65 protein-coding genes are annotated in these 54,295 nt (G+C 71.0%); 45 read left to right on the plus strand and 20 right to left on the minus strand.

Annotation, left to right across the window (positions count from 1 at the left end):
* The first annotated feature begins 1,119 nt into the window (after positions 1 to 1,119).
* Positions 1,120 to 1,677 (plus strand): hypothetical protein, encoded by a 558-nt coding sequence (locus tag ACFWUY_RS28575; RefSeq protein WP_384115692.1) that lies wholly within the window; start codon positions 1,120 to 1,122, stop codon positions 1,675 to 1,677.
* Positions 1,677 to 2,144 carry a helix-turn-helix transcriptional regulator gene (locus tag ACFWUY_RS28580; protein WP_384115695.1) on the plus strand — a complete coding sequence of 156 codons (468 nt, stop codon included), beginning with the start codon at positions 1,677 to 1,679 and terminating at the stop codon, positions 2,142 to 2,144. The genes ACFWUY_RS28575 and ACFWUY_RS28580 overlap by 1 nt, the downstream gene beginning before the upstream one ends.
* A gap of 526 nt (positions 2,145 to 2,670) precedes the next feature.
* On the opposite strand, the gene ACFWUY_RS28585 is transcribed toward ACFWUY_RS28580, so the two are convergent.
* Positions 2,671 to 3,522 (minus strand): hypothetical protein, encoded by an 852-nt coding sequence (locus ACFWUY_RS28585; protein WP_384115698.1) that lies wholly within the window; start codon positions 3,520 to 3,522, stop codon positions 2,671 to 2,673.
* A gap of 156 nt (positions 3,523 to 3,678) precedes the next feature.
* Between ACFWUY_RS28585 and ACFWUY_RS28590 the strand changes: the two genes are divergently transcribed.
* Positions 3,679 to 3,972 carry a hypothetical protein gene (locus ACFWUY_RS28590; protein WP_384115701.1) on the plus strand — a complete coding sequence of 98 codons (294 nt, stop codon included), beginning with the start codon at positions 3,679 to 3,681 and terminating at the stop codon, positions 3,970 to 3,972.
* A 12-nt stretch (positions 3,973 to 3,984) separates the two neighbouring features.
* On the opposite strand, the gene ACFWUY_RS28595 is transcribed toward ACFWUY_RS28590, so the two are convergent.
* Entirely contained in the window at positions 3,985 to 4,686 is a 702-nt protein-coding gene (locus ACFWUY_RS28595) for a hypothetical protein (RefSeq protein WP_384115704.1), read from the minus strand.
* A gap of 181 nt (positions 4,687 to 4,867) precedes the next feature.
* Here ACFWUY_RS28595 and ACFWUY_RS28600 point away from each other — a divergent pair, with 181 nt between their 5' ends.
* Positions 4,868 to 5,182 carry a hypothetical protein gene (locus tag ACFWUY_RS28600; RefSeq protein WP_384115707.1) on the plus strand — a complete coding sequence of 105 codons (315 nt, stop codon included), beginning with the start codon at positions 4,868 to 4,870 and terminating at the stop codon, positions 5,180 to 5,182.
* Between the two features lie 298 nt (positions 5,183 to 5,480).
* Here ACFWUY_RS28600 and ACFWUY_RS28605 read toward each other — a convergent pair whose 3' ends face one another.
* The 13 genes from ACFWUY_RS28605 to ACFWUY_RS28665 form a co-directional block, all read right to left on the minus strand.
* Entirely contained in the window at positions 5,481 to 5,741 is a 261-nt protein-coding gene (locus tag ACFWUY_RS28605; protein ID WP_384115713.1) for a hypothetical protein, read from the minus strand.
* The gene (locus ACFWUY_RS28610) at positions 5,738 to 6,043 is read right to left on the minus strand and encodes a DUF6247 family protein (RefSeq protein ID WP_384115932.1); all 306 of its coding nucleotides are present in this window, start codon (positions 6,041 to 6,043) and stop codon (positions 5,738 to 5,740) included. Before ACFWUY_RS28610 ends, ACFWUY_RS28605 begins: the two co-directional genes overlap by 4 nt.
* 77 nt (positions 6,044 to 6,120) lie before the next feature.
* Positions 6,121 to 6,654: a hypothetical protein gene (locus tag ACFWUY_RS28615; RefSeq protein WP_384115716.1), complete on the minus strand. Its 534-nt coding sequence runs from the start codon at positions 6,652 to 6,654 to the stop codon at positions 6,121 to 6,123.
* A gap of 152 nt (positions 6,655 to 6,806) precedes the next feature.
* The gene (locus ACFWUY_RS28620; RefSeq protein WP_384115719.1) at positions 6,807 to 7,412 is read right to left on the minus strand and encodes a hypothetical protein; all 606 of its coding nucleotides are present in this window, start codon (positions 7,410 to 7,412) and stop codon (positions 6,807 to 6,809) included.
* Positions 7,413 to 7,644: 232 nt separating this feature from the next.
* Positions 7,645 to 8,199 (minus strand): telomere-protecting terminal protein Tpg, encoded by a 555-nt coding sequence (tpg, locus tag ACFWUY_RS28625; protein WP_384115722.1) that lies wholly within the window; start codon positions 8,197 to 8,199, stop codon positions 7,645 to 7,647.
* 3 nt (positions 8,200 to 8,202) lie between these two features.
* Positions 8,203 to 10,326 carry a telomere-associated protein Tap gene (gene tap, locus ACFWUY_RS28630; RefSeq protein WP_384115726.1) on the minus strand — a complete coding sequence of 708 codons (2,124 nt, stop codon included), beginning with the start codon at positions 10,324 to 10,326 and terminating at the stop codon, positions 8,203 to 8,205.
* A 304-nt stretch (positions 10,327 to 10,630) separates the two neighbouring features.
* Complete coding sequence (locus ACFWUY_RS28635) at positions 10,631 to 11,092, minus strand: DUF6166 domain-containing protein (protein ID WP_384115729.1); 462 nt, start codon at positions 11,090 to 11,092, stop codon at positions 10,631 to 10,633.
* A 146-nt stretch (positions 11,093 to 11,238) separates the two neighbouring features.
* A complete protein-coding gene (locus ACFWUY_RS28640) occupies positions 11,239 to 12,054 on the minus strand; it encodes a DUF721 domain-containing protein (protein WP_384115732.1) in 816 nt (271 codons plus the stop codon).
* The gene (locus ACFWUY_RS28645; protein ID WP_384115735.1) at positions 12,051 to 14,255 is read right to left on the minus strand and encodes a hypothetical protein; all 2,205 of its coding nucleotides are present in this window, start codon (positions 14,253 to 14,255) and stop codon (positions 12,051 to 12,053) included. The genes ACFWUY_RS28640 and ACFWUY_RS28645 overlap by 4 nt, the downstream gene beginning before the upstream one ends.
* 1,009 nt (positions 14,256 to 15,264) lie before the next feature.
* The gene (locus tag ACFWUY_RS28650; protein ID WP_384115738.1) at positions 15,265 to 15,732 is read right to left on the minus strand and encodes a deaminase; all 468 of its coding nucleotides are present in this window, start codon (positions 15,730 to 15,732) and stop codon (positions 15,265 to 15,267) included.
* Positions 15,732 to 16,412: a RibD family protein gene (locus tag ACFWUY_RS28655; protein ID WP_384115741.1), complete on the minus strand. Its 681-nt coding sequence runs from the start codon at positions 16,410 to 16,412 to the stop codon at positions 15,732 to 15,734. Before ACFWUY_RS28655 ends, ACFWUY_RS28650 begins: the two co-directional genes overlap by 1 nt.
* 4 nt (positions 16,413 to 16,416) lie before the next feature.
* Positions 16,417 to 17,850: a helix-turn-helix domain-containing protein gene (locus ACFWUY_RS28660; protein WP_384115744.1), complete on the minus strand. Its 1,434-nt coding sequence runs from the start codon at positions 17,848 to 17,850 to the stop codon at positions 16,417 to 16,419.
* 123 nt (positions 17,851 to 17,973) lie between these two features.
* Positions 17,974 to 18,729 (minus strand): GntR family transcriptional regulator, encoded by a 756-nt coding sequence (locus ACFWUY_RS28665; RefSeq protein ID WP_384115747.1) that lies wholly within the window; start codon positions 18,727 to 18,729, stop codon positions 17,974 to 17,976.
* Positions 18,730 to 19,143: 414 nt separating this feature from the next.
* Here ACFWUY_RS28665 and ACFWUY_RS28670 point away from each other — a divergent pair, with 414 nt between their 5' ends.
* From ACFWUY_RS28670 to ACFWUY_RS28855, 38 genes are all read left to right on the plus strand, one after another.
* Positions 19,144 to 19,989 carry a hypothetical protein gene (locus ACFWUY_RS28670; protein WP_384115750.1) on the plus strand — a complete coding sequence of 282 codons (846 nt, stop codon included), beginning with the start codon at positions 19,144 to 19,146 and terminating at the stop codon, positions 19,987 to 19,989.
* Between the two features lie 170 nt (positions 19,990 to 20,159).
* On the plus strand, positions 20,160 to 20,360 hold the full coding sequence (locus tag ACFWUY_RS28675) for a hypothetical protein (RefSeq protein WP_384115753.1): 201 nt from the start codon (positions 20,160 to 20,162) through the stop codon (positions 20,358 to 20,360).
* A gap of 256 nt (positions 20,361 to 20,616) precedes the next feature.
* Positions 20,617 to 20,919: a WhiB family transcriptional regulator gene (locus tag ACFWUY_RS28680; protein ID WP_384115756.1), complete on the plus strand. Its 303-nt coding sequence runs from the start codon at positions 20,617 to 20,619 to the stop codon at positions 20,917 to 20,919.
* Between the two features lie 204 nt (positions 20,920 to 21,123).
* Entirely contained in the window at positions 21,124 to 21,318 is a 195-nt protein-coding gene (locus ACFWUY_RS28685; protein WP_384115935.1) for a DUF5999 family protein, read from the plus strand.
* A gap of 95 nt (positions 21,319 to 21,413) precedes the next feature.
* Positions 21,414 to 21,590: a hypothetical protein gene (locus tag ACFWUY_RS28690; RefSeq protein ID WP_384115760.1), complete on the plus strand. Its 177-nt coding sequence runs from the start codon at positions 21,414 to 21,416 to the stop codon at positions 21,588 to 21,590.
* A 110-nt stretch (positions 21,591 to 21,700) separates the two neighbouring features.
* Entirely contained in the window at positions 21,701 to 22,069 is a 369-nt protein-coding gene (locus ACFWUY_RS28695; protein WP_384115763.1) for a hypothetical protein, read from the plus strand.
* 138 nt (positions 22,070 to 22,207) lie between these two features.
* A complete protein-coding gene (locus ACFWUY_RS28700) occupies positions 22,208 to 24,781 on the plus strand; it encodes a hypothetical protein (protein ID WP_384115766.1) in 2,574 nt (857 codons plus the stop codon).
* A 214-nt stretch (positions 24,782 to 24,995) separates the two neighbouring features.
* Positions 24,996 to 25,472: a hypothetical protein gene (locus ACFWUY_RS28705; protein WP_384115769.1), complete on the plus strand. Its 477-nt coding sequence runs from the start codon at positions 24,996 to 24,998 to the stop codon at positions 25,470 to 25,472.
* A complete protein-coding gene (locus ACFWUY_RS28710; protein WP_384115772.1) occupies positions 25,469 to 25,777 on the plus strand; it encodes a hypothetical protein in 309 nt (102 codons plus the stop codon). Before ACFWUY_RS28705 ends, ACFWUY_RS28710 begins: the two co-directional genes overlap by 4 nt.
* Positions 25,778 to 25,907: 130 nt before the next feature.
* Entirely contained in the window at positions 25,908 to 28,130 is a 2,223-nt protein-coding gene (locus tag ACFWUY_RS28715) for an ATP/GTP-binding protein (RefSeq protein ID WP_384115775.1), read from the plus strand.
* 22 nt (positions 28,131 to 28,152) lie between these two features.
* Positions 28,153 to 28,572 (plus strand): conjugal transfer protein TraB, encoded by a 420-nt coding sequence (locus ACFWUY_RS28720; RefSeq protein WP_384115777.1) that lies wholly within the window; start codon positions 28,153 to 28,155, stop codon positions 28,570 to 28,572.
* Positions 28,573 to 28,653: 81 nt separating this feature from the next.
* Complete coding sequence (locus tag ACFWUY_RS28725) at positions 28,654 to 30,795, plus strand: chromosome segregation protein ParM (protein WP_384115780.1); 2,142 nt, start codon at positions 28,654 to 28,656, stop codon at positions 30,793 to 30,795.
* A gap of 90 nt (positions 30,796 to 30,885) precedes the next feature.
* A complete protein-coding gene (locus tag ACFWUY_RS28730; protein WP_384115783.1) occupies positions 30,886 to 31,074 on the plus strand; it encodes a hypothetical protein in 189 nt (62 codons plus the stop codon).
* 100 nt (positions 31,075 to 31,174) lie between these two features.
* Entirely contained in the window at positions 31,175 to 31,318 is a 144-nt protein-coding gene (locus ACFWUY_RS28735; protein WP_331735969.1) for a hypothetical protein, read from the plus strand.
* A gap of 90 nt (positions 31,319 to 31,408) precedes the next feature.
* Positions 31,409 to 31,939 (plus strand): hypothetical protein, encoded by a 531-nt coding sequence (locus ACFWUY_RS28740; protein ID WP_384115786.1) that lies wholly within the window; start codon positions 31,409 to 31,411, stop codon positions 31,937 to 31,939.
* 115 nt (positions 31,940 to 32,054) lie between these two features.
* Positions 32,055 to 32,861 carry a hypothetical protein gene (locus tag ACFWUY_RS28745; protein WP_384115789.1) on the plus strand — a complete coding sequence of 269 codons (807 nt, stop codon included), beginning with the start codon at positions 32,055 to 32,057 and terminating at the stop codon, positions 32,859 to 32,861.
* 116 nt (positions 32,862 to 32,977) lie between these two features.
* Positions 32,978 to 33,193 (plus strand): hypothetical protein, encoded by a 216-nt coding sequence (locus ACFWUY_RS28750; RefSeq protein WP_384115792.1) that lies wholly within the window; start codon positions 32,978 to 32,980, stop codon positions 33,191 to 33,193.
* A 56-nt stretch (positions 33,194 to 33,249) separates the two neighbouring features.
* Positions 33,250 to 33,384 (plus strand): hypothetical protein, encoded by a 135-nt coding sequence (locus ACFWUY_RS28755; protein WP_384115795.1) that lies wholly within the window; start codon positions 33,250 to 33,252, stop codon positions 33,382 to 33,384.
* Positions 33,384 to 33,845 (plus strand): RRQRL motif-containing zinc-binding protein, encoded by a 462-nt coding sequence (locus tag ACFWUY_RS28760; protein ID WP_384115798.1) that lies wholly within the window; start codon positions 33,384 to 33,386, stop codon positions 33,843 to 33,845. The genes ACFWUY_RS28755 and ACFWUY_RS28760 overlap by 1 nt, the downstream gene beginning before the upstream one ends.
* Before the next feature lie 119 nt (positions 33,846 to 33,964).
* Entirely contained in the window at positions 33,965 to 34,549 is a 585-nt protein-coding gene (locus tag ACFWUY_RS28765; protein WP_384115801.1) for a hypothetical protein, read from the plus strand.
* Entirely contained in the window at positions 34,546 to 34,884 is a 339-nt protein-coding gene (locus ACFWUY_RS28770; protein ID WP_384115804.1) for a hypothetical protein, read from the plus strand. The genes ACFWUY_RS28765 and ACFWUY_RS28770 overlap by 4 nt, the downstream gene beginning before the upstream one ends.
* The gene (locus ACFWUY_RS28775; RefSeq protein ID WP_384115807.1) at positions 34,881 to 35,885 is read left to right on the plus strand and encodes an AAA family ATPase; all 1,005 of its coding nucleotides are present in this window, start codon (positions 34,881 to 34,883) and stop codon (positions 35,883 to 35,885) included. The genes ACFWUY_RS28770 and ACFWUY_RS28775 overlap by 4 nt, the downstream gene beginning before the upstream one ends.
* Before the next feature lie 92 nt (positions 35,886 to 35,977).
* Positions 35,978 to 36,823 carry a hypothetical protein gene (locus tag ACFWUY_RS28780; RefSeq protein ID WP_384115810.1) on the plus strand — a complete coding sequence of 282 codons (846 nt, stop codon included), beginning with the start codon at positions 35,978 to 35,980 and terminating at the stop codon, positions 36,821 to 36,823.
* 120 nt (positions 36,824 to 36,943) lie between these two features.
* Positions 36,944 to 37,219 (plus strand): hypothetical protein, encoded by a 276-nt coding sequence (locus ACFWUY_RS28785; protein WP_384115813.1) that lies wholly within the window; start codon positions 36,944 to 36,946, stop codon positions 37,217 to 37,219.
* Between the two features lie 88 nt (positions 37,220 to 37,307).
* The gene (locus ACFWUY_RS28790; RefSeq protein ID WP_384115816.1) at positions 37,308 to 37,994 is read left to right on the plus strand and encodes a GGDEF domain-containing protein; all 687 of its coding nucleotides are present in this window, start codon (positions 37,308 to 37,310) and stop codon (positions 37,992 to 37,994) included.
* Positions 37,991 to 38,437: a hypothetical protein gene (locus tag ACFWUY_RS28795; protein WP_384115819.1), complete on the plus strand. Its 447-nt coding sequence runs from the start codon at positions 37,991 to 37,993 to the stop codon at positions 38,435 to 38,437. Before ACFWUY_RS28790 ends, ACFWUY_RS28795 begins: the two co-directional genes overlap by 4 nt.
* Positions 38,434 to 38,703, plus strand: a complete 270-nt coding sequence (locus tag ACFWUY_RS28800) for a hypothetical protein (protein ID WP_384115822.1) — start codon at positions 38,434 to 38,436, stop codon at positions 38,701 to 38,703. The genes ACFWUY_RS28795 and ACFWUY_RS28800 overlap by 4 nt, the downstream gene beginning before the upstream one ends.
* 22 nt (positions 38,704 to 38,725) lie before the next feature.
* Positions 38,726 to 38,932, plus strand: coding sequence for a hypothetical protein (locus tag ACFWUY_RS28805; protein ID WP_384115825.1), 207 nt, complete (start codon positions 38,726 to 38,728; stop codon positions 38,930 to 38,932).
* Complete coding sequence (locus tag ACFWUY_RS28810) at positions 38,932 to 39,417, plus strand: hypothetical protein (RefSeq protein ID WP_384115828.1); 486 nt, start codon at positions 38,932 to 38,934, stop codon at positions 39,415 to 39,417. The genes ACFWUY_RS28805 and ACFWUY_RS28810 overlap by 1 nt, the downstream gene beginning before the upstream one ends.
* Positions 39,414 to 39,590 (plus strand): hypothetical protein, encoded by a 177-nt coding sequence (locus ACFWUY_RS28815; protein WP_384115831.1) that lies wholly within the window; start codon positions 39,414 to 39,416, stop codon positions 39,588 to 39,590. Before ACFWUY_RS28810 ends, ACFWUY_RS28815 begins: the two co-directional genes overlap by 4 nt.
* A 27-nt stretch (positions 39,591 to 39,617) precedes the next feature.
* Positions 39,618 to 40,037, plus strand: coding sequence for a hypothetical protein (locus tag ACFWUY_RS28820; RefSeq protein WP_384115834.1), 420 nt, complete (start codon positions 39,618 to 39,620; stop codon positions 40,035 to 40,037).
* On the plus strand, positions 40,034 to 40,564 hold the full coding sequence (locus ACFWUY_RS28825; protein ID WP_384115837.1) for a hypothetical protein: 531 nt from the start codon (positions 40,034 to 40,036) through the stop codon (positions 40,562 to 40,564). Before ACFWUY_RS28820 ends, ACFWUY_RS28825 begins: the two co-directional genes overlap by 4 nt.
* 146 nt (positions 40,565 to 40,710) lie before the next feature.
* On the plus strand, positions 40,711 to 41,640 hold the full coding sequence (locus ACFWUY_RS28830) for a ParA family protein (protein WP_384115840.1): 930 nt from the start codon (positions 40,711 to 40,713) through the stop codon (positions 41,638 to 41,640).
* Positions 41,637 to 42,512, plus strand: coding sequence for a hypothetical protein (locus tag ACFWUY_RS28835; protein ID WP_384115843.1), 876 nt, complete (start codon positions 41,637 to 41,639; stop codon positions 42,510 to 42,512). The genes ACFWUY_RS28830 and ACFWUY_RS28835 overlap by 4 nt, the downstream gene beginning before the upstream one ends.
* Positions 42,513 to 42,866: 354 nt before the next feature.
* A complete protein-coding gene (gene mobF, locus ACFWUY_RS28840; protein ID WP_384115846.1) occupies positions 42,867 to 44,771 on the plus strand; it encodes a MobF family relaxase in 1,905 nt (634 codons plus the stop codon).
* A 162-nt stretch (positions 44,772 to 44,933) separates the two neighbouring features.
* Complete coding sequence (locus ACFWUY_RS28845; protein WP_384115849.1) at positions 44,934 to 45,665, plus strand: hypothetical protein; 732 nt, start codon at positions 44,934 to 44,936, stop codon at positions 45,663 to 45,665.
* Between the two features lie 212 nt (positions 45,666 to 45,877).
* On the plus strand, positions 45,878 to 46,045 hold the full coding sequence (locus ACFWUY_RS28850) for a hypothetical protein (protein WP_384115852.1): 168 nt from the start codon (positions 45,878 to 45,880) through the stop codon (positions 46,043 to 46,045).
* 356 nt (positions 46,046 to 46,401) lie between these two features.
* Positions 46,402 to 46,839 (plus strand): hypothetical protein, encoded by a 438-nt coding sequence (locus tag ACFWUY_RS28855; RefSeq protein ID WP_384115854.1) that lies wholly within the window; start codon positions 46,402 to 46,404, stop codon positions 46,837 to 46,839.
* Positions 46,840 to 46,847: 8 nt separating this feature from the next.
* Here ACFWUY_RS28855 and ACFWUY_RS28860 read toward each other — a convergent pair whose 3' ends face one another.
* The 4 genes from ACFWUY_RS28860 to ACFWUY_RS28875 all read right to left on the minus strand — a co-directional run bounded on the left by ACFWUY_RS28860 (position 46,848) and on the right by ACFWUY_RS28875 (position 50,344).
* Positions 46,848 to 47,681 (minus strand): transposase family protein, encoded by an 834-nt coding sequence (locus ACFWUY_RS28860; protein ID WP_384115857.1) that lies wholly within the window; start codon positions 47,679 to 47,681, stop codon positions 46,848 to 46,850.
* Between the two features lie 72 nt (positions 47,682 to 47,753).
* On the minus strand, positions 47,754 to 48,209 hold the full coding sequence (locus ACFWUY_RS28865; RefSeq protein ID WP_384115860.1) for a hypothetical protein: 456 nt from the start codon (positions 48,207 to 48,209) through the stop codon (positions 47,754 to 47,756).
* Positions 48,210 to 48,258: 49 nt separating this feature from the next.
* Complete coding sequence (locus ACFWUY_RS28870) at positions 48,259 to 48,510, minus strand: hypothetical protein (RefSeq protein WP_384115863.1); 252 nt, start codon at positions 48,508 to 48,510, stop codon at positions 48,259 to 48,261.
* A gap of 1,408 nt (positions 48,511 to 49,918) precedes the next feature.
* Positions 49,919 to 50,344, minus strand: coding sequence for a hypothetical protein (locus ACFWUY_RS28875; RefSeq protein ID WP_384115866.1), 426 nt, complete (start codon positions 50,342 to 50,344; stop codon positions 49,919 to 49,921).
* A gap of 303 nt (positions 50,345 to 50,647) precedes the next feature.
* Here ACFWUY_RS28875 and ACFWUY_RS28880 point away from each other — a divergent pair, with 303 nt between their 5' ends.
* The 3 genes from ACFWUY_RS28880 to ACFWUY_RS28890 all read left to right on the plus strand — a co-directional run bounded on the left by ACFWUY_RS28880 (position 50,648) and on the right by ACFWUY_RS28890 (position 53,748).
* Entirely contained in the window at positions 50,648 to 52,129 is a 1,482-nt protein-coding gene (locus ACFWUY_RS28880; RefSeq protein ID WP_384115869.1) for a replication-relaxation family protein, read from the plus strand.
* Between the two features lie 147 nt (positions 52,130 to 52,276).
* On the plus strand, positions 52,277 to 53,008 hold the full coding sequence (locus ACFWUY_RS28885; RefSeq protein WP_384115872.1) for a DUF402 domain-containing protein: 732 nt from the start codon (positions 52,277 to 52,279) through the stop codon (positions 53,006 to 53,008).
* Between the two features lie 380 nt (positions 53,009 to 53,388).
* Positions 53,389 to 53,748: an ATP-binding protein gene (locus ACFWUY_RS28890; protein ID WP_384115938.1), complete on the plus strand. Its 360-nt coding sequence runs from the start codon at positions 53,389 to 53,391 to the stop codon at positions 53,746 to 53,748.
* A 147-nt stretch (positions 53,749 to 53,895) separates the two neighbouring features.
* On the opposite strand, the gene ACFWUY_RS28895 is transcribed toward ACFWUY_RS28890, so the two are convergent.
* Entirely contained in the window at positions 53,896 to 54,237 is a 342-nt protein-coding gene (locus tag ACFWUY_RS28895; protein ID WP_384115875.1) for an STAS domain-containing protein, read from the minus strand.
* Between the last annotated feature and the right edge of the window lie 58 nt (positions 54,238 to 54,295).

Raw genomic sequence — 54,295 nt, forward strand, 5'->3', positions numbered from 1 at the left:
AGACTTGAGCGGGATATGCCCCGGCAAGCCGGGGCATAGAGCACGAATTGCGCAAGCGCAATTCGAATTCCGGCGCAAGCGCCGGAATGGAATTCCGCGAGCGGAATTCCTAACGGAATGAAATTCGCGCAAGCGCGAATTGAAGGTGACCGCGCAAGCGCGATCACCGGGGCTGGCTACGGGGGAAGGTGCATCATGCGCGGCACTGTGTAGGACTTGGGAATCCCAGCCACCACCCCCGCAACGAGAGTGACGGACCATCGGACCGATCGGGCGCCGGCCTCATCGCAGTGACGGGCTCCGCTGCGCTCCACCCTGACCCCTCCCCCACCCTCGAAACCAGCCACTCACGTTCACCAATACCCCGTCAGCATACACGCCAACCCGCAACCGTGGGACGGAATCAGGCAATGCATCACCCGCAAGGGCGAAGGCGCATCAAGGCTGATGCATCACGGACCCTAGCTGTGTAGCGTTTGGGTCCTGCCCGCGCCACCCCTGCCCCGGCTCAAAAACTCCCGGCAGAATTCAGAATTGCGCGGCCTTGAATGCCTCAGCCACAGAACGGAAGCACGATATGCGAGAGCTGGAATTCAACGTGCGGAGGTACCTGAGCCGATCGGCCGCCAGGCCGGGCGGCGGAGCCCGCCACCGGCACCGGCCACGCTTCCGTGCTTTTGATCGTCACGGCCGGTACAACCCGAGACTCAGAGCCGCTGCTGCCGCCTACGGTCCGCACCGGTCCCACGGAGCCGCACGCGAAGCCGCCTCAGCCCCGGTCGGGGGCCGACGCGCAGCAGCAGGTGGGCCGTCGGCGGATGGATTCGCGGCCTCGCCTGCCAGGCCGTCACCTCGCCGCCGCGTACAGGGGTTGGAGGGCGCAGCTGGGGGCTGGTGGGGGCGCGCCTCTAACTACCAGATAGGCGCGAAGCTGTGACCTGCGACAACGCGAAAGTTCTATTACCCCGCACGCATAGATCTCGGTCGTGCGGCCCGAGTTCTATGCGCCCTAGCCGACTAGATCTCCGCTGGCTAGGGACACGCCCGAAGTGAATAGATCTCACGCATAACATCACCCGTGAGGTATGTTATGCGCGTGACGATCTTGGAGGAGAGCTAGTGGCCCAGCCCTTGCGGAGCGGTGCGCAGACGTCGTCGAAGACGTCGCCGCTGGCTCCGGTCCCGACACCCGAGCGGGACTCCGTCAATGGCCTGGAGACCGCGCGTGACCTGCTGAATCAGTTCAGCGAGCTGACGAAGGGCGGGACGCTCACCTATGACCGGCGGCGGCGCCCCTACGCGTTCTACGGGGGGAATCACTCCAGCGTGTCCGACACGTTGCAGGCGAACCTGTGGAAGTTCCGGCTGACGACGGTTGCCCGCGACGTCCTGGACTACATGGTCACGCACCACGACAAGCAGGCCCTGGTGGAGACGACCCAGGCGAAGCTCGGGGAGCACTTCGAGTGCTCGCAGACGAGGGTCAGCAAGGCCATCGCGCAGCTCACGCGGCACAACTTCACCTGGAAGGAGAAGCGCGGGCTGTACCGCCTCAACCCGCTCTACGCTTACGGGTGGGGGAGCGACAACCAGCGGGCACTGGTCGTGTCGCTGCAGAAGGACCTGCTGGCACACCAGATCGAGATTCCGACGGTTCGGAAGAAGGAGACCTCGTGATGAGCACGATCCCTGGATTCCACAATCCGCAGATGTTCGAGGTCCTGCCGAACGCGTGCCTGTCCGCGACGGCGCGCGACATCTTCGACGTGCTGACCGCCCGCCAGGAGCCCGGCGGTCTCGTGCACATCCGTCAGCAGGAACTCGCCGAGCGCCTCGGTCTGTCCCAGTCCGCGGTCTCCCGGGCCATCAGTCAGCTACGCGACAAGGGCATCATCAGCGAGCGGCAGCGCAAGGGCACGCTGCTGATCCACCCGCTCCTGGCCGGCTATGAGTCGCTCGCCCACATGACCAACCACCTCAAGGCCCCGGACACGCACGTGTGGCCGATCAACTTCCCCATCGGCGACATCCGCCCCCCGCGGGTTCGTGATGGCCGCACCGGCACCGACTTCGACCCCGAGCCAGACGGCGGCGAGGACGCGCCGGCCCCCGAGGTACGGCCCTCCCTCCGGCTAGCCGGCTGAACCGCCGCCGCACGTCGCGCACCACCACGGCGCCCCCCGATCCCGGGAGGGCGCCGTCGTCGTTCCCGGCCGGGACGGAGCAGCATCGGTAGCACCAGGGGAACCGTGTTGTTCTGGTTCTCCAGAACAAGCGGGAGGACGACCGGCCGCCGTCTGCTGCTTGCAGCGAGGGCCTCGGGCAGCGTGCAGCAGCTGGCCGTGCTGCACCGGCCGGACCGGCCTGCTACCCGTGCAGCACCCGTGTGCCGCCTGACCCAGGCAAATGCTGCGCTGCACCCACGAGACCACCGTGCTGCAACCCGACGGCCACCACCAGGACCACGAGCAGCACCCCACCGACGACGGCCGCCCACCCCCCGCTACCCATCGAGCAACACCCGCTGCACACCACGGCGAGCAGCACGACGAGGCGCAGCGGCATCCCGTTGCCGCAGGCCCTCGCCTCACACCTCACACCCTCACAGCGCGCCTCGCCCACCTGGGGAAACAGGCTGTGTGCCACATAGGAGCAGCCGGGATCGTCGGGCTACAGGACGGTGCCGTACAGGGCGCGGCGGTCGCCGGACATCGCGTAGCGGCGGGCAGCGAGGCCGTTGTCGAGGTGCTCGCCGATCTGCTCGCACAGCGGGGCCAGGACGTCGGCGGCCGCAGTGTCGGACAGGTAGGCCGGGGCGACTTCGAGCATCAGCTCCCCGAGCTGGTGGGTGTGGGCGGCGAGGTCGTCGACGACGCGGCGGAGTTCGGCGAGCGCGGGATCCGCCGGCGGTTCGGCGGGCTGCGGGGGCGGGGCGGTGCGGAGGTCGCGGACGGCCTGGCGGACCACGGCGCGCACCGTGGGCTCATCGAGGGCCGTCAGGCCGCTGTGGGCGAGCGCGGCGAGTCGGCGGGTGATCAACTGCGCGACGGTGTCCGTACGGCCGGAGACGGCGATCAGGGCCCGCTGGGACAGGCCGTAGTCGAGCGCGGCCGCGGCGGCCGGGTCGCTGTCTCGCGTGCGAGACGTCCCGGGGCCGGCGGCAACGGCATCGTGGATCGCGGCCAGGGCGCGGGCGACATCGAGCAGCCGGTACGCCTGGGCCCGGCTGATGCCGAACTCCGTGGCGCAGTACGCCTCCCACGAGCCGTAGCCGAGTGGCGTCCAGACGCGGGCGGCGTGGGCAGCGCGGACCCGGGCGGCGAGCACCGCCACGGAGCGCCGGACGTCGTCCATCGCCTCGCGCAGCCCGGCCGTGACCTCCCGGGCCTGCTCTGCAGTGAGCGGCGGCCGCGCGGGTTCGACGACGTCGTCCTGGTCCTGGTCGCGGGTGCCCATGACTCCATCGTCCTCCGGGCCGGCGGCCAGAGCCAGGGCGTGCGGAAGCACGGCCGCGAGCTCCACCTCACAACCTCACACCCTCATAGGACGACGCGTCTACCTGGGGGAATGGCCTGTGAGCCTGCCAACCTCACAGCGTGACACCGAGCGGGGCGCGGGTCTGTCACGCTGATCCGCGACGGTGGGCGCGGGCCTGCCGCACGAGGCGGAGGGGGCCGGGTGGCGGGGATCGAGCGGGAGCCGGCGGAGGTGCGGATACCCAAGGCGGCGCTGGACGCGTTCGCCGCGGCGCTGAGCGTGCGCACGGTGGCGATGCGGACGTGGCCCGACGGCATCGAGTGGATGTACCCGGTGGGCACGTGGGACGACCCGCACCTCGAGGTGGCGCTCATGCCCGGCGGCGAAGAGGTGTGGCTGCGGATGTCCAGCGACCGCTCCAGCGTCGCCGTGTGGACCATCGAGCAGTGGTGGAACTTCGCCGGCGAACTGCCCGGCGCGACGCCGCAGGACTGAGCCGCGGCGGAGTCAGCTGCTCTTGATGAGTCGGCTGATGTCGAACGGGAGGTCCTCCGCAAGCTTGAACAGCGGCTCTAGGACGCCGTGGTACACCGGGTCGGTGTGGGGCGGGCAGTGCTCGGTCAGCAGACAGCCGGCGGCTTCGTCCTTGGTCCGGGGGTGGGCCGCTTCCTCGTCTGCGGCGATCTCCACTACGAGCTCGATCGCGTAGTCGACGCCGTCGCGCACCTGGGCCCACCGCTGTGCCATGTCCTCGCGCTCGTTCGGGAGGCTGTGCTCGGGCTTGCGCTCGGGCAGGAGATCGGCCACCGGCACCGACAGCGCCTCGTACAGGCGGCCCAGGGTCGGTTCCTGGCACAGTTCCTTCACCGTCGTGGCCGTCAGGGGCGGCTTCGCCTCCGCGAGGCGCTGCAGAACGGTGACGCCCAGGACGACCGCCGCGGCCGTGTACCGCCAGGCGGTCAGTGCCACGTGGCGCTCGTACGCGGCCGCGCCGCTCGCGATCTCCTGGATGGCCTGCCCGTAGAACGGAAACGTCGTGTTCGCCTCGTGCATGTCGGCCACGTCACCGCCGCTTTGGAGCCGGTCCCAGAGCGCGCCCACCGACTGCAACTCGTACCGCGCGGTCAAGACCGCCGCGTTCAACGACCGCAGCGCCCCCAGCTCGATCGTCGTCAGCGGGCCGTGCTCATCGAACCGTGCAAACCGCATCGTCACTCCCCACCCCAGGAACCGATCAGTCCCTGGCACGCTACCCGGCACGGCGGCAACAGGTGACTACTGCGCGTGGATGCGGTTGCCGCCCGGGTGGCAACCAGCGGATACGGCCACCCGGCCCGCGAGTTCCGGGCACACTCGGGCCCACCAGCGTGCGTGGACAAGGAGCAGTGCGATGCCCGTGAAGATCACCCCCGACGACGCGTACGACGACGCGACCGACACCCTGCGGGTCGGGCGGCACGACCTGGAGCGGCTGCTGCTGGAGTTCCGTGAGCTGATGCGGAAGCAGGAGCCGGGCAGCTGGCGCCACATGGAGGACTACGACCTGTCCTTCGAGCGCCTGGCCGACGCCGTCGACGCCGCGACCGAGGCCCGGCGGGGTACCCGCTGGGAGGGTCCTGACCTACGGATGCGCTGCACGACCACCGAGGCCGTGTACGAGTGGCCGGAGGGCGCTCCCTACGAGGGCGGCACGACGGTCACGTGAAACGTGCCGGGCCACGGCTCTCACGCCACCGACCCCGCAGAGGACCCGACCACGTCGCTGTGCGGCTTCCGTTGGGCGGAGGGGGAGGGCCGGCGCATGAGCGGCTTGCCGGACTGCCGCGAGTGCCGACGCGAGGTCCAGCTCGGTGCCGAACGGTACCGCGGCCGTTGGTGACTACCGGGCGGCAACGCGTTGCCGCCCGGGTGGCTACGGGTGGATACGGCCGTGGCTACGATGCGGAACGCCCCGCCCCCTGGCAGTTCGAGTGCCAGGGGGCGGGGCGTTGTCACCCGGGTGGCTATCCGAGCCAGGTGATGGTGAGGACCGACAGGTGGCGCAGGGGTCGGTTCACCCAGTAGGTGAGGGACAGCTGGCCGACGGACGCGTGGCGCACGTCCTCGCCCTCGAGGTCGTCGGCGTTGAACTGCCGGAACCCCCACGGATCGCGGGCGGCGGCGTCCAGGACGTCCCACACGGTGTCTTCGGCGTGCTCGGGCAGGGCGTTGAGGACCTTGGCGGCCGGGGCGGAGAAACGGACCGCGTACGGCTGTCCGGTCACCGGCGCCTGCCGCGGAGCTCCGCCATGTCGATGAAGCCGCTGTCGTCGTAGCCGGAGGCGACGAACGCGTCGACCGCCGGGGCGGAGGCGATCAGGCCCTGCCACTCCTGGACGACCTCGTAGAGCGCGGCGAGGGAGAACGACTTGCGGGACTCCTCCAGCGCGGTCGCCCATTGCCGCTCGAAGGCTGGCACCCAGGTGTCGGCGCGCTGGTCGGCGCGCAGCTGGGCGAGGAGTTCGGCCGGGGCCCCGGGTGCGGGGGCGTACGGCGTGACGGGGGCGTGGTCGGGCTGCGCGCTCATCTGGTCCTCCCGGCGGGTCGTCACCTCACGGTACGCGCGCCGGTGGGCCGTGGATGCGGGCATGGGCGGATCCCCTTCTACCGGGTGCTCTGCACGACGATGTGGCCGAAGCCGAACTCGGGCCGGCTGGTGGCGTAGCGGAAGCCGGTCAGGATGGCGCCGAGGGCGGTGTCCATCGCGGAGCGGACCACCTCGTAGCGGACGACGGCCTCGTCGTCCGTGCGGTCCGCTTCGACCATGTCGAGCGCCGCGCGGTCGAGGCGGGCGTGGGGCAGCCAGTCCACGACGACCTGGGCGTCGTCGTTGAGGTAGACCACGACGCCGCCCTGGTGCTCGTCGGTGAGCGGTGCGGGCGGCGACACGTGCAGGCCGGCCGTGATGAGGTCGAGCCGGACCTGTTCGAGGAGCAGCTCGGGAGCCACCGGGGGAAGCCCGTCTGCCAGGTGCAGGAGGGTGGCCGCTTCCTCCTCCTGGCGCTGGTAGTCGTCGGCGGCCTGACGGTTCGCCGTACGTTCGGCGTCGTTCTTCGGGTCCGGATACGGGTGTGCCGAGGCACGATAGATGTCACCGTCGCGGACTGCTGACCTGGGACTGCCTGCGATGCGAAGCAAGACAGCTGTCACCAACGAGGCAGTCGTGTTGTCACCGACGCCGAAATGGCAGGCTTGCTGTCACCGTCTGCGGCCCCGAGCACCCCCGTTCAGGCCCAAGCCTGAACGGGCGGCCGGACAGGCCACGTGGCATCAACGCAAGGAATTCGGTGTCATCGGTTGGCGGGATCGAACCTGAGTCGTCCACCAGTCGGCAGGAGATATCCCTCCCAGCGTGCCTCGGGCGCGTGGCCGTTGAGCTGCTCCGCGCAGGTGTCGCCGGAGAGCTCGAAGCCAATCAGGCCGAGCCGGAACGGAACCTCCTGGAAGATCTCGGTCCCGATGGCGGCGAGCCAGCTGTCGAGGGTGCGCCGCCATTGGAGGGACGCCGCTCCGCCGTCCTGGCCGAATGGGAACCCGCCGATCTTCGCGTCCACACGCGACAAGGCACCGACGGGCAGGTAGAACTCGAGCCAGTCTGTGCCGTCGTCCGTGCGGTGGGCGAAGCAGCCGCAGACGACCCGGCGGCCGCTCGGGAGTGTGACAGTCCCTTGCAGATGACCGAACTCGGCCAGCGAGGACACGGTGCAGGCGACCTCATCCTGTTCGCCGGGCTCGCGGTCGCGTCTGCCGTAGCAACCGTCGATGGCAGCGGCCCGCCACAGAGCGGAGAGCCCGAGCTGGAGGCGTTCGTCGCTCCGGTCACCGATCTCGATGGCCAGCTCGTAGAACCCGCCGGACCAGTTCTCATCGTCGGTGAACGATGCGGGATCGCGCATGGGCGGAACTCCTCCGACTCGTTCGAACAGGCGGCCCATGCCGAATCGCTACGCGTACGGCACGGGCCGCCTCACATCATCACAGACCAGCTGGACCGGAGGCCCACTCCGAACCCGCCGCCCGCCTCCGGGTGAGGGGGCTCGTCATTGCCGTGACAACAGCCTGCCTCTGTGACACCTATCGTGCTTCGGCTCAACGGGTAATTGATGCTTGGCATAAAGGGCTCCGAAATCAGTATTCGAGATCGAGGTAGTCGATGTCGTTGATGGCGACATCTGACAGTCCCATGGCCCGGCCGCCATTGTCCTGGAAATAGACTTCCTTAAACCCTTCGGCGATGATCCCACGCATCTCCTGGTCGCTGGCCCCAGTTTCGCGGGCGTCGAACAGGCGCTGTGCGTACGTCGCGGGGAGCTTGACGGTGAGGCGGCGGAAGCGGCCGTCGTCCGTCGATCCTTCCGAGGAGTGGTAGCCGAAGCGGGCCCGGGTCTCCACCTTGATGCCGGTGGCGGCGGCCTGCTTGTGCCGGCGCTTGCGCACCTGGGGCTGCCAGCGGGAGCGGACGGCGTTGTCGATTTTCGAGGCGATGTCCTTGGGCGGGTTCTTGCGGGCGCCACGCCGGTAGCGGTTGACGGAGTCGGCGGTGATGCCGAGCTCCGCCGCCACCGCCTTCGCGGTCCCCAACTGCTTGAGCAGGTAGTTGATGCGGCCCGGGAGCGTCTTGGGCGGCTCCCGGGTGAAGCCCTCCCGGTCGGCCCGCTCGATGGCGTCCTCGATCTCCCCCATCGCCTACTCCCCTTCGTCCATGACGGCGTCGCCGCCCTTGATGTGGCGGGCCGGGTTGAGGCCCTTCTCCATGAGGTCGACCGCCCACAGCATCGACTGGACGCCCTCCAGCTTCGCCAGGCCGGGCGTGGGCCCGAGGCGGAACCCGCCGGGCTGCGGCTTGCCGGACGCGGCGTACGGGAGGAAGTCGAGCGGGCTCTCACCCGGGCTCGGGTAGACGACGCAGTCGGAGAGCACGGCGAGCGGGTAGAGCCCGGTCATCTTCGCCATGTTGTTGAGCTTGCGGTGCATGTTGACCCGGGCCTTGCTGATGACGGCGGCCCGGATGTCGGGGCGCCACGTCGGCCGGGACAGGGCCGGCCACGTCTCGCCCTCGTTGTAGTGCTTGCCCTGCGGGCGCTCACGGAGCTTGCCGACGCCGCCCTTGATCGTGGCCTTGATCGCGGACAGGACGGCGGCCAGGGCCGGGTCGTTCTGCTTGTGCTGCTCCATCGCGGCGAGGAACTGGCGGTCGTCCAGGTCCTTGGTGACGCCCATGTCGGCGAGGGTGTCGACGTAGGCGTTCTTGAGGCGGTCGTGCCACGGGTCGAGGTAGGCGCCGGTCTCGCGGCGCAGGTACGCCTCGATCGGGTGCACGTCGTGCCCGAGCTCCTGGGCGTAGGCGAGGGTGTGCGTCTGGTACCAGGCCGGGCCGGTCGGGCGGGAGCCGTCCGGAGTGAACGGCGAGGGCAGGCGCGGGTCCAGCTCGATGTGGGAGAGGTCGGCCAGCCAGCTCCCGGGGATCTTCGGGTTGAACTTCGGGGCGTGGAAGTGGTCCGGGGCGCTGAGGCCGACGACCAGGCGGGCCGCGGCGGCGAGGAACGCCGTGTTCAGGTCGAGGCCGACCGCGAACGGCAGGGTGCACTCCTCATCGGAGAGCGTCTCCACCGACCGCACCCACTGGTACGCCTCCTCGTTCAGGAAGCCGCCCGTCCAGCCGCTGTTGACGACGACGGGGTGTTCCGGGGTGGCCTCCGGCGGCGCCGGGTCCATCGGCTCCGTGCCCAGGGAGCCCGCGTTGTAGCCGGACACCCAGTTCCCGGTCTCCGGGTCCTGCACGGCCTTCGTCGGCGGGCGCAGCGCGGTCATCAGCTCCAGGCCGGAGACGGCGGTGGAGCCGCGCGGGGTGATGACCCGGGTCGCGTACACGCCGAGGACGCGGGCGATGTCGGCCGGCTCCATCTCGGAGACGCCGGGCCAGGACCGTTCATCGAGGGCGTCCCAGGACAGGATCGCCAGCTGCACGCACTGCCGGTCACGGCCCTGCGCCTTGCGGAAGATCCGGGCCCACGGGCCGAAGCCCCGCTGGGTCAGCTGCCACTTCGCCTTCGCGACCTGCTTGACGACCGGGTGGTCCTCCGGGAGGCGCAGGGAGCGGCGCTGCTCGTGGCCCTCCAGGCGCTCGGGCAGCCCGAGCTTCACGGCGGCGGCCGCGGTGAGCACGATCAGCGGGTCGGAGTCCTTGCCGTACCGGTTCAGCTTCGGCGCGCCGAGACCGGACTCGCGCAGCGTCCACTCCACCAGCTCCGGCACCGTGGTCGCCGGGCAGTCCAGCACGACGCCGCCCACCGCGTACGCGGAGCCGTCGCCGTCCAGCACGGCGAGCGGGCCGTGCGGGAATCGCGGGTCGGTCGCGGGCGCGGCGGCCTTCTTCGCGGCCGGACGCCGGGATGACGTCGCCGGGCTTCCGGCCGGACGGGCGGGACGCTCCGGGGCGGCGGGGGCCTGAACCGGGGCGGTCGTGTCGGCGGGCTCGGGCGCGGCCGGGCCAGCGAACGTGTCCGGCACCGGGGCGGGCTGCGGCGCGGCCACGGGGGCCGGGGCGGCGGGAGCTCCGTGGGCGGGGTACTTCGCCGCCCACCCGTTCAGCAGCCGCTGGTACGCCTCCAGGCGCGGCGGCTTCGGCTCGCTCCTGCCGTTCTCGTAGTTCTTGACCGTCTGCGTCGACGTCTTGAGCGCGACCGCGAGGCGGGCCTGGGTGATGCCGGCGGCCTCACGCAGCCGGGCGCGCTCCGCCGGGGGCGGGAGCTGCGGCTCCTCCTCCAGCAGCGCGTCGATGTTCGCGAAAAGCTCTTCCTCGGATGCCATGTGGATCTCCTTTCGTGCCCCCACCCTAACACTGTTTACCCTAGTCTTTAACCCACTTTTTTAACCCGATCGGATTGATTCGGAGGGCGGGGGTGGACATGCAAGAAGGCCGCCCGGCGGATGCCGGACGGCCTTCTTGAAGTCTGAACCCTGGGTGTGTGGCCTGCCCCTTTCAGGGCTGCCAGGGACGAATCCAGGGTCTTCGTCGCCCAGTGTACCTACCTCCGCTCACAGCTCACAGGGTCACGCCGCAGCGCTCCCACCTGGGGGGACGCCGTGTGAGGCTCGCAGGTGCAGTCAGCCGTCACAGGCTGCTGCTGGTCAGTTCAGGAAGATCGACCAGGGCAGCGGGGAGATCCTTGGCGCCTTGCTGCGCGTACCAGCCGCGGCACCAGCGCAGGACGCCGGGGCGGCTGAGCCGCCACTCCGAGCAGCACTGGACCAGCACATCGGAGGCGAAGTCGACGCTCAGCGCCTGGAGGACCGGGTCGACGGGCCATCCTTCAAACCCGCAGCTCCAGGGATCGCCCAGGCCCAAGGCGTCGGCGAGGATCGCGCCAGCGGCCCTACCGGGGCCGGACCCGCTGTATCCCCAGTCGAACCCGCCCAGGGCCTCAGCGTCCTTCGGAGTGAGCTCGTACAGGACGAGGTCATCAACCTGCCGCTCGGTGGGCCCCAGCATCCTCTTCTCCACCAGGATCCGGCACTGCCAGTCGTCATCCCCGACCGGCCGCACGCCGTGGTAGATGCGGTCCTGCTCCGTCATTGTGTCCTCCCCTTCTCCTGCTGATCCTGACCACACGCTGGCTCTGCCGCACGAGCGACGACCAGCGCTGCCCGATTCCACACCCGCCAATGGCGAGAAGGCATCCCTCCCCGCGCGCCGGTGCCTCCATCCCCTCGCGTGATGGGTCATGCCGTTTTACCGACTACCGGCCGGGGCGCGGGGAGCTTCCCGGCTCGCTCGGCTCGGGCCCGGCGCAGCGCGGCGGCCTCGGTCGCCGCGGCCTGACGGCGGCGCTGGGCGCGGGCCTGCTCGATCGGGGCCGGCGCATCGTCCGGGACGACGTCGGGCTCGGGGAACGCCCTGCGGGACAGCTCGCGCATCACGGCGGTCTGCCGCTCCACCGCCTCCGCGATGCCCGGGTCCACCCGCGACGAAACGGCGACCTCCTGGTGCGCGGCGAGCGCGCGGCGGTAGCCCTCGCACGCCGTCTCCCTGGTCTTCGCCTCACCGGTGGGCGCGGCCGGGACCGGATCTGTCGGGGCGACGTCGGCCGGACCGGGCGCGGGCACAGCGCCGGGCGGCAGGATCCGCAGGGCGTGCACGACGGTGCGGCCCGCTGCCTTGTTGGCGGCCGCGATGACGCGGGTCTGCTCCATGCGGGCCTTCGTCGCCCACGCTGACGACTCCGGGCACACGGTGAGCTGGCCGGAGTCCGGGTCGTACGACACGGCGGTGACGTGCCCGGCGAGCTCGGGGGCGAGGGCCTCCCACCGCTCGCGCAGGGAAGCGCCGGCGGCCGGGAGCTCCCAGGCCCTCTCGGTGACCAGCGCACCGATCGCCGCGCCCAGGCCCATCGGCTCGCGCCCGTCACGCCGCACCGCCACGTGGGCCCGCGGCTTCTTCTTCGCCTTCTGGCCGGTGCCGTTCTTCCGGGCCGCCTCCATCGCGGCCCGCAGCGCGACCCGGGCCAGGTCGACCCCGGACACCTCGCCCTCGCTCATGCCTGCCCCCAGGTGGTGTGCCCGAGGACCAGGTGGTGCGTGCCCGCCAGGCGCTGGGCTTCATCGACCAGCTGGTTGCTGAACAGGCGCCTGGCCGACGTCTCGCCGTACTGGTCGATGTGGTCGAAGACGACGCCGTGGTCCTTCGACCCCCGCACCCGCCAGTCGCGGACCTGCTCGCGGGTCAGGTCCTCGAGGACGAGCTCCTGCTCCTGCTCCTGGTCGACGTCGTCGACGTCCGGGGTGAGCGCGGCGGCCGTGCGCGGTGCGGGCAGGACGACCGGAGCCACCGGCGCGGCCGGGACGTCGTCCTCGGGCTGCGCGGCCGCGGCTTCGGCACGGGCCTGAGCTGCGGCGGCCTGCTGCTCGCGGACCTGTGCCCACCGGTGCTCGCGGATCCACGCCTGGGCGGTGACGTCCTGATGCAGCTGCTGCTCGGTCGCCGCGCGGCGCTCGGTCTCGGAGGCGCGCGGCATCGCGGCGTCGACGGCGGCCGCGACCGCACGGCGCTGGTCGCGGCGGTCGGCCTGCTTCTCCTCGCAGCGCGGGCAGTCCTGCCCGGAGTCGAGCAGCACCCGGTCGTCACACCGCACGTCGCCGCACCGCTGACGCTGGGGCAGGGCCAGGCCGATCAGCCAGCCCACCGGGTCCGCGATCGGCTTGCCCAGCCGCATCTGGGTCTCCAGGTGTCGGGCGAGCCGGTCGGCGAGGACCTGCGGCGCGTCCGTACGGCCGGCGAACCCGACCACCCGGGCCAGCTCCCTACGGGCGGCGGCCTCCACCAGCTTGCGGGCGCTCCGACGCTCCAGGCGCGCCCACACCAGGTCGACCGGAGCGAAGACGGCCCGCAGATCCTCCGACGGCAGAGCCACCCTCCCCCGCTGCTGCTGCCTGCCCTGACCTGCACCGTCCACGGTCCGCACCGGAGCACCGGCCACCGGCCCGCGGCCGGGCTTCACGCTGCTGATCGACGGGGACTTCTTCGGCTGTTCCCCGCGCAGCGGGCTGCCGTCCTCGCGTACGCACGCGCGGTCCGGCAGATCACCGGACCCACCACGGCCTTCGCCGGAAAAGCCACCAGAGAGAGTGAGGGGAAGGACGGGAGTAACCAGGTGAGGGTGGTCAGTGTGAAGGGCTGCCGCAACGTCGGGCTCTGCAACACCCGCCTCATCCGTCACCGGCACGCCGTTGACCTGCGACTCTTCGTCCAGCTCCGACGCCTCACCAGCCCCTGCCGCAACATCGGGGTCTGAAAACTCGGGCTCCGGGGCCTGCGCACGGTCCTCCTGGACGTCGTCAGCGACCGTACGGCCGTGCGCGGCGGCGACCGCCGGCACCATCAGCCGCGACCGGTTCGCCAGGCCCGAGCCCGTCCGCAGACGCACCCGGAGCACCAGCTCCCGGTCCTCCAGACGCTCCAGCACCCGCTCGCCCGCCGACGCCGTGCAGCCCAGCAGCCGGGCCACCGTCGCCGCCGCGCGGCCGCGCTTGGTGTCCACCGTCCCGCCGCACTGCCGCACCCGCCCGGTCTCCCGCGCCTCCAGCACCAGCAGCAGCAGCGCCAGACGGTCCGTCGCCGCGCCCCGACCGGTACGCGTACCGATCAACCCAGCCGGGGTGACCGAGCCGTCCCGGTGCGTCCAGCCCGGCCCCATCACGGCCTGCAGAAGCCGCCACAGGGTGGCGTACTCCTTCTTCGCCAGGTTCAGCGGGTGCCCAACGACGTCCTGCGCCGCCCACAGCGGCAGCACCTTGCACTCCAGGCCGTCGTCCTGGCCGTACTCGCCCTCCTTCGTCTCCACGGAGACCACGCCCGAGCGGCGCAGCACCGGCACCACGTTGGAGGCCGTGTACGACGCGGACACCCCGATCCACCGGCCCAGCTCCGAGGTACGGATCTCCACCACGCCGGTCTCCGACGGCGTACGCGACGCCAGCACCAGCACCGCCAGGCGCACCGCGTCCGACGCACCGGCCAGGCCGGCCGTGTCCAGCAGCGCCCGCACCGCGCCACCCAGACGGGCACGCGCGTCCCGACCGAGCGACAGCGGATGGCCCGCCGCCCGCTCCGGCACCGGCCCGGCCGGGACGGAACGCAGCTGACGCCGCGAGCTCCCGCCCGGCGGGATATCGACGGAGTTGTCGACGACGTCCCAGAAGTGGTGGTCCAGCACGGCGGTCGATGCCGCGCCCGCGCTCACAGGGACATCCCCGAGGTCAGCGGGGCCGCCGGCCCGGGGCCGAGCGCGTGACAGTTGGGGGGTGTGATGTACGTCACAATCCCGCCAGGGGGGACACCACAACCTGCGGGAATCACCCCAGAGGGGGTAGGGACCTGGTCGTGGTCGACCTGACAAGTCGACCGGAGCTCGTGCACTATGGCGAGACCAACCTTCATATGGATCAACGCGGACGGCCCCTTGGCAGGGACTCGACTCGATGGCTCGTGTGGGGGGTGGCAGTACGAAGGCCCGGCAGCGATCTCCTTTCGTTGTGTGGCGGTTTTCGAACTGGTGTTTCGAAGCCCTTGGCGGGGCCTCGGAACGGGTGATGCACAGCACCTCGGTGCTGGGTGTTGCAGAAGGCGAAGCGGTACTTCGGTACTGCGACCGCGAGCCCCTTGGCGGGGGCCCGCGGGTACTGCATGGCCCTGATAAGGGGCCGGTGGAAATGAGCGGCTTGATAAGCCGCGGCTCAGGACCGGCGGGAACCGGGATCTGAGCGGACCGCTCTGGTGGGGGATCTGCCAGGCGGTAAGACGGGCCGCGCGAGGCCGAAGGGGATGGCTAGTCCACTTCCTGGCGCGCGCGGCCGATGGCCACTAGGTCATCCCAACCCCCTGAATGCGGAGGCTGGCGTCAAGCTGCCCAGGCGCGCACCCGATGGCGTGATCGCGATGGAGGAACGGCGTAGCTGCGCGTGTAGTTCCACGCGGGCGGGTAACCTTCATCCCGCGAGCACCTCCCATCAAGGTGTGTCGCCCAACGAGGCTTAGCCCCGTTCGAGATGCCCCAGCAGACCATGCCCGGTCGCTGGGGTTCTCGTCGTTATGGATCACATCTGCGATCACCCTAACCCCGTGTGATGACACATTGCGGGGCTGAAAACGCATCGCGCCCGAGAAGTCGCGAATGCCCGAGGAATCGCGGCCTTTGACTGAAAAATCGTTGCCGGGGTGGGTCACCCAGTGGGTAAGTCGCTGAGGCCGCATCAGGCCAGCCCGCCCAGGTGCGCGTTGACTTCCTTCGCGGCCGCAGCCAGCTCGTGAAGTTCCACGACCTCGATCCCGGCCTCCGCCAGCTGCTCGTAGCCGACGCAGTCGTCGACGAACAGGCTCGGCTCCCGCCAGGCGATGACCACCCGCGGAATTCCAGCGGCCAAGATGCGCTGAGCGCACGGGGTACGCGGCGAGTGCCGCTGGGAGCAAGGCTCCAGCGTGCTGTAGATCGTCGCCCCGGCAAGGCGCGAGTCCCCCGCGGGCAGCTTCCCGAGCGCGGCCTCTTCCGCGTGCTCGTGCGGGTCGGCCTCCCGGGAGTAGCCGGCCGCGAGCTCGCTACCGTCCTCGCCGACGATGACCGCACCGACCGAGTAGGCCCCTGCGGCCGGCGGGCACAGCGCGGCAAGGCTGATCGCGCGCTGCATCCAGCGCAAGTCCTGGTCTCGGTCGGGCGCGTACATCAGGCGCGTCCCTTCGGGGCGTAGCGGACGAAGACCACGTCGTCGATCGCGCGGACCTCGAGGACCTGCATCCGCGCGGTCGTCCCGCCCGGGTAGTCGGCGGCCCCGAGGAAGCGGGCGGCCTCCGGCTGACCGACCAGCAGCGGCGCCATGGCGAGGTGGACTTCGTCGGCGAGGTTGGCGGCCATGAGCTGGGTGTGGATCGTGCCGCCGCCCTCCACCATCAGCTGCTTCACGCCGCGGCGCCCGAGCTCATCGAGGACCAGGCCCCAGTCGAGGTCCGGCCCCACGCTGACGACGTCGGCGAGGTCCCCGAGCGTTGCGCGCACCTTCTCCACCGCGTCGTCCACGGTGATGACGAGCTTGTCGCCGCCGTGGTGCCAGAACTTCAGGTCGGCGGCGAGGTTGCCGGTGCGGGTAACCGTGACCTTGAGCGGATAGGCCGGCTTGCCGTCGGCGACGCGCTGAGCACGGCGTTCGTCGCTGTTGACCAGCAGGCGCGGGTTGTCCCGGCGCATGGTGTTCGCGCCGATCAGGATGGCGTCGGACTCCGCGCGGACCTGGTCGACGCGGTCGAAGTCGGCGGCGTTGGACAGGCGCAGCCGCTCGGGGCTGGTGTCGTCCAGGTAGCCGTCGACCGACATGGCGGCCGACAGCACGACGTACGGGCGGGCAGTCATCTGCTCAGGCATCCGTTCCGGTTTCGTGGGCGAGGGTGGAGTCGAAGGCGGCGCGGAACTCGGAAACCGGGGCCTCGCGCTGCCAGGGGATCAGGGCGGTGTCGAGCCGGGCGAGCTCGTTGGTGATGCGGCCGGAGCCGGTGTCGGCAGCGACGGTCAGCGCGTGCATGCCGACCGTCGCGGCCCGCTCGGGATCGCGGGCGCCGGCCAGGGCTACGGCCTGCCGCGCCATGTAGACGCCGCGGTCGCGGTGATAGTCGTCGGGCATCAGCCGGATGGCGTCGGCGAAGGCATCGGCGGCCTGGTCGTGCTTGCCGAGGGCCTCTAGGCCCTGCGCGCGGTGGACCTCTACGTACGAGGCGTTCAGCCACACGCCCCACGGAGTGGGGTCGGAGCTGATGCCGTCCAGGGCGTTGCGCACGTAGTCGATGGCACGCTCGCTGTCGTCGGCGTCGCCGCGAAGGGCGTGTCCGTACGCCTCGTAGGTGCGGGCCACGGCGGCGAGCCGGCTGCGGGGCCGGGCCATGCGCTGGGCAGCTTCGGCCAGGTCAACGACGTCGACCAGGTCGGCGGTGTCACCGGCGAGTTGCGCTTTGCGGGCCATGACGTAGGTGGTCAGGTCGGTGTCGCCGACCGTGTACGACCACTGCATCGCCCTGTCGAGCCAGTACGACGCGGCGTCCGGGTTGCCCAGGTCCTGGTGAAGCCAGGACAGGAATTCCCCGTACTGCGTCTGGAGCTCCATCAGGTCGTGCCGGTCGGTGCCCTTCGCCTCCCGCCGCAACTGCTGGATGACGTCGATGTAGTCGCGCGTGGTCTTGAGAGCGTGGCGCGGCCCGAGCAGGTTGTCGCCGTCGATCAGATGGCGACGGGCGCGGCGCAGATGCTCCACCGGTGTCGAGCCGTACGCGGACGCGGCCCGTGCCCTGCGAACCAGGCTCGGCACGCCGTCCGAGTCCGCGGCCGCCGGCGAACCCACGCCGACCGCCGCAGCGGCTCCCAATCCCACCCCCGCGCGCAGCAGTGCACGCCGTTCCAGAGCCACCCAGACCACCGACCCATCACGTAGACGACACGGGACCGAGATCCCCTCACCGTCCGACGCTGCCTGGTCTGCTGCCGCCAAGGCCAGACTGACCGCCGAGTTGGCCACATGAACGGGCGGATTGGCCACATGGCCACGCTCGTCACCGATCTGCTCCCAGAGGCGGAGCAGCATCCCGCTGGCGCCCAGGGCATCGTCCAGGAGCGCCGCCTGGGTGCGGTCGGCCATGCGCTCCGCTCGTTCGAATCGCCCCAGGTGAGCGTGGTCGATGCGGGTCGACTTCGAGAGTTCACGGAGGCTGAGACCCCGCGAATTCCGCAGCTCGCGCAGCTGGTAACCCCAGTTGTGCAGGGGAGACACCCAGGGCGTCAGCTCCCTCGGTTTCTGCGCCATCCCGCCCCAATCCTGTGGCTGATGTGGCCAGTTCACCCGGCCACATGTCAGATCTGGAACTCGCGACTCCCCAGGACTAGAACCGAAGAAGTGAGCCGTCGGTCTAGTCGTGGGAGGTGAGGGTCAGTGGTTCTCGTTGGGACGTTCGAGCGTGTTGGCTGTCAGATCTGTGGTCCAGCGAAGGATGGTTGCTCCGCCGGTGACCTTGACTGCCACTTCCACGACACGCTCATCCGCCAGGGTCACTGTGCGCACGACCTGACTCACCGCCACCTCGCCGGCGGTCAGACCGAGGTGTTCCTTCTCGGAGCTGCTGGCGAAGCGGGATGTCACCTCTTCCAGGACGCGAGCCTGCGCGACCCCCAGTCGTTCGGCCGCCAGCTCGCGCGACGCGCCGGTGGAAATGGGTTGGGTCAGTTCCGGCGTTACGGCGATCACGTGGCTCGGGTAGTACGAGCTGCTGAGGTGCACCGGCACCCCATTACGGCTGACCAGGCGACGTCGCATGTGTACAGGTGTACCTGGTGCTACATCGAGGCGCGGGGCTACCAGTTCGTCCGCGCCGACGGTGCCGACCTCCAGGATGTGGGAGCTTTCTCCGCCGCCCAGGGCCTTCCCCGTCTCCTCGTACAGCCGGACTCGGGTGCCGATGTTGTTGCTGATCGGCCCCACCACCACCGTGCCCACGCCAGGCTTCGCGATGGTCAGCCCTTCCATTTTGAGGACTCGGTACGCCCTGTTCGCGGTGGTCTGCGCCACGTTGTAGCGCTCACATACCTGCCGCAGCGACGGCATGGTGTCGCCTGGCTTCAGCACTCCGTCCTGGATCTGCTTGCGATAGTTCGCGGCAATCTCTGCATATCCGACTGTGTTGGGCATACCGGTCTCCTCTCTCGAGCTCGCGCGCTACACCACGTCCAGTGCAGCTCTACACGTAGAAGACTACGCCACGCGAACTTCTAGCGCTACCACTAGCGCAAGGCGTCGCTAGTGGTCTACATTGATGTCAGGCGCCGCAAGGACGCCGGAGGGCATCGCCCTTCATTTGCCCTGCTCAGCGCCACCTGCACTACCGCAGCAGATCGCCACTTCGGTGGCCGGAGTCCAAAGCCCTAGCCACCTCGGTGGCCGGAGCCCGAGGCACCTCTAACTCCTCCGCCCATGATCTGCGGCGAGCACCACCCCGCAGCGCTGATGCGTTGTCTGTCCTGCAGGACGCCGGTTCGCCGTGCGGCCTGGAGGGCGGAGAGAGCACCTGCGACGCGCCCCTGTCACTTCGTAGAAGGAGCCCTCATGCTTACGCGAACCCGTGACCTCACCGCTCAGAAGCGTCCGCGCCGGGCCCGGTCCCGCGCCGTCAGCACTCTTCCCCCGCTGGTCGTCTCCAGCCTCAAGCCGCACGAGGTCGACCTCGCCTACTCCACGCTGGTCTGCCCCACCTGCCGCACCTGGGTGCCGATCAGCACGCCGCACAGCTCGCGGCCCAAGCTGGTCCCCCACCACACGGAGAAGGCCGGCACCGACGACCCGATCCGCTGCCCCGGCAGCCACCGCCTGGTCACGGTCAACCTCACCGTCGACCAGTGGTTCCAGCGGCTGGAAGAGGGCCTGACCCAGACGAACGGACGACGCTCCACCCGCGTGATCCGCAAGCCGAAGACCGGTTCGACCCCCGCCGTCATGCAGATCGTCGGCGGCACCGTCGACGACAAGACGGCCCGCAAGCTGGACGAAGCCCACGTCCGCGGCTGCTCCACCTGCTCCATCAAGGACGACAAGGGCAACATCCTGCGCGCCGCCGACCTCACCTCCCGGTGCACGGACGGCCGCCGCCTCGCCCAGCTCGCCGCGCACACCAAGCGCCTCGCCCCCGCCCGCCGCAAGGCGCAGATGGACCGTGAGGACTGGAACGACCGTCGCGCGTGGGGTCTGCGTCTGCTGCACGAGCAGCAGTGGCAGAACGTCTCGGAGCCGGTTGCCGATGCCGATCTCCGGCGCGTCCGCGACACCCTGGCCGCGCTGATCCAGACGCTCAACCCGCGCAAGGCTGACGCCCCGCAGCTCACCGACTGGGAGCGCGCCGACCTGATGAGCGCGATCGCTCTCTTGGCGACGCAGGAAGAGCAGCTCACCCGGTAGGACGGCACGACGAACGACCGCGGCCCCGGCCATCCCGAGTGATCGGGGAGGCCGGGGCCGCGGCTGCTCGTACAGCAGTCGACTCCCCAAATGGGGAGTGATCGTGACAGCCCTTGGGATTGCAGCCCTCGGACTGTCCAGGACCTGACTCGGAGGACCTGATGCCCAGCATGACACGCACCATCCCCGCCCCGTCGAACGGCCTCTACGACGACATGGAGGACGCCGACAACCAGAAGGGCCCGGAGCGCGACGAGACGGACAACTTCCACCGCCTGGTCCGCCACCTGGTGGCCGACGGCGACTCCCGCGCCGCGAAGGCCGGCCGCCGCGCCCGCCGCACCCTCGCGCAGATGGGGGCGACCCGGTGAACGCCGTCACCAGCCTGACCGACGCGGAGCGCGCTGAGCTCTCGCGCAAGAACAGCGAGCAGAACAAGCGGTCGGAGAACAACCGCCGCTGACCGATCCCCCGGCATTGCCCGTCGTCCCCGCCCCTTCCCGGGCGGGGCCGGCGGAGAGCGTCGGGAGCTCACCCACGCTCCGGCCGTCAGGCCGCACACACGCGAACAGCCCCGGGGATGCACCCCCGGGGCTGCCTCTTGCACGGACCTTCTGGGAGGCCCTGATGAACAACTCCATCGTAAACGCGGTCTACGCGCCCTCCGCCGACCTGCCGGTCAACACCAACTGGCGGGCCGCCTCCGCATGCACGGACGAAGACCCCGAGCTGTTCTTCCCGATCGGCAACACCGGCCCGGCACTGCTCCAGATCGAGGAAGCCAAGGCCGTCTGCCGTGCTTGCCCGGTCATGGAGCGCTGCCTCCAGTGGGCGCTGGAGAGCGGCCAGGAGCACGGCGTGTGGGGCGGCACCGACGAGGACGAGCGCCGCCGGCTGAGGCGCCGCGCGGCCCGCAACCGCACCGCCTGACGGGAGCGTCGGGCAACTTCCGGCCCGCCTCGCAGCACTGCCGCACAACGGCTGTCCGCACGGCGGGCCGCCGGCCTTTTCGCACGTCTCCAGCCCGGAACAATCCCGGGATCGCTTCCTCCCCCGCAGGAGAGCCCCATGGAAAGCAGCCACCAGCTCGACACCGCGACGACCCCCACCGGCGCCTTCCGGATGCCGGACTCGCTGTGCAGGCACACCCCGAAGTGCCCGTCGGCCACCAGCCCGGACCGCGAGGCCGCACAGGTCGTGGCGGCCCACCCGGAGCAGGGCTGGAGCCTGTTGTGCAACGCCCTGGTGCTCTTCGACGACACCGGCGAGCTGCTGCCCGACGGCCAGATCATCGCCCCGCACCGCCCCCTCGCCGCGGCCACGGCCTGACGGCTGCCTGATCCGCCCGCACCGACCGCCGCACCCCGGCGGCCGGGTCGGGCGGTGACTGGGAGCCGGAGAGTCCGGACCACGAAGGGATGGCCATGCGCGGAGATCGCGTCACGCTCACCACCGACATCGAGGCCCTCGGCACCCGGCACCAGGCCGGGGCCCAGGGAACCGTCGAAGAGGTCCACACCGGCGGCCACCTCACCGTCCGCATGGACGACGGCCGCCACAACTTCCCCACCCAGGACGAAGTCACCACCAACTCGCGGTGAACCGACTGCCAGCTGCCTGATCCGCCCGCACCGGCCGCCGCACCCCCGCGGCCGGGTCGGGCGGTGACGGGGAGCCGGACAGCCCGGACCATGCGACACGAGGAGAGCACATGGCGCAGCAGACGCAGACCGTCCGACCGGCCGTCACCTACATCAAGGGCGACATCGTCCTGTTCCGCAACGTCGAACGGTTCTGGCTCGGCCAGACCGGCCACACGTTCGTCGGCCGGGTGGAGCGCTCCTGGCGGCACGTCGACACCGGCAAGGTCCTCTACGACCTGACCGAGCTGGGCAGCCTCAGCTACCGCGCCGGGATCGACCCCGACTACATGCGGCCGCTCCCGGCGGCCGACGCGATGCACGACATCGACACCGCGCCGCTGAGCGAGACGGACACCGGGGCGATGACCCCGGCCGCCGTCGCCTGGCTGCGCCAGCACCTCGTTCCGGAGGCGGCCACGTTGCCCGCCCGGCGCTGACCGCCTCAGCGCAACGGCCCTCCGAGTCCCCGGCATTCAAGCTGCCGGGGCCCCGGAGGGCCTGCTCACGACCCTACCCACCGCCGCAGATCCACGGTGCCCCTTCTGTACGGAGGCGCCCGGAAGAGAGGACACCCCGTGGCCACCAAGCCCGCCACCCGCCGCCGGCGCCAGCCCGCGGCGAACACGAAGTCCCGCAACGGGCGCGCCAAGGCACCGGCGACGCCGGCCTCCGTTCCCGCCCAGGCCGCCGCTCCCGAGGAGACGGTGCCGCTGGTCTTCCCGGAGGCCGACCCGGTCCTGGCTGACGCCGCCGACCGCGCCGCCGACCTCCGGGACCAGGCCGCCGACGACGTCGCGCGGATCCTCGCCGACGGCCAGGTGCTCGCCACCGAGCTGCTGGACGGCGCCCGCACCGAGGCGGCCTCGATCACCGAGGCCGCCACCGCGGAGCAGTCCCGCCTCCTGGCCGCCGCCGCGACGGACGCCGACCGGGTCCGCACGGAGGCCGCCACCACCGCGGCCGCCAACGCCGACCAGGTCCGCGCCGCCGCCGAAGCCACGGCGGAGCAGCTGCTCGCCGACGCGCGCACGGAGGCCGACACCGTCACGGCGACGGCGGCCAGTGAGGCCGACCAGGTCCTTGCCGATGCCAACGCGGCTGCCGAGCAGATGCTCGCCAACGCCCACCGCCAGGCGCAGGAGGTCGCCGCCACGGCGGCCGCGCAGGCGGAGCAGGTCCGCACCGAGGCCGCGCAGACCGCCGCGAAGGCGCTCGCCGAAGCGGAGACGGTGCGCACCGAGCTGCTGACGGCTGCGGAGCGCACCGCGGTGGAGACTCGCACCCGCGCCACCACCGACGCCGACCAGCTCCTGGAGCAGGCTCGGGGCGAGGCTGAGCGGCTGCGCGAGAGCGCAGGCGTCCAGGCCGCGCAGGTGAAGGCTGGGGCGGAGAAGGCGGCAGCCGAGCTGCGTGAGGACGCTGCCCGGGAGCGGGAGGCGTCCCGTGCGGATGCGGCGCGTACGCGGACGCTGGCCAAGGAGGACATCGGCCGGCTGCGGGCGACGGCGGCCGAGGACGCGGACCGTCTGACCCGCACCGCGCGCGAGGAGGCCGACCGCATCCTGGCCGCCGCCCGTACCAAGCGGGACGCGGACCTCAAGGAGGCCGAGCAGGCGCTGGCGCAGGCCCGGCTGCGGGAAGCGGACGCGGACGTCACGCTGAAGGCCGCCGACGACATGGTGGCCGAGGCCGCCGCCCGGATGAAGCGCGCCACCGACCGCACCGAGCGGGCGCTGGAGCGCAAGCGCCTCAAGCTCGAGGCCAAGGGGGAGCGTCGGGACGCGAAGGAGGCCCGCAGGGCGAAGGTCCGGGAGCTGCGGGCTGCGGACCGCGCCGGGAAGCCGGCCGTGTCCGACCGTGTGAAGCAGTTCGTGAAGGTCAACGCGGAGCGGTTGATGGTGATCGGTCCGATCACCGCCCCGATGGCCGTCGCGTGGACGGGCCAGGCCGGGTTCGCTGAGGACATCCTCGGCTGGGTCGTCCCCTTCACGATCCTGTTCGCCGCCGCGTGGGAGCTGTCGACGGCGTTCGTGGGCTGGATGTACCACCAGGCCCGCCAGGGCGGCGACGCAGGAACCCTCTACCGCGTCAGCACATGGATCTTCGCCCTCGGGGCGGCGGTCATGAACTTCTGGCACGCGTCGGGGATGCCGGAGGAGGGCAGCCGGGTCTGGGACGCGAAGAAGGAGATCTGGACGGAGCAGATCACCTACTGGCACTTCACCCCGAAGGCGGTGGCATTCGCCGCCATGAGCATCGTGGGGATGGTGCTGTGGGAGCTGTACGCCTCCCTGATCCACCGCCGCAAGCTCCGTGAGGACGGCAAGGTCGCCAAGGCCCGCCCGTCGATCGGGGCGGTCCGCTGGTTCCGCTACCCGGTCCACTCCTTCACCGCATGGTCCCTCGCGATCACCGACCCGCGCCTGACCACGCTGGACCGGGCCTGGACCGCAGCGGGCGCGGAGCTCGCGGACCGCAAGGCGGCCCGGACCGGTCTGGCCCTGCACCGGGTCGTCGTCCCCCGCCTCGCGGCCGACGACCACGGACCGGCAGCCATCCCCACCGTCCTCACCCTGACCCGCACGGACCGGCCCGGACCGCTGGACAGCCTGGTTCCGGTCCGCCCGGTCCAGCACGGCGGGTATCCGGTCCGGTCCGGTCCGGGCGACCGGAACGCGGTCCACGGTCCGGTCCGGACCGCAGGGGCCACGGACCGGACCGGCGGACCGGCGCTCGCCCTGGAGGCCGGTCCGGCCGGACCGCAGAGCGCTGACCTGCCGACCGGCCCCGGTCCGGACCGGGGACCTCGGACCGTGCCCGCCACCCAGAACCCGGCGGGCGCACGCGGGGTGACGGTCCGGACCGTCGACGCCGGTCCCGGACCGCAGGAGCCGGACCGGACCGGACCGGCCGACCAGGAGGACCCAGAAGGTGTCTCCGGTCCGGACCGTGGCGAGGATGGCGGTCCGGACCTCACGGTCATCACGCTCACGGACCAGGAGCGGACCGCGCTGGACCGGCTTCGGACCGAGGGCGAGCCGCTGAACCGGGCCAACATCGCCAAGGCGGTCCGGACCGAGGGCGGCACCATCGCCACGGACCGCGCCGGACAGATCGCGGTCGCCCTCAAGCAGCACACGGTCCGCTGACCGGACCGCCCGCACAACCGTCCTGCCGCACATGGTCGCCCCCGGTCCACGCTCGCACCCCGAGCGCGGACCGGTGACGGCCACGGCCGGCAGGCCGCTCGCCCGCACCGCGCCCCGAGCGCGGCCCCAGCGGGCCAGGCACGAACCGAGTACCACCCCACCCCGCGCAACAGCCTCGGGGATCAGCAACCCCGAGACCTGGAGGTCTTTCCGCATGAACAGCAACGACCCGAATCACGCACCCCTGCGCGATGTGGCGCAGAACCCCGAGGCAACCGCCCGGTACCTGGCCGACGTTCAGCGGGTCCTGCTGGACATCGGCAGGAACCTGGAGGCCCTGGCCCTGGAGACCCGCGTCCACTGCCGCGATACCCACGTCGAGGGCGACCGGTTCTACGACGCCTGGCTGCGCGCACAGCCCGTCGAGCGGGCTCTCAAGGACGTCCTCAAGCACGTCGAGGGCGTCACCAAGGGACTGGAAAAGAGCGCATTCAAGCGCCGCGCCCACGACGAGGCGGTCTCGAATACCGCCAAGAAGAGGAAGGAAAAGGAGCTGGAAAAGAAGCGGAAGAATGCCCCGCCGCTCCAGGCCGCCCCGCAGAATCCGCCGCAGCAGGGTGGACAGGGCCACAATTCCGGGTATGGTGGTCCCACGTCGATTTACGACCTGGGTAACCGGGAGTCGGCGTGAACCGCCCCCTCAGCAGCGCAGAACGCTCCGCAGAGCAGCGCCAGAACTGGCTGAAGGAAGAGGCGAGGAAAGCCCGCGAATCTCGCGGCGAGGCGGGGCAGATGGAATTCTGGCTCCGCCTGGCACGATCCCGAATGGCTAAAGACGTCAAGGCGAACCGGCCGGGCGTCTACGCCGGATTCGCGTTGGTCTGCCGCCTGTTCATCACGGCGCTGGACCAGCGCGTGGAGGGCAACGAGCGGATCTGGAACGACCTGCTGCAGTACGCGGAGCAGGTCGTGGCGAAGCACCCGCCGCGCAACTGAGCACCCACCAACGAAGGCCCCGCCGGACTCCGGCGGGGCCTTCGCCTCGCGTAATGCGTGCACACGTGCACGTGCACACGCGTGCACACGAGACCCCCCTGTCTGTCAACCCCCTGGAAGGAGGCGCCCCGTGTCCGACGTGGATGACCCGAACGGGATCCTGGTCCGCGGCCCCTGGCGCGGCGAGTCCTCGTACGTGCCGCCGCCGATCGCGGATTACGGCGACACCATTCCGCCGCCGGAGGACGTTCCCGCCGCGCCCCCGGAGTCGCCGGAAGAGACGACGATGCAGTTGCCGACGATTCCGGCCGCGCCGGACCCGGCAATGGCGTTGCGTTCCGAGGGAATTGCCCCGCCGGAAGTCGGAGAAGATGACGGTGAATACGAGGAGGGCGAATATGAGCAGCCTCGTTCTCTTGCCGATCGTCTCGGTGACTGGCTGGAACTCCGGTTGGAAATGGCGCGGTACAACCACGAAAGCGAAGCGCCTTTCCGTGAGGCTGAAATAGCGCGGAAGGCCGCACTGCTGGAAGGCCGCACCGCGCAGGAAGTCGCGATGATGGAGCAGAACGGAAAGCTCCATGCCGCGATGATGAAGGCGAAGGGCGACAAGGCGGCGGCCCGCGGAAAGGCAGACGCCGACCGCACGAAGTCCTCCAGCTCCGGGCTGGGCGCCGACAAGGGCCGCTCGAAGGCCGGCGGCGGCGGGTCCTCGCGTGGCGGGGGCGGCAGCAGCGGCGGCGGACCCCGCAACAGCTCGGGGCCCGGGTCGAAGGGGCCCGGGTCGCGCGGCTCCAACTCCGGCGGCACCGCCGGTCGTTCGGGGTCCGGGGCGGGCGGCGGCGGCAAGGGCGGCGGCAAGGGCCCTGACCGGTCCTCTGCCAACCGTTCATCCGGTCCCGGTCGCTCCGGACCGGGAGGGGGCTCGAAGGGCTCCCACAGCGGCTCTGGCGGCTCCGGCAGGGGCAGCAGCTCGAAGGGCGACGGCGGCCGGGCGCAACACAACAGCCCGGCGTCCAACGCCCGTGCGGAGCGGGCCCGCGGCCGCGCCGATCGCGCCGGTACCCGTCAGGCCGGACGGCAGGAGCGGCGCAGCGCCGGACACACCGCCGGCATCGCCGACCGGAGCAAGAACCGCGACCAGGCCCGCGCCAACCGGCAGCAGGAATGGCAGGACCGCCGGGACAAGAAGGCGGAGCGCGAGGCGGCACGGAAGGCGAAGCGGGAAGCCGCGGCGTCGGCCGACACCGGCCGCACCACCTTGGGCCAGGCCGTCGGCGAGGAAGCCCAGCGGCGCTTCGACAAGCGCCGCGCCGACGCGAAGGCCGCCGCGGACGCCAAGGACGCCAAGGACGCCAAGGCGGATGGCACGGAGAAGGTGAGCCTGACCAAGGACAAGGACGCCAAGGGGAAGGGCACCGACGGCAAGGACGACAAGAGCGCCAAGGAAGCCCCTGGCGGGGCCTCCAGCGCCGGGAAGGACACCCCGGCGGCCGATGAGTCCGGCAAGGACGACAAGGCCGCTGACGGGGCGTCTGACGGCTCAAAGAAGCGCCGGCGGTTCCGCCGCCGCGCCGGCGATTCGGGCCGCGCCGGACGATGGGGCCGCACGGGCCGCACGGGCCGCGCCGGACGTGCCGGACGTGCCGGTCGTACGGCGGGTGCCGGTCGGCGCGGCCGGTCCGGGGGTTCCTCGGATAGCCGGTTCGGGCCGCCGCCCACCCCGACGGTGGAGTGGCCCGATCACCCCACCCGCCCGCCGCGCACCGACCGCAAGGCCGGGGGCGACGACATCGTCGACGCGGACATCGTCCCCGACGGCCCGGCCGCGATGACGACCGGCGTCAAGGGCCTGCCGCCCGCGCCGGAGAAGCACACCGCACGTCCCGGCACCAGCCGGCCCACAGCCACGGAGGGGAGCAGCGTGAGCAGCGCATCGGTCAGCAAGCCGTCCGGCCAGGGCAACTTGGCCGCCCAGCACCGCACGGACATCACGTTCGACGAGTTCTTGATGGAGATGGCGAACATCGCCATCAAGGCCGCCTCGGACCAGGAGCGCGCCGAAGCGCTGATGGAGGCGCTCGCCAGGGTCGCTGACGCGCTGCGGGACATGGCCGCCGACCTGGTCGGCGACCACAACATCTCCACCGCCGTCACCGACCTGATCGCCGACCTGGCCGACTCCGCGGCCCGGATGAAGGAGCAGGCCCAGCGGTGCGCGGAGCAGTGCGGCATCGCCAAGGAGGCCGCCAAGCTCGCGGCCACCCAGGTCGCCCGCGTCTACGGCCAGGACATGGCCGCCAAGGAAGACGCCGGCCTCGCGCACGCGTCGGCCGCCGCCCACCACGACTAGAACCACGAAGGGACTGCCGCTGATGAGCAGCGACCTCGCACCCCGCAGTACCGGCGCGGCCCCGGCCCCGGCCGACGGCGACAACCGCTACAAGGCCGTGCAGAACAAGCTGGACAAGCTCGGCAAGGCCATGGACGACGCCACCCTCGAACTCGAGTCGCTGCGGCGCAGCATGCAGGCGAATGCGACCCGTACCGAGAACGTCGCCCGCGACATCGAGAACGCCGGCCTGGACGGCAAGTTCGTGGAGGTGACCAACCTGGTCTCCGTCGCCCTGGGCGGCGCCGCCGTGGAGGTCAAGCGGCTGTGCGACACCGCGCAGGAGACCGCCGACCTCACCCACGAGACCAAGGGCACCCACTCCAAGCTGTACGGGGCGCTGGACGACATCCGCTCCAACCGGCGCGAGAAGACCCCCAGGCCGGGCTTCTTCGACCGCTGACCCCTCCCCTCCCCCACCCCGCCACGGGCGGCCCCGCAGACCTTGCGGGGCCGCCCGTCCCCGTTCCCCAAGGAGCCCACGGTGTCCACGCCGCGCAGTGTCGTGCTCGAACGTCTCGCCTACACCCTCGCCGCGCCCGTGCTGGCCGTGGCCCCGAACCTCTACCCCGACAGCCCCGTCAACCAGATCGTGCAGCTGGCCGGCGCCGCCGGGATCGGCGGCTGGATCCTGGCCGCCAAGAGCGACGAGCACGGCGCCGGACGCAAGATCCTGCGCTGGTCCCCGCTGGTCCTGGCCGCCGCCATCGACACCGCCGCCGGACACACCACCGGCTTCGGCCCGTACGGGCTGGACGCGCTGCTCGCCGCCACATGGGCGGCGGCCGGCTACCTGGTGATGCCGTTCTCCCGGCACGCCCGCCGCCGCCACCGCCCCGCCCTCGCCGCCCCCGCCCCGCAGATGGTGGCCGCCGAAGCTCCCGAGCCCGCTGCGGTGGTGGACGACGGCGCGGACCTGCTGACCCGCGACGCGCGGGTGCTGTGGGAGCGCGCGGGGATGCCCGCCCGCACCCACATCGTCACCGTCACCCGGCACCCGGCGATGCGCAACGACTACACGCTCCTGCTGCGCGCCTCGGAGACCGGACGGCCGATCACGGGCCTGTCCGAGGCCGCCGTCGCCGCGGCGTTCTACGTCCACGAGGACGACGTGGCCTTCTCCCCGGTCGCGATCCAGCCCGGACGGCAGGGCGGGCCGGGCTGGCTGGAGGTGCACATCACCCCCGACGCCAACCAGCGCCGCCGCACCAAGCCGACCGACCAGGAGAAGTGGACGGGCAGGGTCGGCAGCCCCAAGGGCGGCGCCCCCGGCTCCGAGCTGGTCCACACCACCCGCGACGACGAGCGCGGCGTGACGTTCTACCGGGCGAAGATGACCGACTCCACCGACACCCCGCGCATCGACCTGCCCAAGGTCTGCCGTGCCCTGGGCCTGCCCGAGGACGACAGCCGCGTCTTCGTGCTGATCGAAGGAGCCGAGTTCCTGATCAGCGTGTTCGACACCCCGCCGCTGTCCCCGACGTTCCCCGCCACCCGTGAGCTGCTCACCCCGGATACGAAGACCGGCATGTACGTGTGCGGGTTCAGCATCACCGGCCAGCCGGTGCACAACTTCGTGTTCCAGCACGACAAGAACGCCGCCAAGCACGGCCTGGTCCTCGGCGTCACCCGCGGCGGCAAGACGCAGTTCTTCGCCGTCACCATGGTGGCCGAGTCCAACGCCGGACAGATCGTGTGGCTGTCGTCATGCTTCAAGGACGAGAAGACGACCGCCCTCGGTGAGTTCATCGACCGCCAGGGCATCACCCCGATCTACATGGCCCGCCAGCTGCGCGCGGCCAAGGCCCTGTGCGAGATCAGGGCGGAGATGCCGTGGGCGCACGACGGTAAGCCGCACGACTACAAGCCCGGCGACCCGCGCTGCCCCTACAAGCAGCTCAACGTCTATGCCGATGAGTTCATGACCGCGAGCCAGGACTCTGATTACGGCGAGTTCATTCAGGCCGACGGCGACGCCCTGACCGTCATGGGCCTCAAGTACGGCATCGGCTTCAACCCAGCCGGACAGAGCCCGTTCGCGCACAACGGCTTCTCCACGGAGATGAAGGACAACCTCCGCCAGAACTCGAGGCCGGTCATCTTCAACATGGGTTCGCCCGGCGCCACCCGCAAGGCGGCGGAGGGCACCATGGAGAACGCCTACGACGTCCCGACCATCCCCGCCCGCTACGCCCCTAAGGAAGGCAGTGCGATCGAGCGGGCCATGGCCGGAGAGGCCGAACCCGAGAACGGTGTCTCCACCGGCGGTGTCGCGGTCGTGGTTCTCGACAACGGGCGGGCCGTCCTGATGAAGGCGCTGTACGTGGACTTCGACACCGACTTGGCCGACCTGTTCCCCAGCGAGGTCAACCGCCTCACCGACTACGAGATCAGCGAGCTGGAAAAGCGCGGCCTGTGGTTCGACTGGAGCGAGCCCGAGCCGAGGCCCGGGGAGTTCTGGCCCGAGTCCAAGGGAGACGGCGACGACGACGGTGGCTCCCGCCGTCGCGGTGGCGGCAAGGGCGGTGGCGGCAAGCGCGGGCCGAAGTCCGGCAGCAGCCGCGAGTCCCAGGTCATCTCGCCCCGCCAGGCGCTGGAGGCCATCAAGAGCCTTAACAACGTCTGACCCTCTCCGTTCCCAACCCGTCACCGGTGGGGGCCGGCCTGCCCGAGCACGGGCCGGCCCCCACCCGATCCCATCAAGGAGGACCCCGTCGTGGCCCTGTCCATCTCCGCCGCCGTGCTGCTGGGCATCATCGTGTTCGTCCTGCTCAAGGGCGGCTACGTCCGCTTCGGCTCCATGCTGGCGTGCAGCCTGTTCGGCTTCACCCTCGCCGCGACCGGCCTGGCCCCGCTCATCAACAGCGGCCTCGCCTCGCTGGCCGGACTGGTCGCCAGCTTCTGATCGTTGTCCGTCGGCCAGTTCCGCCAACCCGGCAGTAGAACGCCGGAATCTGACGCATGCTCTTGTCGGGCCCCACCAACCACACGGGGGAGACGAGGGCATGGCACACCTGCACTACACCTGCTGGGACTGCGGCGAGGACTGCGTCGTCCACGGTGACGGGTGCGACTGCTGCGACCTGGTCGACGTCCCCGACGAATGGGACTGCTGGAACTGCGGCGCGCTGAACTACACCCCCGACTAGCAGGTCCTCCCCTCCCCGCTGCACGACGCCGAAGGGCGCCGCCGGACACACCCCGGCGGCGCCCTTCGGCGTACCCCGCCTGGAGCCCCGATGCCCACCACACCAGCCCCCGCCATAGCCCACCCCACCCCGGCCGCCGCGCCGACGGAACTGTCCCTCGAGGAACGCATGGCGTTCATCAACGCCGCGATGACCGTCCGGCTGGAGGAAGCAGCCGTCGCCTACGAGGTCAACACCGCGCACATCCCGACCGAGCCGGTCGACCTGGGCGACGTCGTCACGCTCCCGCTCACCCCGACCCTCCAGCCCCCGACCCCGTACCCGACGCCGGTGGCAGCGCTCCTGCAACGCGCGCACCATCGGCTGCTCACCGGCGGGTGGTGCTCCGGGGCCCTGGTCGACGCGGAAGGCGCCCGCTGCCTGTACGGCGCGATCCACGTCGAAGCCCGCGGCGACCAGAGCCTGGAGTCGCGCGGTCTGGAGGTCCTGATGGACGCGATCCGCCGCAAGTTCGGCGACGTCGACTCCGTGCCGTCCTTCAACGACGCCTTCGCCAGCGGCCGCATCCCGATGCGGATGCTCGACCAGGCCGCCGGCCTCGCCGACGCCCGCCTCCTCTGACCCCTGCTCCGGACCACCTGCTTCGCACCCGAACCCACGCGGTCGGGTGCGGGCCAGGCCCTCCGGCCTGCACACCCCCCCCGTCACACGAACCCAATCAAGGGAGCGCCCCGCCATGCAGTCCGACGACAAGCCCATCAACGGCCAGAACAACCCGAGCTTCCTCGACCTGCTCGACCAGATGCCCCCGCCGGCCACCGGCCCGGACAAGGAGCCCGGCACCAACCTCGCCCAGCTGCGCGCCGCGTGGAACGCCTCCTGGGAGCAGGGCGGCTTCCTGCACGGACGGTGGGAGGAACTGCGCCAGGTCCCGCAGGCCGGATGGCACGGCATGGCCAACTGGATCAAGGCCGTCCTGATCCTCACCGGAATGTGCGCGGTCATCATCCTGCTCGACACCGCCGGGGACATCTTCGACGCCGCCCTCAACCGCCTGGCCGACGCGGTGCCCGCCACCCAGGTCGGCACCAGCGCCACCGGCGAGTTCTGGGGCTTGGTCGACAACCCGATCCGCACCTACATCGCCCAGCACACCGCCGGCCTCCCGGTCAGCGGCGCCGCCATCTACATCTTCTGGCAGCTCACGGGCCTGTTCGGCCTGATCGGCGGCTTCATCGGCGCCACCGGCGCCCGCCTCACATGGACCTGCTGGGGCGGCGCAACGGTCGCGGTCGTGTGGACCACGACCCCCGCCGACGGGCGCACCGTCGCCACCGCCATCGCCGTCTTCGCCTGGACCATCGCCTCCACCCTCGCCCTGCGCGGCCTGAGCCTGCGCCCCTTCATCAACATCAACAACTTCCCCCCGCCCGCCCCGGCCTTCCAGCCCCAGATCGAGATCCGGCCCGAGATCCACATCCCCGCCCCGGCCCCCGCGCCCGACGACGACACCCCCGACAACGTCCACCCGCTCCAGCGCTGACCCCGGTCGCTCCGCCTGGTCCTCGCCCTCCCCGCAGCCGCGGGCCGGGCGAGGGCCGGACAGGCCGACCGGCCTCCCGCACCACCCGCCCTGTCCCCGACCGAATGGAGAAAGACGTGGCCGTCATAGGCGTGCTGACAAAGCCGACCCCGCCCACCTGGTGGAAGGCGAACCGGCACAAGGTCTACGGCACCGGCGGACTGCTGATCGGCTACCTGATCGGCACCCACCTGCAAGGCGCCCCCGACCAGCAGCCGCAGCACCCGCGCCCGAGCCACACCACGCCGGCACCGACCACGCCCGGCGCGCACCGCACGCACACGCCCGCCTGATCCGTCACCCGCCGCACCCTCGCCGCCGCATCCGACGTGGGCGGGGGTGCGGCGCTGTGCACCGACCTCTGGAGGAACTGCCCGTGCTCATCCCCCGCCCGCGCCGCCGTATCGGCCGGCCCCGCCCGCAGCGTCCCGGCCCCCGCTACCCGTACCGCCCCCACCGGCTGCCCGGCACCTGGAACCAGTGATGCCCCGCCGTCGCAAGAAGCGCCGCCGCGAAGTCCATCGGGTGCCGCGCAGCGACACGACCCTGCCCGAGTTCGATCGTGGCGCTGTCCCCGAGGGCCTGGTCACCAGGCGTCAGCTCAGGGACATGGGCCTCAGCCCGGGTGCCAACGACGGCCCGGTCGCGATCCTGCGCTGCAAGTGGTGCGGATACCGGCCGCAGTGGGCGTGCATCCATCCGACCCGTGGCTATCTGCTCCGCGTCGACCTGGCCGTGCCCAAGCGCGTTCCGACGCTCGCTCAGGAGTGGGCCCTGGACAAGGCGATGGCAGCTCGCCAGACCTGCGGCGACTGCCGCAGGCGCTTCTACTTCTGCCTCTCCAAGAAGCTCGGCTGTTGCATCGAGTGCTTCGACGGCACCCCGGTAGACCCCAGCAGCTACTTCGCGCCCACGGCGGCCGCCGGACACCGGCTGGCCGCGTGACGCGGCCCCCGTCCCGGCCACACAGGCCGGGACGGGGGCCACACCCGGGCGGCCGCAGCACCGGCAAAAGGCCGGCCGCCCGCTCCCTTCACCCGTATCGAGATCAGGAGAACCCCAGCATGCCCCGATTGACCCTCACCACCGAGCGCCTGGCCCTCTTCGGCACCCTGCTGGCGACCTTCGGCGAGCTGCATCCTGCCTGCGACCACTGGGTCCAGGGCAGTATGACGGCCTCGCGGAAGCGGCTGTACGGCAAGGACCTGGTCCACGCCGACGGCTCCCCCGCCACCGAGGACTCCAGCCGCCCGACGATGACCACCAGCGCGCTCGGCAGGCGTGCCGTGGCCTGCCATGTCGCCTCGTACACCGCTGTGCAGCTCGGGGCGACCATCGCGATCACCCGCGCGTTCGGCTACCGCGTCACGCCGACCGCGCTGCTCGCCGGTGCGGCCATCAACGCCGGGACGCACGCGGCGATCGACCGCGGGGCCGCTCTGCTGTGGCTGGCGAAGAAGACCAGGAAGACCGGGTACATCGACCACTGCCAGGCGGTCCGCCTCGACGACGAAGGCACGGTCACCAAGGAGCTCACCGGACCTGGCAGCGCGTGGATGGAGCTGGATGCCGCTCTGCACCACGCGATCGGGGTCGGTGCGGCCGCCGTCACCGTCTGGCTCACCACCCGTCCCGGCGCCCGCCGGTGACCCGCACCCGCCTGGACCGAGTCCGCGCCTCCGCCGGGATCGCCCAGCTCGCCCTCCAGCAGATCGAGGACGAACTGCGCGGCGAGATCGGCGCCCAGGAGCTCGCGCAGATCCTGCGCGAGCTCCACCACGAAGACCACCGCCAGGACGGCGTCTTCGGCTCCCTCGCGCAGCTGCTCACCGTCGCCGGACAGGCCGCCGGACGGATCGAGCCGGACCGCGACGGCGAGATGTCGTGCCCGCTGCACGAGGCCGCAGCCCTCATCACCGAGAACGCCGGCCTGCAGACCTACTACGCCACCCGTGCTCTTGACCCGCAGGGAGAAGCCGAATGACCACCTTCCGCCTGGACAACGCACTGCCCGTCGACACGACGATCCCGGAGCCCTCGTTGGTCTGCCTGATCGGCGCGGCCGGTTCGGGCAAGTCGACGTGGGCCTCCACCTGGCCCGCCACGCAGGTCCTGGAGCTCGACAGGTTCAGGGCGATGGTCAGCGACGACGCCGGGTGCCAGGAATCGACCGAGGACGCGGTGTTCGCGCTCCAGGCCGTCCTCGAGGCCCGCCTCGCCCGCCACAAGATGACCGTCCTCGATGCGACGAATTGCGAGAAATCCGTGCGCGCCGACCTGATCGCCACCGCCCGCCGACACGGCGTACCCACGGTCGCCCTGGTCGTCCCGACCCCGCTCTCCGTGTGCGTGGAGCGTCAGGAAGGCCGGCCCGCGAACCGGCGGGTGCCCGAGCACGTCGTACGGGCGCAGCACGCCGCGATGGTCGACGCGTTCCCCGGCCTGCCCGCCGAAGGGTTCGACCACGTCGTCGTCGCGGAGAACGTCTACCGCCTCCAGGCGCTGCTCCAGCCGCTCAGCGATGCCCGGCGCGCGGACCTCGGCTGGGACGACAACGAGGGCCTGGGCGACCTGCTCCTGGTCCGCCGCACCTTCGGCCCCGAGATCCTGCCGATGTGGCGCTGGCGCGACAATTCGCCGCTCGCCGGCGGCGACCGCGTCGCGGAGATCCGGCTCGGGGCCGACCGCATCGTCCTCGCCCAGCGCAACGACATCGACGGCGAGGGCGACGTCGGCTTCGACATCCTGGTCGGGTGCGCGGCCGACGCCGAATGCGAGGGCCAGGCGTGGGCGCCGGCCTACAACGTCACCGACCTTCTGCGCGCGCTGACCGGCGAGCTGATGACCGACCCGGACGTGCGCTGCACCGTCCACGGCGGGCCCGACGACGTCGACCAGGAGGCCGACGACCACGCCCTCCAGGACGACGACTCCGAGGGCCGCGCGGACCTGGAGGCGCAGTACGCGGACGCGGTCCGCGCGTGAGCCGCGCCGCCGGCGCTTCACCGAACAGCCCGAACCCGCCACGACCCGGCCACGCCGGGCGCCCGCTGTTACCCCGGGAAGGACACCCAGCCATGAGCATCACGATCACGAACACGTACGGCACCGCGCACAACGTCAGCGAGACCAACCCGGCCCACGTCACCAGCTGCGACCGGTACCGGCTGCCCCTCGTCGCCACCATCGCCCCTGGGAACCCCGGCTACGGGGACATGGTGGAGATGCTGAAGGACAACGGCCACGACACCCGCCCCGAGGGGTACGGGCTGATCTTCCTGGAGTCCGAGGAGTTCTCCGCGACCTACTTCGGGTCGATCGCCCAGATCGAGCAGTACCAGCGCGACAACGTCGACGGCACGGCGACCTTCGACGCTTCCCAGGGCGTCATGTACGCCCAGTGGCCCCACGGCAAGGGCTGGGACGACTTCCTCCCCCGCGTCTTCTGGAACGTGGCTGCACGTGGCGGGATCGCGGACGGCGTCGGCCTCGTCACCGCCTTCGCGCACACCGAGATCCCGGGTGCGGAGGTCATCGTCTTCGAGTTCGAAGGCAAGTGGCTTCCCGACAGCGAGCCTCAGCAGCTGGTCACCTACCACTGCACCGCCTGCCACCTGGACACCTTCCACGACAGCGGGCACGTGCACGAGAACACCGGCCCCAGCAGCCGACGCTGGGCCGCCCGCCAGGCCCGCCAGCACCTCATCAGCGCCGCCCGGCACGGCGTCGGCGACCAGAACAGCGCCTGCCGCCCCAACAACGGGGAGATGCTGCGCGTCGTGAACGCGGTCGCCCGCGACATGTGGGGCACCACGGGCAACGCGCTCCCGGACACCGACGACGCGTACTGCGCCACCAAGGGCCCCTGCTCGATCATCCGCGAGCTCCGTGCCGGAGTCCGCCCGCCCGTCTACCGCGCCTGACCGCCCCGCCCTCCGTTTCGGCTGCTGCCTGACGGACGCTCCGTGCCGCCCCGGCCTCCCCGTACGACGGAGGCCGGGGCGGTCGCGGTGGTCCCTCAACACAGAGAGGAGTTGGACGTCATGCGCCGATACGAGGTGGACGTCCCGATACACCACGCGACGGACGAGGACCGGCGAGGACTGCACGTCTTCACCGGCTGCGCCGCCGGACCGGGCGAGGCCCTGGCCGCCGCGCACAGCGCCTACGACCGGGCCGTGCAGTACGTGTCCGCCGGCCGACCGGCCCCCGACGACTCCAGCGACGGATGGGCCGCGCGCGGCCTGCGCGCCGACTGGGTCCTGGACTGGCACAAGGCCACCACGAAGGCGTGGGTCAACCCCAACAGCCTGATGTGAATTCGCCCCGAGGCAGGCGTCACAGGCGTCGAAACCGTCGCCTGCCCCGGGTTCCCCATCCCGTACGAGACGAGAGGGAGACACCAGTATGGACTCCGCCCTGCGCGTACAGGCCCGATCCGGGCAACGCGCGCTCCTCATCACCACCCTCGCGGTCCCGCTCACCGGCTGGACCGTCCACGCCCTGACGCTCCACCGGCGCCTGGCCGACGCCCGCAAGGACCAGCTCACCGGCCTGCCGTGCCGGCCCGAGTTCGTCGCGTACGGCGAGCGGCTCCTGCGCACCCGCCGCCGGGACGCCGTGCACGTCCTGATGCTGGACGGGGTCGACTTCAAGGCCGTCAACGACACCTACGGCCACGCCGCGGGCGACACCGTCATCCAGACCATGGGCCACCGCCTCGCCCGCTGGAGCTCCAGCCGTACGGCGCTCGCGGCCCGGCTGGGCGGCGACGAGTTCGCCGTCTGCGCCGTGTTCCCGACGTCGGCCGCCCTCGCGGAGATCACCGCGTTGCGCGAGCAGCTGCAACAGCCCCTCCAGTACGAGGGGCACACGCTGCGCCTGGACGTCTCGATCGGCATCTCCCGCGCGGCAGACCTGCCCGGCGAGAGCATGAGCCGGATCCTGCGCGGCGCGGACACCGCGATGTACAGGGTCAAGAAGGGCGAGGCGGCGTTCCCGTACTTCGCGACGCGGGCCGACGCCTACGTGAAGACGGTCAACGGCCGCCGCGCCGGCCGCCGTGGCACGCACCTTCTGGCGGGTGCCGCGTGAGCGCCGCCGAACTCGAGGGCGGCGGCGACTGGATCCGGGGCATCACCATCCGCCAGCCCTGGGCGACCTGCATCCTCGCGGGCAAGAGCACGGAGAACAGGCCCAAGCCCTGGAGCTGGCGAGGCTGGGTCCTGCTCCATGCCGGGATGGCGAAGCCGGAGCCCGCCGTGCTGCGCGACCCGCTGGTCGCCCGCACGATCCGCGGCCGCGAACTGCACCTCGGTGCGGTCATCGGCGTCGCCCGCCTCACCGACTGCCACCAGGACCCCGACGGCTCCCCGCTCTGTACCGAGTGGGCGCAGACCGATGCGTGGCACCTGGTGCTCACCGACGTCCAAGAGCTCGCCCTGCCCGTCCCCGTCGGCGGGCAGCTCGGTCCCTGGAAGCCGACACCGGACCTGCTCTCCCAGGTTTTCCAGCAGTTGCCCGACCTGCGACCGTGACCCGTAAGAAGCCGCCGTTCGAGCCGGGCTGCGTCCCGCCTCCCGGCGGCCTTCTCGAATGGCGCGACAGCCAGCACTACGACCACTGGCAAATGCGCCCCTGCGCGCTGTGCGAGCAGCCCACGCCGATGCGCTCCCACTCCGGGGAGCCCTCCCACAAGGCGTGCGCTGAGAACTGGATCTCCGAGCACCCCACCGAGGCCCGCCTCGGGAGGTTCGCCTCCGACGTCCAGCCCAAGCGCCGGCGCGACGACAACCACGCCTGAACTCCTCCACCTGGAGGCCCCCGTGGGCAGCACACCGCAGCACGACGTCGACCCCACCCTCGCCTATCCCGAGCCGCCCGCTTCCCCGCTCTGGCACCGCCAGGGCCCGAAGCCCCGGCCGATCACCCCGGAGCAGCAGCGCCGTAACTGCGAGCTCCTGCTCCGCGCGCAGTACACCCCCCGACCCCGCTCGCCGCGCACCACCAAGACCCTGGCGGAGGCCAGCTGATGGACACCACGCACTGCGCCGTCGACGGCTGGGTCGACGCCATCCCCGCCCCCGGCCCGCACGGCACCGCGATGTTCGACCTGACCGTGTGTCCGGTCGACGCGGACACCCTCCCCGAGGACGCCCCCGACACGGTCGTCTCCTGCACCAGCGCGGCCGCCGGGATCGTCCACGAGCTGCTGACCGGCATACAGCCCGGCGACCTGCTGCGCGTCACCGGCGCCCTGGTCCAGCCCCAGACGCCCGGCGGGTCCGCCCGGCTCGCCGTGGAGGTCCTGGAGGTCCTGGACACCGCTCCGATGCTGGTCCTGAGCGACATGGTCATCGACCGGTACGGCGACTACTGCGTGATCTTTGACGGTGACACCGACGCCGTGCCCGTCTTCACCGTGCGCGGCACGTGGGTCGGCCTCGCCGACAACCCCGACGCCATCACGACCCTGATCGACATCCACGAGCGCGTGCACGGCGGTGACGACCGATGACCACCGCCGCGCCCCGCACCGTCCTGGAACGCTTCCCCGCCGGCCACCCCCGCGGCTCCTGGCCCGCCGACGAGTACGCCGCAGCCCAGCGCACCCAGGGCCACGACGCCCACGTCGTGATGGACCTGACCACCGACCAGTTCCTCGTGGTCACCGGCACCACCACCCGATAGCCCGTCCAACCGAAGCAGGAGAACCCCTTGCACCCGATCCGCCTGATCTCGTTCGGCTACCTGCACCTGCCCACCGGCCCGGACGGCTCCCCCGTCCCGCCCGCTGCCGACCGCATCGAGGACGTCCGCGCCCGGCTTCGCGACCCGGCCGCCGCCCGCGACATCCTCGACCTCGACGGCTTCCACCCCCGCGTCCAGGACGTCGTCCTCAACACCCCCGGCGCCCGTGAGCTCCTCGCCAACCTCGCCGACTACGCCGACTTGCCCGCCGGCCCCCGCCGGATCGCGATCGGCTGTGCAGGAGGTAGGCACAGGGCATCTGGTCTCACCGAACTGCTTGCCCGCGAACTCCGCGACCGCGGCCGCCAGGTCGACGTCGAACACCTCCACGTCCATCTGCCGCGGGTCCTCAAGGCGGCCGACACCAGCACCGGAGCGAGCGCATGACCACCACGGCCCCGTACGAGATCGAGACCAGCGAGGGCGACGACGGCACCCCGCACCCCGTCGAACAGCTCTGGACGCCGTGCGCCGACGATGCGGCGGACAGCGGCTTCGTCGTCCACCGCGGCCTCTATGTCACCGGGATCGACGACGCCGCCGAGGATCACCTCTACCCGGTGGGGTTCATCGTCCTCGGACACCAGCGGTGGGCCGACATCATCGAGGCCGCCGCCGCGTACATGGCTCGGATCCACGGCTGGCGAAACCTGCACCTCTACCCAGGCGACGACCCGGCGCGGCTCATCCCCCGCATCCCGCGCGCGGTCCACACCCACGGCGTCTTCTTACGGCACCCGCACCCGGACCACGGCTGCGGATGCGAGTGGGACGACACCTGGCGGATGGTGTGGGTGCCAGCCGATGAACCCGGCGCCGTCCCCGTAACCGCCATGCGCCACCCCGCCGCCCTGGTGACCGCCGCCGACATCCCCAACCCCGACGAAGGCGCGCCCGCCAGCTGGGCAGCCTGACGCGCACGAGTGATCCGTCCAGGCCCGCATCCCCTCTCCCGAGGGGTGCGGGCCTTTCGTGTTTTCAGGGCGGACAGCGGTGATACAGCGCGGCCGTGGCACGATGCGGGGCAGCATCACCCCGTATCCGACAGGAGTAGACGTCCATGCTCGATGACGACGAGACCCCGCCGATCGACCGGGAAGCGTTGAGCAACACCTACGTCATCGCCAACGGCAAGGGCGGCGTCGGCAAGACCACGCTCGCATCCAACCTCGCCGGCCTGGTCGCCGCCGACGGAGGCAACGTCCTCCTGGTCGACGTCAACGGGCAGGGCAACGTCGGCCGGGACCTGGGATACCGGGGAACCGCAGCCGACGACGAAGGCGCCGCCTTCTACGAGGCTCTGCGCACCGGCAAGGCACTGGAGCCGGTCCGTGACGTGCGCACCGGCCTGGACGTCATCGTTGGCGGCCAGCACATCGGCGCCGCTCCCGACATGCTCGCGGCGACCTTCCGCATGCAGCAGCACCGACAGGCCCTGGCCCTGGCCGTGTGCCTGTCCCCCATCGCGCGCTCCTACGACCTGGTCGTCCTCGACAGCGCCCCCGAGAACCCGCCGTTGCAGCAGCTGGCCCTGTCGGCCGCCCGCTGGATGGTCGCGCCGACCCGCTCCGACAAAGCGAGCATCAACGACGGCCTTGGCAGCATCTCCCGACAGGTGCAGCTCGTACGCCGCAGCGTGAACCCCGACCTCGAACTGCTCGGGGTCGTCCTCTACGCCACCGGCAGCGCCTCCAAGCAGATCCACCGCAACGCCCGCGGCTGGATCGCCGAAGAACTCGGTGCCGACGCCTACCTCTTCGACACGATCGTCCGCTACGCCGAAGCGGTCGGCCAGGACGCCCGAAGCCACGGTCGCCTGATCCACGAGCTGGAAGAAGCAGCCGCAAGTAACCCCAAGTTCTGGGACCTCCGTGCAGGCCGCGCCGCCGCCGGCACCGTCGTGTCCGCCACCTCCGCCTCCGTCGCGGAAGACTTCGCTACCCTCGCCCGAGAAATCTTGACCCGGGCCGCCGAAGGTGACGCAGCATGACAACGACCGACTCCGAGACCACCGCTGAACGCTTCGGCCTCAACGAGCGCCCCCGACGCTCCCAAGGGCTCGCTGGACTGGCTCGCAAGACCACGGCCGCCGTCGATCCTGCCGCCCTCACGCTGGACACCCTCCCGGATCCGTCCATCGCTGCCAGCTCCGACCAGCCGCTCACTGACGCGGAGCGCAAGGACCTCGCGGTCTGCGAGAGTGTGATCCGCTCTCACCACGCGTCCTACTGGATGACCGGCAAGGCGCTGGATGCCGTGGCGAACCGGCACCTGTACCGGGCGGAGTACTCCACCTTCGAGGCCCTGCTGGATGACTGGGACGTCACTCTGGCCGATTCCAGCAGGATGCGGCGCGGCTGGCGACTCGCGGCCCGCCTCCTGCCCGACGTCCCCAAGCTCACCCGCTCCCACGTGGAAGCCCTACTCCCCATCGTTGAGCAGTACGGCGTCGAAGCGGCAGCCACCCTGCACGGTCTGCTCCGTGAGGCCCTTCCCAAGGTCACCGCGAAGGCCATCACCGAGGTTGTCCGCGAGCTGCCCGGCCCGCAGAACGGCGGCGACCCCACCGAACAGATCCGGGAACAAGCCGAGAAGGCGCTCACCGAACCTGACCAAGACCAGGATCAGGACCAGGACCAGGACCAGGACAAAGACGGTTCCGAGGATCCGGCCGACGCGGAGCTCCGCCAGGCCGTCAGTCGAAGGGCCCGACAGCTGGCCGATGACCTCAAGCGAGGTCGCATTCCTCGGCGAGAGCTGAACCGCACCCTGGCCGAAGCCTTCGCGGACCCGAACGACACCCGGGTCTACCAGGCTCTGGTCCGCTGGGCGAAGGACCGCGACCGGCCAACGGGCCAGTAGTAGGTCACAGCGAGCCTTCCAAATTTGGAAGGAACTGTTCGAATGAATCGAACGCACCGTATGTGAGGGCAACAACAGCCCGCCGCTCAAGGGGTGAGCGGCGGGCTGTTCCTGTGATTGAGCGGGACTTCCCCAACTAGGGAGGTCCCCTGTCACGTCGTCGTCGTGTCTCTGTCCTTCAACTTTCCGCCCAGTTGCCGCGCAGCATTTGCATGGCCGTGGCGGTGTCCGCCGGGCGGGCACCGCGTCGCCGAAAGCTCCCGCCGTACGGGATCGGCCGTGAAGTTCCGGTGAACTCTCCCGCCCTACGGGATCACGCTTTTGCCCAGGTCAGAGCCAGTGTCCCCTGTGGGGATGCTGAGTGTCGCGAAGGTCCAGAGGCGTAATGCGTGGCGGTACTACGTGCGCGGGGTCGCGTTCGGGGACGGCCGCCGTCCCGTCGGCCAGACGTTGAAGGACGCCCAGGAGCAGGCCGGCCTCCCGCCCGGGGTGTGGAGGGGCCGCGGCCTGGCCGCGCTCGGGCTCACCGCCGGGCAAACGGTGACCGAGCGGCAGATGAAGCTGCTGTTCGGGGAAGGCCGGCATCCGGACGCCGACCGCATGGAGCGCGAGCTCCTGGACGACGGCGTCGATCCGGAGGCGGCGAGGCTGGCCACCGTCCTCGGTCAGCCGACCGAGGAGATCGAGCAGCGCAAGCAGACGCCGCTGCTCGCCCTGGACTTCGTGTTCCGGCCGCAGGCGTCCCTGGTTGTGCTGTGGGCGCTGGGGGATGAGAGGACGCGCCGGGTCATTGAGCAGGCACACGAGCGGGCCGTCGCCGCGACCCTGGAGTGGCTGGAGGACGAGGTCGCGGAGATCCGGTGGGCGTCCGGCCGGGAGCGTGCGAAGGCCCCGGCCCTGGTCGTCGCGGCGTTCCGGCACTTCGACAACAGGAACGGATTTCCCCTACTGCATTCGCACTGTTTGATCGCCAACCGGGCGCAGCGCCCGGACGGCTCCTGGTACGCGCTGGACACGGTCCGGCTGTACCAGCACGTCGTGGCGGCCGGGACGCTCTACACCCTGGAGATGACCACCGAGGTGTGCGAGAAGCTCGGGTTGGCAACCGTGCCCCGGGAAGTGACGCCGGGCCTGCGCCCCGTGATGGAGATTGCCGGAGTCGGCCAGGAGCTCATCGACTGGTCCTCCACCCGCCGCCGACGCATCGAGGACGTCCTGGAAGGAATCACCGACGACTACATCCAGAAGCACGGCCGGCTGCCCAGCGAGCGCGCCCGCCACGGTCTGGCGTGGTGGGCGGCGCAGGAGACCCGCCCAGACAAGAAGACCCCGCGCCCGCTGGATCAGCTGCTCGCGTGGTGGCGCGTCTCCGCGCTCCTGAAGTTCGGGCAGCGGATGGTCGATGGGCTGCTGGAGCGGTGCCAGGCAGCCGGGGCGGCGATCCGGGCCCGGGTGGGGCCACGGGTGGACACTGCGCTCGCCGCCGTCGACATCGCCGCGGTCGTCTTCACCGTGCGCAACGTCTTCGCCCGCCGGCACGTCCTGGCCGAGGCGCGCCGGCACCTGCTGGAGACCCTGCGCGGCCGCGCGCTCCCGCCCCGAATCGACAGCTACATCGCCGATCGGGCCCTGGAGCGCTACGGCCGTCAGCTCACCGTGCCCCAGAAGGGCCAGCGGGCCCCGGCCCCGGATCAGCTCACCTATACCGCCGACTTCGCCTGGCCCACCCGCTGGTGGATCGCGGGCGCCGATGGGAAGCCGCCCCGGGAGTCGAGCCGGTACGAGCGGGCCCGGGTGGCCAGCCTCGCCCTGCAGAACGCGATCCGCGCTGCCCTCACCGCGCCGCCCGCCGTACGCGACGAAGCGCCGGCCGCGTCGGCCGCGACCGCGTCGGCCGTACCGCCCGACCACGACCAGGCCGCGCCGCACGCCGTCGACCACCCAGGCCGGGACGCCGCCCTGACTCCGGCGCAGCGAGCAGCCGCCATCCACGCCCACCAGCAGGCCGCGATGCCGCAGGAGTACCTCGAGGGCCGCACGACGGATCCCGCGACGTGGATGACCTCACCGCAGAACCTCGCCCGGATCGCCGCGATCACCCACGCGTCCGAAGCCCGCAGCCGAACGGTCGAAGAGCAGGCCGACCAGACGAAGCAGGCGACTCAGGCCAAGCAGGCCCCGGCCGCCGACGCGGGCGGCCAGCAGCAGCGGCACCCCACGGCGCAGCCGGACCAGGGCAGGGGAGCGAGTCCCCGCTGAGGGAACGTCCCACGGACAGGGCAGGGGCCGGGCCGCGTGGGCTGAGCGACGCCAACCGGCCAGCGCATGGCCGATCTGCGACTTCACCCGCGAGCCCCGGCAGCCCAGATCGAGAATCGGGACGCCTGGAGTACCCGGGCCACCCCCACCTTGGAGCGCCACGTGACCTATGAGGCCCGCGACCTGAACCTGACCGACCCGACGAAGGGCTTCATGCACTTCGTCCTCTACGCCGAGCCGCGCTTCAGTGTTGCTACGTCGTCGCTGAACGCGGAGGTGAAGATCGAGGCGCAGCAGACCGTGACACCGCACTTCCAGGAGTGGCTGAGCAGACTGGTGCGGTGCGAGCCGAACGCGATGCACTGCATGCTCGTGGAGCGCGCGAAGATTCCGGCCCTGTTCCACCCGTGCGTCACCGAGGACCCCAGCAGCCCTTCGGCCATGAACGGTTCGGGCTGCCTGTGTCGCCGCACCTTCTACGACCCCGAGTTCGGGCTGCCCGTCGTCGGCGAGCACTTCAAGCACCGAGGCGAGGGCGGCACCGAGCAGTGGAGCTACCAGACGTTCGCTCCGCTCGCCCTGCGCCCTGACGACGTCTTCAGCCGCTTTTACATGGGCCGCAGCCTGTTCTGGGCCCGAACGGAGAAAGGGGTGTTGTCGCTCCTCCCGCAGCGCGAGGGGCGCGGGTACAGCGTCGGTTACAACGGCGGGGGCCCGGCTGCCTTGGCGGCCTACCTCACCCAGCTGGCCGACAGCGACGGCCAGAACACGGCCGCCGGTGCCTCGTACGAGAAGGCTCACCCCGCGATCCTCGCCTGGACCCAGAGCGGCGCGGCCGATCGCGGCACGAACGAGCTGAGCCTGGGCGACCTCAAGGCCATGCAGCGGAGCTGACCGGTGCCGCCTCCAGACGCCCCACGGGCCAGTCGTTCGTGGGGCGTCCGCGTGTGTGCCTTCCGAAGGCGGGACCAGGGGCGCTCCGCCTTGCGGGACGGACGGCGAAGTCGCCGCGCCATCTGTCGGGACGCGGCCGCAGCACACGCCCTGGACGCGGCGGAGACCGGCGAGGGTGCGGGGGAGTGACCCGCCCAAGCACGGAGGCCCCGATGGTCAACCCGATCCCGACGTACATCTCGCCGGAGCGGCTGGAGCGCTTGGAGGAGCTCGCCGACGCGAGCCGGCTGCGCGCGGCGCTGTACGCGCCGCCGAAGCCGCCGCCCGTCCGGCGCCGCTCCCGCACACGGCAGTACCCCGGTGGCCGGCCTTCCGCGTAGGGTCCCGCGCGGCTGCGCCGTCGCCGGGGATGAGCGGGCACGGTGGACTCCACCGCATCCTGTGTGTCCGGGCGGGCCGATGCACCGAGTGGAGAGTGGAGCCCACCGTGGCGAGCTCCCCGGTGGGAGTGGAGTCCACCGGGTGGGGGTGGACTCCACCGCGATGTCCACCGGGTGGGAGTGGACTCCACTGAGCCTCCGCCAACTTGAAGTCGCAGGTCAAAGGGCTGGTGTGCTCGGTTCTCGGGGTGCGCGTCCTGGTCGTGGGCGGCTGTCTGAGCAGTAGATCGTCCGTCAGCATGGTCGGAACTCGGGTTCCTGCCCGCTGTGGCCGGGACGCCTCTACGATCCGATGCATGCTGGATCCCGAGCTGCTGAAACGGATCACCGTATTTGGTGCTCGTCGCCCACGCCCTACCGCCTTGGAGACGCTGGTGACCATGCCCGCGAGCGAAGTCCGTGCTGCCGCCGAAATGTTGCGCGTGCTGGCCATCGCTGCCCACGAGCGTCGCCCCGCACCGTGGAGCCCTGGCGCTGCCGGAAGCGTTATCAGCCGCCGGGACGGCGGCTGCGACTACGTCACCGGCTACACCATCTCTGACGGCCCCGATGTGGCCCACTACATCTCTGCCATGGACCCCGCTGCGGGAGGCGCACTCGCCGACCTGTTGGACGATCTTGCCGACGGCGACGACGAGGGAGAAATCAATCCCTGGGCCCTCGCGCTGGCCCGCGTGATCAACGACGGTTCGACAGGTACTCCTACTGGTCTTGAGGGAAAGCCCGCAGAGTAGAACACCCGTCAGCGGTTGACTTCGAGGTTCGTCAGGACGAGCAACGCGCGCAGGAGTTGGGTGGCGTGTGCGGGATCAGCCCGGAGTTTGGTGAGGATCCGCCAGTTCTTGAGGTGAGCGAAGCCGTGTTCGACCGGTGCGCGTCCGACGGCGAGGACGCGGTTGGCTTCCTTTTGCCCGGGGGTGAGCTTGTGGGTGCGGGTGGCGGCATAGCCGGTGACGATCACCGGGTCGTGGATGTTGTTGTCCAGGCCGCGGAAGCCGAGGTCGGCCAGTGCCCCGAGGCCGGCGGCACGCAGGTGGGCCAGGATGTGGTCGTGGCGAGCGGCGGTGTTGTCGTGGGTGCGGCCGGGCCGGGCGGCGGATATCCAGATCAGGCGCCCGTTCTCATCGGTCAGAGCGAGAAAGTGCAGGCCGTGGCTGCGGTGCTTGCCGGAGTAGTTCCGTCGGTCGGCCTTGCCGGTGCGGCGCCGGGTGCGGATGAGGGTGCCGTCGATCAGGACCAGCTCGCTGCCCTGCTTGGAGACCTTCTTCAGGGCGCGGTCCAGGCGCGGCGCCTGGGCGGCGAGCAGTCCGATCAGCTCGTCGCGCCAGCGTCGGACACTGGACTCGGACACGTCGTTGCCGCCGGCCATGTCGGCCAGGCGCTGGTCGTGGCGCAGTACGGCCAGGACGATCACCGCGATCTTCCCCGGCGGCAGGATCCGCCACCTGGACCGGATCGCCTTCAGATGGCGCCTGAGCAGATCGGCGAGGTGGTTGACGGTGCGCGTGGACAGCGGCAGACGACACCGATAGACAAGCGAGCAGGTGTCCTCGGTGAGCTCTTTGGTATTCGTCACACAATTCCAACGGGCGCCGGGGGCATCCCGGTTACGCCCGTTCCGAGCCGCTCCGAGTGGCGGTGTTCCTGGTCACAGGCGGGTGGTGAACCGGCCGTCGGGCTGTTTCCGCAGCCAGCCGCGATCGACGAGTCTGATCAGCTTGCTGCGTAGCGGTTCCAGCTTGGCCTTCACGCTGATGTCCACCCCCACTACCTCGCCGACCTCGCGGGCCATGACGGGTCCGGCGGCTTGCCGGACAGCGTTGATGATGCGCTGGTAGTCCCACGGAAGCGAGCCCTCCTCGACACCTGGTTCGCGGTGCGGGATCAGCATCACCGCTCGTCCGGCCACCTGTCCGGGCATGGGCGCGGTCGAGGCACGTTCCTCAGCGAGCTGCCCAGCTATCCGCTCGAGGACACGTTCGGCGACGGCGAGTTCGTCCCGCTCAGCCCGCACTTCCGCCAGCTGATTGGCCAGATGTTCTTCGAGTTCGTCCAGTTCCGCGCGCCGCGCGGTGATCCGTTCCAGCAGTTCGGGATCCAACATGCACCGGATCGTAGAAGACCGCCCGGCCACGGCGGGCATGAACCGGCGGTCAGCTCCCGGCCTCTGCTGACGACTGCTTGATCAAGAACTGCTGCGCCGCCTCGACTGCTTCCTTGTTGAGCTCCTCGACGGAGACTCCCCAGCTCTCCTCCCATTCGTCCAGGTTGAAATGGCACGAGACGAGGGATTGCAGTTCTTCGGGGTAGCCGAGGTCGTAGGCGATGTCTGCCCAGATGAGGTAGGTACCGGTGGCGGGGTCCAGGGTCCCGTCGGCTATCTGACCGGCGATCCAGTGGGCCATCGCCCACTTCGCGGCCCGAGGGTCAGCGGGCGGAATGAAGAGCAATCCCAGCTCCTCCAGTACCTGGTCGAAGAGCGCTGGCGCTTCGGGTTCCTCACTGCGGAGGAGGCCGGCCAAACATTGCGAGGGAGGGACTCTCAACCTGGGCCATCAGTGCGTCAAGCCCTGCCTGGATGAGCCGGTCCGACCCGACGTGCCTACCGAATGCCCGCTCGCGCGCGATGTGGCTGAGCTGCTTGAGGGCTTCGTCGCGGGTCATCAGAGTCATCTCGGTCGGCGTCTGGGAAAGGAAGGCTCGCACATCCGCCGACGTCGCTGCATCGTGTTTCTCCTCGACCCAACCGTGCTGACCAATGATCTTCTCCGTGGACTCACGCCCACGACCAGCACGAGTACCCGGGGGACCGATCACACCAGCCCTTTGACCTGCGACTTCAAGTTGGCGGAGGCTCACTCCGGTGAACATCGGCCGGCGGGGGAGTGCACTACATCCCGGCATCCGGTGCGCATCCGGGCTTCGGTGGTGCGCACCGGGTGGGTACGACGCACGGCATCGTGCGCACCGTGCGCGCGCCGACGATGTCGTGCACTCCCGGCCGCCGCACCCGCGCTTCGGTGGTGCGCCGAGCTCCCCGATCACCGCACCGATTCCGCGTGCGGCGCACCGGCCGACCGAGCCGGTGCGCACCCGTCCAGCCCGCGCGCCCGTTGGCGGCGCCAGGATCTGGACCCTCGGGGCAGCGCACGGGATTGGGGCGGACCAGCTATCTGTGGCGTCGGTCACGGACAAGTAGTCATTTACTGTCTGTGCAAGGAGAAAGCGGGCGGCTCCGCCAGGCGGCAGTCAAGGGGGTGTGTGATAAAGGGGCGCGGTTCGACCCGGGCCCCTCTCAGGGCGGGCTCGCACACCGCCCGGACCGCGTCGCGCGCGCCATGAGGTTCGGCGCCGGATGACGCCGAATCCCTGTGTCGGCGGTGCGCGCACCGCGCGGACCCGATGCGCACCACCGCACCGGTGGTGAGCGGTCTTCACCGCGCGCGACGATGCGCACCACCGGCCCGGGAGTGGATGGCATCGTGCGGAGTGGAGCGCATCCGATGGCCGCCACCGCATCCGATGTCCGGACGATGCACCGCATCCGATGCGCGACATCGCGGTGGGAGTGCCCTGCATCGCCTCGGGAGTGCACGACATTGCGAGGGGGGAGTGCACAGCATCCGATGCTGTGCACCGGATGCCGGGCCAGTCCGGGAGGGTGCATCGCTCCTTGACAGGGTTGGATAGCGGCTCCGGGCGGCACGCATCGTTCCTTGACCACGTTCGCTACCTGCGGCATTGCGTCCGAACAGGACGGTGCCCGGGGACGGAGACTTCTCCTCCCCCGGGCACCGTCCCGGCTGGTTCGGCTCAGGCCGCGGCCGCCGGCTGCCCGGCGTGGGCGTCGCCGCGGACGTCGGCGAGGAATTGGCTCACCTGATCGACCTCCTGCATGATTTCGATCAGGAACCCGGCTGCGATCCACGCGGTATGCGCCCCGGCGCCGCTCGCGAGGCACCACCGCTTGAGGTACCGGCTCGCCACTGTCACCAGCTGCCCGGCGACGTATGCGGACTCGCAGTCGGCGTGCTCGTCGGGCACGACGGTGAGGTACTCGGCCAGCAGCAGTGCACCGAACTCACCGATCAGCCGTGCCAGCTCGGGCCCGTCGGCGTGGAACTCCGCCAGCGCGGCCCTGTTCTCCTCGCTGCCCTGCTCCTGCCAGACCAGCTCCACATAGTCGGCGGCCCGCAGGATCTGCTCCGGGGCGAGCTGGGTCTTCGGCGACGTCGTCATGACGGCTCCCTCTGTGCGCCGGCCGGGCACCCGCTGCGCCCGGCCTGTCGGTCACACCCTCGGAGCCGGGCCCTGTGGACAGAGGACGCGCACGCGGAGGCGGCGCCGCTGCCTGTGGCGCTGGTCACGGACAAACCCGCACGACAGGGGCCTAGTCAAGGAGGAATCGGACACCTGGTGTCGCTGACGGCTAGACGGAAGACAAGGGGGTGCTTCCGACGGTGGCCCCGACCCGTACGCACATCCGCGTGCGGGCCGGACGACCGCCGACCCGGCCCGTAGGCCGGAGAAACCGAGGACACCGTGCCCGCCGACTTCACCCCCGACCCCGCCTCCGGACCGCACGAGCCGGTCGACCGTGGACCCGGCGACGACGTCGACCAGGTCCCGTACGCCCCCTCCATGGGCCCCTCCATCGCCCCCTCCACGGCCTCTTCGGCCGCCGGACGCGTCGGTGCAGGTCAGACCCGGAAACCAGGGGTCCCCAGCACGTTCGACAACCCTTCTGAGTCCAAGCGGACATGGAAGCCGACCCACGCCAGGAAGAAGGAAGTGCTGAAGGCTCTGGGGATCTTCCAGAGGGCTACCGCTGAACACCTGTGGCGGATGCTGCGACCCGGCGACCGGCACGACCGGTGCACGAGGGACACCCTCAACGCCCTCAAGGGCGAGGGGAAGGTCCGGGTGGAGACACGACTGGAGTCGAACCAGCAGCTGTGGGTGCTCACCGAGCGAGGACACAAGGAAGCCAAGCAGCTGCTCCCGAAGAGCGTGCGGATGTCCGCGCTGCGCAAGCTCGCGTACGACGACGACGGAGAGCCGGTCGACGGTGACGGCTTCGACGAACACGCCGCCGCCGTGACGATGACCGCCTCGGTCCTCACCGGGGCCGGGTTCGGCACCCCGCTGTCCTGGCAGACGGAGATCGCGCACCGCCTGCCGTACGGGTACACCCAGTACGCCGACCTGACGATGCGTGCCCCGGACGCCGGGGTGCCCGCGATGCTCCTGGAGGTCGACCGCGTCAGCGAGCCCGTCGACGACCTCACGGCGAAGCTGCGCCGCTACAGCGACTGGTTCGAGCTCCTGGCGCCGAAGGCCGACGCGGACGGGGAGAAGGCGGCGCGGCGGCGGGGCGCGGCGGTGCACGACTTCCGGCTGTGGTCGCGGATCTACCCGGCGACCGGCCGGGAGGGCTACGTGCCGGTGGCGTTCGTGTTCACGGGCAAGACGGAGGCGCAGCGCGAGAGCCGGATGCGGCGCCTGGAGCAGGCCGCGCGCCGATACTTCGCCGGCACCCGGTACCCGTGGGCTGGGTTCACGGCCGTCGACTACCACCAGGCGGTGCCCGTAGTCGTCACCGAGCTGGAGCGGATCACCGCCGACCCGGCCGGGGCAGCGGGCAGGGTGTGGCGGCGGCTCGGGCGCGAGGAGTGGCAGACGCTGGGCGAGGCCCTGGACAACCCGGACGGTGAGCGGTTGTACCGGGTGGAGGAGGAGCAGTCCCGCCGACGGCAGGCGGAACGCAAGGCCGCGGAGCGGGAGGCGCAGCGGCCGGTGTGTGCCCGCTGCGGGACGAAGTTCACCGACGAACGCTGGCAGTCGGTCGTGCAGACCTCATGGCGGAGCCCCGGGGACGACCTGTGCGGGTCGTGCCGGAAGGAGGACGTCGACCGAGCGGAGGCTGAGCGCGTCGCGAACCGTGAGGCGGAGGAGGCCGCGGTGCGGGAGGCGGCCGAAGCCGACGCGAAGAAGGGCCGCGGCCTGTTCGGGCGTCGCCGGTAGGCGCGGGCAAGCCCCAGGGCAGCCTGGGCAAGCCCTGGGGTGTGGGCAAGCCACCCTCGGATGGCGGCTTGCCCACCCCGGCCGGGATGGGCTGAGGTGGGCAAGCCGGGCCGGGCACCACGGCCTCGGACCGGAGAAGGGGACGCGGTGCGCGGATTCGAGACGGGCCAGACGGTCGTACGGCGTGACGTGCACCGGTCGGGCCGGGTGTGGAGCGAGTTGGCCCTACGGGTCGTCGCCGACACCGGCGAGGCGCTGGTGACCGCCTGCGCACCCGGCGCGCAGGCCCGGTGGCCGGCCCTGTACGCGCAGGCCCGCGCGGAGGGGGACCGCTCGGTGCGCACGGAGGCGTTCGACGCGATGGCGACGGGGGAGTGGGAGCTCGCGGCCGGGATGTGGCAGGAGACCGATCTGCTGCTGTGGAAGCCGCCCACGTCCTGGTTCAGCGTCAACGCCTTCTTCGTCCCCGACGGGGACGGGCGCAGGCTGCGGAACTGGTACGTCAACTTCGAGCACCCCACCCGCCGCACCGAGGCCGGGTTCGACACCCTCGACCTCACCGTGGACCTGGTCGTCGCGCCCGACCTCACCGGCTGGGAGTGGAAGGACGAAGACGAGTACGCCCACGTGCGGCGGCTCGGCATCGTCTCCGACACCGAGCACCGGGCCGTCGACGCCGCCCGCGGCGAGGTCCTGGCGATGCTCACCGAACGCTCCGGCGTCTTCGCGCAGGCGGAGCGGTGGGCGTCCTGGCGGTGGGAGCCGGCCTGGCCCACGCCGTGCCTGCCCCTGGCTGTGGCGGCCGCGCAGGGGGTTGCACCGGAAGGGGGCTGGACGGTTGCCCGGAGGGTTGCTCGCGGCGGGGGACCGCAGGTGTGACCGGGAGTGGGAGCCCGGCAAATCGGACACCGCCCGTTGTCCCTGGTCAGCCCTACTGGGCAAGCCTGTCCGCGACGACGACACCTCTTTCCCACGCGATAGCCGTGGGGAAGAGGGTCCAGATCCGAGGGTCGGTGCGGCGACCGAGAGCTGGGGGACGCTTTGCTCCGCCGCGCCGCCCGCTCAGCTGCCGGGCCCGGACGACGCCGTGAACACCGCAGGTACCCGTACCGCGGCCGGCCGCTCCCTCCTCCCGGGCCTCAGGCGACAGGCCAAATCTCGGTTTCCGTGCGCACAGCGGGGCATGCGCGACATATAAGCCCGCCGGGTGGAAGGAGGAATAGGTGAGTACCGCCGTCCTGGATCATCCCCTGTCCCGTATGAGCCGGCCTGCCGCGTCAGCACGGGACGCCACCCGTGCCTTCCTGGCCGGCGCATCCCGCCTGCGGGCCCCTGCCAAGGCTGGGAGTATGGACGACGTGCTCCTGGTGGTGGCCGAGCTCGTCGCCAACGCGGTCCGGCACACCGACGGTCCGTCTGTGCTGCACCTGGAACTTATGGACGACTCTGTCGACGTCTGCGTCACCGACCAGAGCCCCCGTCTTCCCCAGCTCAGCACCCCTCGTACGGACGGGACCGGCGGGTGGGGATGGTTCGTGATCAAGCGACTCGCCACCCGCATCCACATCAAGCCGATGCCGGAAGGCGGCAAGACCATCTGCGCGGCACTCCCCTGGTAGCTCCCCCGCCTCGGGGGCTGGCGCCCTACCACTGCACGAAGTGGTGGCTCACCGCCACGGAGGCCCGGGAAGATCTGGCCCGGCTAGGACCCGCCCCGAACGCCCCGGCGGCGGGACCCATCCCGCACGTCCCCCAGCGGTTCGCGGTCAGCGTAGGGGCTGGGCGCGGGCGGCCTCGAGGCTGCCCGTGACGGTGAAGACCGTGTCCGCGCCGGTCAGCTCCAGCAGGCGGGCGAGCTGGTCCTGCAGGGGGCCGACGAGGATCAGGCATCCACGGCGCTGAGTGGTCAGCAGGGCGTTGAGCATGGAGGAGTCGGCGAAGGTCACCTGCGCCACGTCGATGATGATCCGCCTGACGCCCTCATCGGCCACAGCCTCTTGAGTGGCGGCGGTGAAGGGGGCAAGGGTGTCCATGTCGAAATCGCCCCGGCACACGATGATCCGTGTGTCGCCTTCATCGGGCAGCACCAGCACGCCGTCGCTGTCCATGCCCATGTACCCCTTCACGCCTGTGGCTACGGTCAGCCCCGAATCGGAGCAGTCACAG

The organism is Streptomyces sp. NPDC058664 (assembly GCF_042716635.1).
Taxonomy (GTDB): domain Bacteria; phylum Actinomycetota; class Actinomycetes; order Streptomycetales; family Streptomycetaceae; genus Streptomyces.

Bases quoted from the DNA above. Each gene is read 5' to 3' on its own strand.
- ACFWUY_RS28580 (WP_384115695.1), top strand. From the start codon at position 1,677: ATGAGCACGATCCCTGGATTCCACAATCCGCAGATGTTCGAGGTCCTG.
- ACFWUY_RS28595 (WP_384115704.1), bottom strand. From the start codon at position 4,686: ATGCGGTTTGCACGGTTCGATGAGCACGGCCCGCTGACGACGATCGAG.
- ACFWUY_RS28600 (WP_384115707.1), top strand. From the start codon at position 4,868: ATGCCCGTGAAGATCACCCCCGACGACGCGTACGACGACGCGACCGAC.
- ACFWUY_RS28610 (WP_384115932.1), bottom strand. From the start codon at position 6,043: ATGAGCGCGCAGCCCGACCACGCCCCCGTCACGCCGTACGCCCCCGCA.
- ACFWUY_RS28620 (WP_384115719.1), bottom strand. From the start codon at position 7,412: ATGCGCGATCCCGCATCGTTCACCGACGATGAGAACTGGTCCGGCGGG.
- tpg (WP_384115722.1), bottom strand. From the start codon at position 8,199: ATGGGGGAGATCGAGGACGCCATCGAGCGGGCCGACCGGGAGGGCTTC.
- tap (WP_384115726.1), bottom strand. From the start codon at position 10,326: ATGGCATCCGAGGAAGAGCTTTTCGCGAACATCGACGCGCTGCTGGAG.
- ACFWUY_RS28635 (WP_384115729.1), bottom strand. From the start codon at position 11,092: ATGACGGAGCAGGACCGCATCTACCACGGCGTGCGGCCGGTCGGGGAT.
- ACFWUY_RS28640 (WP_384115732.1), bottom strand. From the start codon at position 12,054: ATGAGCGAGGGCGAGGTGTCCGGGGTCGACCTGGCCCGGGTCGCGCTG.
- ACFWUY_RS28650 (WP_384115738.1), bottom strand. From the start codon at position 15,732: ATGTACGCGCCCGACCGAGACCAGGACTTGCGCTGGATGCAGCGCGCG.
- ACFWUY_RS28655 (WP_384115741.1), bottom strand. From the start codon at position 16,412: ATGACTGCCCGCCCGTACGTCGTGCTGTCGGCCGCCATGTCGGTCGAC.
- ACFWUY_RS28660 (WP_384115744.1), bottom strand. From the start codon at position 17,850: ATGGCGCAGAAACCGAGGGAGCTGACGCCCTGGGTGTCTCCCCTGCAC.
- ACFWUY_RS28665 (WP_384115747.1), bottom strand. From the start codon at position 18,729: ATGCCCAACACAGTCGGATATGCAGAGATTGCCGCGAACTATCGCAAG.
- ACFWUY_RS28670 (WP_384115750.1), top strand. From the start codon at position 19,144: ATGCTTACGCGAACCCGTGACCTCACCGCTCAGAAGCGTCCGCGCCGG.
- ACFWUY_RS28675 (WP_384115753.1), top strand. From the start codon at position 20,160: ATGACACGCACCATCCCCGCCCCGTCGAACGGCCTCTACGACGACATG.
- ACFWUY_RS28680 (WP_384115756.1), top strand. From the start codon at position 20,617: ATGAACAACTCCATCGTAAACGCGGTCTACGCGCCCTCCGCCGACCTG.
- ACFWUY_RS28690 (WP_384115760.1), top strand. From the start codon at position 21,414: ATGCGCGGAGATCGCGTCACGCTCACCACCGACATCGAGGCCCTCGGC.
- ACFWUY_RS28695 (WP_384115763.1), top strand. From the start codon at position 21,701: ATGGCGCAGCAGACGCAGACCGTCCGACCGGCCGTCACCTACATCAAG.
- ACFWUY_RS28705 (WP_384115769.1), top strand. From the start codon at position 24,996: ATGAACAGCAACGACCCGAATCACGCACCCCTGCGCGATGTGGCGCAG.
- ACFWUY_RS28720 (WP_384115777.1), top strand. From the start codon at position 28,153: ATGAGCAGCGACCTCGCACCCCGCAGTACCGGCGCGGCCCCGGCCCCG.
- ACFWUY_RS28735 (WP_331735969.1), top strand. From the start codon at position 31,175: ATGGCACACCTGCACTACACCTGCTGGGACTGCGGCGAGGACTGCGTC.
- ACFWUY_RS28740 (WP_384115786.1), top strand. From the start codon at position 31,409: ATGCCCACCACACCAGCCCCCGCCATAGCCCACCCCACCCCGGCCGCC.
- ACFWUY_RS28745 (WP_384115789.1), top strand. From the start codon at position 32,055: ATGCAGTCCGACGACAAGCCCATCAACGGCCAGAACAACCCGAGCTTC.
- ACFWUY_RS28760 (WP_384115798.1), top strand. From the start codon at position 33,384: ATGCCCCGCCGTCGCAAGAAGCGCCGCCGCGAAGTCCATCGGGTGCCG.
- ACFWUY_RS28765 (WP_384115801.1), top strand. From the start codon at position 33,965: ATGCCCCGATTGACCCTCACCACCGAGCGCCTGGCCCTCTTCGGCACC.
- ACFWUY_RS28775 (WP_384115807.1), top strand. From the start codon at position 34,881: ATGACCACCTTCCGCCTGGACAACGCACTGCCCGTCGACACGACGATC.
- ACFWUY_RS28780 (WP_384115810.1), top strand. From the start codon at position 35,978: ATGAGCATCACGATCACGAACACGTACGGCACCGCGCACAACGTCAGC.
- ACFWUY_RS28785 (WP_384115813.1), top strand. From the start codon at position 36,944: ATGCGCCGATACGAGGTGGACGTCCCGATACACCACGCGACGGACGAG.
- ACFWUY_RS28790 (WP_384115816.1), top strand. From the start codon at position 37,308: ATGGACTCCGCCCTGCGCGTACAGGCCCGATCCGGGCAACGCGCGCTC.
- ACFWUY_RS28810 (WP_384115828.1), top strand. From the start codon at position 38,932: ATGGACACCACGCACTGCGCCGTCGACGGCTGGGTCGACGCCATCCCC.
- ACFWUY_RS28815 (WP_384115831.1), top strand. From the start codon at position 39,414: ATGACCACCGCCGCGCCCCGCACCGTCCTGGAACGCTTCCCCGCCGGC.
- ACFWUY_RS28825 (WP_384115837.1), top strand. From the start codon at position 40,034: ATGACCACCACGGCCCCGTACGAGATCGAGACCAGCGAGGGCGACGAC.
- ACFWUY_RS28830 (WP_384115840.1), top strand. From the start codon at position 40,711: ATGCTCGATGACGACGAGACCCCGCCGATCGACCGGGAAGCGTTGAGC.
- ACFWUY_RS28835 (WP_384115843.1), top strand. From the start codon at position 41,637: ATGACAACGACCGACTCCGAGACCACCGCTGAACGCTTCGGCCTCAAC.
- mobF (WP_384115846.1), top strand. From the start codon at position 42,867: ATGCTGAGTGTCGCGAAGGTCCAGAGGCGTAATGCGTGGCGGTACTAC.
- ACFWUY_RS28850 (WP_384115852.1), top strand. From the start codon at position 45,878: ATGGTCAACCCGATCCCGACGTACATCTCGCCGGAGCGGCTGGAGCGC.
- ACFWUY_RS28855 (WP_384115854.1), top strand. From the start codon at position 46,402: ATGCTGGATCCCGAGCTGCTGAAACGGATCACCGTATTTGGTGCTCGT.
- ACFWUY_RS28865 (WP_384115860.1), bottom strand. From the start codon at position 48,209: ATGTTGGATCCCGAACTGCTGGAACGGATCACCGCGCGGCGCGCGGAA.
- ACFWUY_RS28870 (WP_384115863.1), bottom strand. From the start codon at position 48,510: ATGGCCCACTGGATCGCCGGTCAGATAGCCGACGGGACCCTGGACCCC.
- ACFWUY_RS28875 (WP_384115866.1), bottom strand. From the start codon at position 50,344: ATGACGACGTCGCCGAAGACCCAGCTCGCCCCGGAGCAGATCCTGCGG.
- ACFWUY_RS28890 (WP_384115938.1), top strand. From the start codon at position 53,389: ATGAGCCGGCCTGCCGCGTCAGCACGGGACGCCACCCGTGCCTTCCTG.
- ACFWUY_RS28895 (WP_384115875.1), bottom strand. From the start codon at position 54,237: ATGGACAGCGACGGCGTGCTGGTGCTGCCCGATGAAGGCGACACACGG.